42 protein-coding genes are annotated in these 48842 nt (G+C 66.4%); 25 read left to right on the top strand and 17 right to left on the bottom strand.

Going from position 1 to position 48842, the window contains the following annotated elements; translation table 11 throughout:
- The 7 genes from N7590_RS11340 to N7590_RS11310 form a co-directional block, all read right to left on the bottom strand.
- A partial coding sequence (locus N7590_RS11340) for a transposase (protein ID WP_279935516.1) occupies nucleotides 1-439 on the bottom strand: 439 nt, incomplete at its 3' end.
- A 185-nt stretch (nucleotides 440-624) separates the two neighbouring features.
- Nucleotides 625-1362, bottom strand: coding sequence for a cell division protein ZipA (gene zipA / locus N7590_RS11335; protein WP_164240950.1), 738 nt, complete (start codon nucleotides 1360-1362; stop codon nucleotides 625-627).
- Nucleotides 1363-1408: 46 nt separating this feature from the next.
- Entirely contained in the window at nucleotides 1409-4912 is a 3504-nt protein-coding gene (gene smc, locus N7590_RS11330) for a chromosome segregation protein SMC (protein WP_164240949.1), read from the bottom strand.
- Between the two features lie 259 nt (nucleotides 4913-5171).
- Nucleotides 5172-5621, bottom strand: coding sequence for a 50S ribosomal protein L9 (rplI, locus tag N7590_RS11325; RefSeq protein ID WP_006452981.1), 450 nt, complete (start codon nucleotides 5619-5621; stop codon nucleotides 5172-5174).
- 105 nt (nucleotides 5622-5726) lie between these two features.
- Complete coding sequence (gene rpsR, locus N7590_RS11320) at nucleotides 5727-5957, bottom strand: 30S ribosomal protein S18 (RefSeq protein WP_002804494.1); 231 nt, start codon at nucleotides 5955-5957, stop codon at nucleotides 5727-5729.
- Nucleotides 5958-5968: 11 nt separating this feature from the next.
- The gene (gene rpsF / locus N7590_RS11315; RefSeq protein ID WP_049445625.1) at nucleotides 5969-6406 is read right to left on the bottom strand and encodes a 30S ribosomal protein S6; all 438 of its coding nucleotides are present in this window, start codon (nucleotides 6404-6406) and stop codon (nucleotides 5969-5971) included.
- A 211-nt stretch (nucleotides 6407-6617) separates the two neighbouring features.
- Entirely contained in the window at nucleotides 6618-6956 is a 339-nt protein-coding gene (locus tag N7590_RS11310; protein ID WP_006452998.1) for an iron-sulfur cluster assembly accessory protein, read from the bottom strand.
- A 128-nt stretch (nucleotides 6957-7084) separates the two neighbouring features.
- Here N7590_RS11310 and asnS point away from each other — a divergent pair, with 128 nt between their 5' ends.
- The 11 genes from asnS (at nucleotide 7085) to N7590_RS11255 (ending at nucleotide 16663) form a co-directional block, all read left to right on the top strand.
- Nucleotides 7085-8479: an asparagine--tRNA ligase gene (asnS, locus tag N7590_RS11305; RefSeq protein WP_053450222.1), complete on the top strand. Its 1395-nt coding sequence runs from the start codon at nucleotides 7085-7087 to the stop codon at nucleotides 8477-8479.
- Nucleotides 8480-8512: 33 nt separating this feature from the next.
- Entirely contained in the window at nucleotides 8513-8812 is a 300-nt protein-coding gene (locus tag N7590_RS11300; protein ID WP_005417403.1) for a hypothetical protein, read from the top strand.
- A gap of 7 nt (nucleotides 8813-8819) precedes the next feature.
- Nucleotides 8820-9134: a hypothetical protein gene (locus tag N7590_RS11295; RefSeq protein ID WP_006453002.1), complete on the top strand. Its 315-nt coding sequence runs from the start codon at nucleotides 8820-8822 to the stop codon at nucleotides 9132-9134.
- 7 nt (nucleotides 9135-9141) lie between these two features.
- A complete protein-coding gene (locus N7590_RS11290; RefSeq protein ID WP_053511339.1) occupies nucleotides 9142-9780 on the top strand; it encodes an FMN-binding negative transcriptional regulator in 639 nt (212 codons plus the stop codon).
- 72 nt (nucleotides 9781-9852) lie between these two features.
- Nucleotides 9853-10515 carry a carbonate dehydratase gene (can, locus tag N7590_RS11285; protein ID WP_006453004.1) on the top strand — a complete coding sequence of 221 codons (663 nt, stop codon included), beginning with the start codon at nucleotides 9853-9855 and terminating at the stop codon, nucleotides 10513-10515.
- 19 nt (nucleotides 10516-10534) lie between these two features.
- Complete coding sequence (locus tag N7590_RS11280; protein ID WP_053511338.1) at nucleotides 10535-11056, top strand: 3-hydroxyanthranilate 3,4-dioxygenase; 522 nt, start codon at nucleotides 10535-10537, stop codon at nucleotides 11054-11056.
- A gap of 204 nt (nucleotides 11057-11260) precedes the next feature.
- Entirely contained in the window at nucleotides 11261-12535 is a 1275-nt protein-coding gene (kynU, locus tag N7590_RS11275; protein WP_053511337.1) for a kynureninase, read from the top strand.
- Nucleotides 12536-12566: 31 nt separating this feature from the next.
- The gene (locus N7590_RS11270; protein ID WP_164240948.1) at nucleotides 12567-13934 is read left to right on the top strand and encodes an NAD(P)/FAD-dependent oxidoreductase; all 1368 of its coding nucleotides are present in this window, start codon (nucleotides 12567-12569) and stop codon (nucleotides 13932-13934) included.
- Nucleotides 13934-15373 carry an exodeoxyribonuclease I gene (gene sbcB / locus N7590_RS11265; RefSeq protein WP_164240947.1) on the top strand — a complete coding sequence of 480 codons (1440 nt, stop codon included), beginning with the start codon at nucleotides 13934-13936 and terminating at the stop codon, nucleotides 15371-15373. Before N7590_RS11270 ends, sbcB begins: the two co-directional genes overlap by 1 nt.
- On the top strand, nucleotides 15370-16056 hold the full coding sequence (locus tag N7590_RS11260; protein ID WP_006453009.1) for a DUF2461 domain-containing protein: 687 nt from the start codon (nucleotides 15370-15372) through the stop codon (nucleotides 16054-16056). The genes sbcB and N7590_RS11260 overlap by 4 nt, the downstream gene beginning before the upstream one ends.
- Before the next feature lie 55 nt (nucleotides 16057-16111).
- Nucleotides 16112-16663, top strand: coding sequence for a DUF2939 domain-containing protein (locus N7590_RS11255; RefSeq protein WP_164240946.1), 552 nt, complete (start codon nucleotides 16112-16114; stop codon nucleotides 16661-16663).
- A gap of 78 nt (nucleotides 16664-16741) precedes the next feature.
- Here the strand turns inward: N7590_RS11255 and N7590_RS11250 are convergent, their stop codons facing one another.
- The 3 genes from N7590_RS11250 to N7590_RS11240 form a co-directional block, all read right to left on the bottom strand.
- Nucleotides 16742-17686: a 5'-nucleotidase gene (locus N7590_RS11250; RefSeq protein ID WP_005410242.1), complete on the bottom strand. Its 945-nt coding sequence runs from the start codon at nucleotides 17684-17686 to the stop codon at nucleotides 16742-16744.
- 46 nt (nucleotides 17687-17732) lie between these two features.
- A complete protein-coding gene (locus tag N7590_RS11245) occupies nucleotides 17733-18506 on the bottom strand; it encodes an NAD kinase (protein WP_053511333.1) in 774 nt (257 codons plus the stop codon).
- Nucleotides 18507-18889: 383 nt separating this feature from the next.
- A complete protein-coding gene (locus N7590_RS11240; RefSeq protein WP_279935509.1) occupies nucleotides 18890-23866 on the bottom strand; it encodes an NAD-glutamate dehydrogenase domain-containing protein in 4977 nt (1658 codons plus the stop codon).
- Between the two features lie 250 nt (nucleotides 23867-24116).
- Here N7590_RS11240 and N7590_RS11235 point away from each other — a divergent pair, with 250 nt between their 5' ends.
- Genes N7590_RS11235 through N7590_RS11225 form a run of 3 tightly spaced genes read left to right on the top strand, consistent with a single transcriptional unit; the run spans nucleotide 24117 to nucleotide 29230 of the window.
- Complete coding sequence (locus N7590_RS11235) at nucleotides 24117-24773, top strand: TetR/AcrR family transcriptional regulator (protein WP_008265285.1); 657 nt, start codon at nucleotides 24117-24119, stop codon at nucleotides 24771-24773.
- Nucleotides 24773-26041 (top strand): efflux RND transporter periplasmic adaptor subunit, encoded by a 1269-nt coding sequence (locus N7590_RS11230; RefSeq protein WP_164240944.1) that lies wholly within the window; start codon nucleotides 24773-24775, stop codon nucleotides 26039-26041. The genes N7590_RS11235 and N7590_RS11230 overlap by 1 nt, the downstream gene beginning before the upstream one ends.
- Before the next feature lie 15 nt (nucleotides 26042-26056).
- A complete protein-coding gene (locus tag N7590_RS11225) occupies nucleotides 26057-29230 on the top strand; it encodes a multidrug efflux RND transporter permease subunit (RefSeq protein WP_008267324.1) in 3174 nt (1057 codons plus the stop codon).
- A 133-nt stretch (nucleotides 29231-29363) separates the two neighbouring features.
- Here N7590_RS11225 and N7590_RS11220 read toward each other — a convergent pair whose 3' ends face one another.
- The gene (locus N7590_RS11220; RefSeq protein ID WP_164240943.1) at nucleotides 29364-30512 is read right to left on the bottom strand and encodes an acyl-CoA dehydrogenase family protein; all 1149 of its coding nucleotides are present in this window, start codon (nucleotides 30510-30512) and stop codon (nucleotides 29364-29366) included.
- 153 nt (nucleotides 30513-30665) lie between these two features.
- On the opposite strand from N7590_RS11220, the gene N7590_RS11215 reads away from it, so the two are divergent.
- The 4 genes from N7590_RS11215 (at nucleotide 30666) to N7590_RS11200 (ending at nucleotide 36657) form a co-directional block, all read left to right on the top strand.
- A complete protein-coding gene (locus tag N7590_RS11215; RefSeq protein WP_053511095.1) occupies nucleotides 30666-31595 on the top strand; it encodes a metalloregulator ArsR/SmtB family transcription factor in 930 nt (309 codons plus the stop codon).
- A gap of 12 nt (nucleotides 31596-31607) precedes the next feature.
- The gene (locus N7590_RS11210) at nucleotides 31608-32702 is read left to right on the top strand and encodes a homocysteine S-methyltransferase family protein (RefSeq protein WP_164240942.1); all 1095 of its coding nucleotides are present in this window, start codon (nucleotides 31608-31610) and stop codon (nucleotides 32700-32702) included.
- Nucleotides 32699-35383 (top strand): methionine synthase, encoded by a 2685-nt coding sequence (gene metH / locus N7590_RS11205; RefSeq protein WP_279935503.1) that lies wholly within the window; start codon nucleotides 32699-32701, stop codon nucleotides 35381-35383. Before N7590_RS11210 ends, metH begins: the two co-directional genes overlap by 4 nt.
- Nucleotides 35384-35469: 86 nt before the next feature.
- Nucleotides 35470-36657, top strand: a complete 1188-nt coding sequence (locus tag N7590_RS11200) for an MFS transporter (RefSeq protein ID WP_164240940.1) — start codon at nucleotides 35470-35472, stop codon at nucleotides 36655-36657.
- A 48-nt stretch (nucleotides 36658-36705) separates the two neighbouring features.
- Here the strand turns inward: N7590_RS11200 and N7590_RS11195 are convergent, their stop codons facing one another.
- The 5 genes from N7590_RS11195 to N7590_RS11175 all read right to left on the bottom strand — a co-directional run bounded on the left by N7590_RS11195 (nucleotide 36706) and on the right by N7590_RS11175 (nucleotide 40666).
- A complete protein-coding gene (locus N7590_RS11195; protein ID WP_053450239.1) occupies nucleotides 36706-37386 on the bottom strand; it encodes a DUF2058 family protein in 681 nt (226 codons plus the stop codon).
- 10 nt (nucleotides 37387-37396) lie between these two features.
- Nucleotides 37397-37639 (bottom strand): SlyX family protein, encoded by a 243-nt coding sequence (locus tag N7590_RS11190; protein ID WP_164240939.1) that lies wholly within the window; start codon nucleotides 37637-37639, stop codon nucleotides 37397-37399.
- Nucleotides 37632-38981 carry a UDP-glucose/GDP-mannose dehydrogenase family protein gene (locus N7590_RS11185; protein WP_271261916.1) on the bottom strand — a complete coding sequence of 450 codons (1350 nt, stop codon included), beginning with the start codon at nucleotides 38979-38981 and terminating at the stop codon, nucleotides 37632-37634. The genes N7590_RS11190 and N7590_RS11185 overlap by 8 nt, the downstream gene beginning before the upstream one ends.
- Before the next feature lie 23 nt (nucleotides 38982-39004).
- Nucleotides 39005-39982 (bottom strand): FKBP-type peptidyl-prolyl cis-trans isomerase, encoded by a 978-nt coding sequence (locus N7590_RS11180; protein WP_053450241.1) that lies wholly within the window; start codon nucleotides 39980-39982, stop codon nucleotides 39005-39007.
- Nucleotides 39983-40078: 96 nt separating this feature from the next.
- Complete coding sequence (locus tag N7590_RS11175; protein ID WP_164240937.1) at nucleotides 40079-40666, bottom strand: glutathione peroxidase; 588 nt, start codon at nucleotides 40664-40666, stop codon at nucleotides 40079-40081.
- Nucleotides 40667-41281: 615 nt separating this feature from the next.
- Between N7590_RS11175 and N7590_RS11170 the strand changes: the two genes are divergently transcribed.
- The 6 genes from N7590_RS11170 to N7590_RS11145 all read left to right on the top strand — a co-directional run bounded on the left by N7590_RS11170 (nucleotide 41282) and on the right by N7590_RS11145 (nucleotide 45618).
- On the top strand, nucleotides 41282-41641 hold the full coding sequence (locus N7590_RS11170) for a GntR family transcriptional regulator (RefSeq protein WP_006453095.1): 360 nt from the start codon (nucleotides 41282-41284) through the stop codon (nucleotides 41639-41641).
- Nucleotides 41641-42516 carry an ABC transporter ATP-binding protein gene (locus N7590_RS11165; RefSeq protein ID WP_164240936.1) on the top strand — a complete coding sequence of 292 codons (876 nt, stop codon included), beginning with the start codon at nucleotides 41641-41643 and terminating at the stop codon, nucleotides 42514-42516. Before N7590_RS11170 ends, N7590_RS11165 begins: the two co-directional genes overlap by 1 nt.
- The gene (locus N7590_RS11160; RefSeq protein WP_053511106.1) at nucleotides 42513-43538 is read left to right on the top strand and encodes an ABC-2 transporter permease; all 1026 of its coding nucleotides are present in this window, start codon (nucleotides 42513-42515) and stop codon (nucleotides 43536-43538) included. The genes N7590_RS11165 and N7590_RS11160 overlap by 4 nt, the downstream gene beginning before the upstream one ends.
- Nucleotides 43539-43563: 25 nt before the next feature.
- Complete coding sequence (locus N7590_RS11155) at nucleotides 43564-44451, top strand: DUF4097 family beta strand repeat-containing protein (protein WP_164240935.1); 888 nt, start codon at nucleotides 43564-43566, stop codon at nucleotides 44449-44451.
- 29 nt (nucleotides 44452-44480) lie between these two features.
- Nucleotides 44481-45092 (top strand): YggN family protein, encoded by a 612-nt coding sequence (locus tag N7590_RS11150; protein WP_164240934.1) that lies wholly within the window; start codon nucleotides 44481-44483, stop codon nucleotides 45090-45092.
- Nucleotides 45093-45192: 100 nt separating this feature from the next.
- The gene (locus N7590_RS11145; protein WP_053451349.1) at nucleotides 45193-45618 is read left to right on the top strand and encodes a hypothetical protein; all 426 of its coding nucleotides are present in this window, start codon (nucleotides 45193-45195) and stop codon (nucleotides 45616-45618) included.
- A gap of 70 nt (nucleotides 45619-45688) precedes the next feature.
- Here the strand turns inward: N7590_RS11145 and N7590_RS11140 are convergent, their stop codons facing one another.
- Nucleotides 45689-47128 carry a class II fumarate hydratase gene (locus N7590_RS11140; protein WP_164240933.1) on the bottom strand — a complete coding sequence of 480 codons (1440 nt, stop codon included), beginning with the start codon at nucleotides 47126-47128 and terminating at the stop codon, nucleotides 45689-45691.
- Nucleotides 47129-47421: 293 nt separating this feature from the next.
- On the opposite strand from N7590_RS11140, the gene purB reads away from it, so the two are divergent.
- Complete coding sequence (purB, locus tag N7590_RS11135) at nucleotides 47422-48789, top strand: adenylosuccinate lyase (RefSeq protein WP_164240932.1); 1368 nt, start codon at nucleotides 47422-47424, stop codon at nucleotides 48787-48789.
- The last annotated feature ends 53 nt before the right edge of the window (nucleotides 48790-48842 follow it).

Below are 48842 nucleotides of genomic sequence, written 5' to 3'. Positions count from 1 at the left end.
CCCGATCAAACCATCGGCACCACGCAAATGGGTACTCGCCCAACTGTTCCGCCAGGCCCGCACGGACAGGGTTGGCGGCAATGTACAGTGCTTGACTCCGCAGGGACTCATCACATCGCACAGCGTGGTCGTAATACCCCCGCTGCCAAAGTGGCCCGTCGGTTCCTGACAACCTGCTGCACCGGGATTTCATGATCTGCACCGAAGCAGCAAGCGTTCCTCCGCGAAGCTGCATCAACCAATGAATGTGGTCCGGCATGACCACCCAAGCGAGGTTGATACATCGGCCCTCCTGCTGGAGGCGCTGCAGCGTCGCCACCGCGAGTGCCGCCAGATCGGCGTCATCGAAGAATCGCTGACGGCGGTGAGTGATCGTGGTGATCGCGTAGACATTCCGGGATTGCGACCAACGACCTTTCAGGAGACGTGGGCTGGGCATGCCTGAGCATTACCGGACCGGGTCCAGTCGGGTATCGCTTGAATGCGGTCAGATGTGTAGGGAAGGCCCCAGTCGAGCATGGCTCGACTCTACACAACGCCATCCGCGCATGGCGTGGATCTACCCGGGGATACCGAACAACGACCGACGGTGGGTGCCGACCGTTGGCCGGCACGCCATGGCGCTCACCAGCGCGGGGTCTTGGTCAGCGGCGGTGCCTGGTGCTGGCGGTCGTAGGCACGCAGCTCATCGCGGATGTGCGCGATGCGCTGGCGGCCCAGGGCATTGCGGCTGTCATCCAGCACCACGCCATCCAGCAGTTCGGCCATCCGCTGCACGGTCGGCAGCATCTTCTCCCAGGCGTCCAGCGCGGTCAGCGGCGCAGGCAGGGTCAGGAAGAAGGCAATCGCCGGGGTTTCCATGGCGCGGATGTTGGCCATGTCGAAGCTGCCCGGTTTCATGATGCTGGCCATCGAGAAGATCGGGCCGCGCTCGGGATGGGCCTCCACCAGGCGGTGGAAGACATTCATGTGGCCAAACACCAGGCCGGTCTTTTCGGCCGCGACCACGATGTCCTCGCCGCGCAGCTGCTCGCCGGCGCGGGCGGCCACGAACAACGAGACGATCTTGTCGAAGTCCTGGGTGGCGCGCTTGCCGAGGTCGCTGGCCCCGGCGTCGGTGTCGGCCAGGCCGAGTTCGGCCTGCTCGCCTTCGCCGCCCATGCCCGGTTCGACCCGGCCATCAGCCAGCGCAACACCATCCTCGCCCAGCACCGGCTCGCGACGCTCGCCACTGCTTGGCTCCGCGCTTTCCACGCGGCGCCCCTGGGGCTTCTTCTTCGGACGGCCAAACAGGAAGATCGCGGCGATCAACAGCAGGCCGGCGGCCAGGATGCCGATGCGCAACAGTGCCGTGTCGGACATTCGATAGGTTCTCCGGCTAGTTCATTCAGGTAACTAGGATGGCACGTCAGGCCGCGCCCGCCAATCGCGCAGCTTCTTCCAGGTCCACGCTGACCAGGCGGCTGACGCCCGGCTCGCGCATGGTCACGCCCGACAGCTGGTGGGCGGCCTCCATCGTGGCCTTGTTGTGGCTGACGAACAGGAACTGCACCTTCTCGCTCATTTCCTTCACCATGTTGGCCAGGCGGCCGACGTTGGCTTCGTCCAGCGGCGCGTCCACCTCGTCCAGCAGGCAGAACGGCGCCGGGTTCAGCTGGAAGATGGCAAACACCAACGCCACTGCGGTCATCGCCTTCTCGCCACCGGACAGCAGCGAGATGCTGGAGACACGCTTGCCCGGGGGACGCGCCATGATGGTCACACCGGTGTCGAGCAGGTCTTCACCTGTCAGTTCCAGATAAGCATGGCCGCCACCGAACAGACGCGGATACAGCGCCTGTACACCTGCGTTGACGCGGTCGAAGGTGTCCTTGAAACGGCCACGGGTCTCGCGGTCGATCTTGCGGATGGCGTCCTCCAGGGTCTCCAGCGCGGTGGTCAGGTCCACATGCTGCGCATCCAGGTACTCCGAGCGCTGCGAGGCCTCGCCGTACTCGTGGATGGCCGCCAGGTTGACCGGCTCCAGCCGGCGCATGCGGCCGTCGATCTGGTGCACGGCCTGCTCCCAGTCGCCCAGGCGGGCGTCTTCGGGCAGTGCATTGAGTACGTCCTGCAGCACGAAACCGGCCTTTTCCACCGCGCCCTGCAGGGTGTCCGCGCTGAGCACCAGCGCCTGCTGGTCCAGCTTGCGCTGTGAAATACGCTCGCGCTGGGCCAGCGCCTGCTCGTCGCGCTGGTGACGGGTCTGCTCATAGTTGCGCAGCTCGGCGTCGATGCCATCGAGCAGCGTGCGCGCCTCGGTCAGCACGCGGTCGGCACGCACCCGTTCTTCCAGTGCGTTCTGGTGCTCGGCCTGCAGCGATTCGACCGGCGAATCACCTTCATCCAGCTGCGAGTGCAGTTCACCCAGGCGCGAATCCAGCTGCCCGCGCTGGGTACCCATGCGCTCCAGGGCCTGGCTCAGTGACGCCAGCTGCGCACGCTGCGATTCCAGGGTGAGCGCCAGCGAATGCGAGCGTTCGCGCACCGCACGCGCAGCATCACGGGCGAGGTCGCGCGCCTCGGTCAGCTGGCGGCGTTCGCCCTCCAAGCGCTGCCGGGTTGATTCCAGATCCCCCATGCTGCTGACCGCATTCTCCAACCGCGAGCGCGCTTCACGCGCCTGCGCGTTGTTGGCTTCCAGCGTTTCCTGCAGCTGCTTCAGTTCACCTTCGATGCGGTCGATGCGGGTACGAGCGGCTTCCACCTTGCCCTGCTGGCCCTGCAGCTGGCCGGCAAGCTCGGACACCGCACGGTGGGCCTGATACAACGTGCGTTGTGCGTCTTCGCGCTGCTGCTCGGCGGCCTGCAACTGCTCGCGGAAGCCGGCCAGCTGCTCTTCCAGCTCAGCCTCGCGATCCTGCAGTTGCTCGATCTGCTCGCGCAGTTCGTTGATCTCACGTTCGCGCAGCAATGCGCCCTGCTGGGCCGCACCCGAGCGCGAAACGCGCAGCCAGCCCTGGCCCAGGCGCTCGCCGCCCTGGGTGATGATCGAATCGCCTTCGGGCAGGCTGGCCTGCAGCGTCTTCGCCTCGGCCAGATCACGTGCACCGTGCAGGTGCGCCAGCAGGCGACGGATCGCGGCCGGGCCACGCACGCGTGCCGCCAGCGAGGTCGGGGCAACCTTCAGGTCCGCATCATCGTCGGCAACCAGCGCGATGTGACCTTCGCCCAGCTCACCCAGCGCATCGACCAGCCCGTCCGGGTCATCGACCAGCACGCCTTCGATCAACTGGCCGAGCGCACTTTCGACCGCATTTTCCCAACCAGCATCGACATCAAGGCGTTCGCCGACACGCGCCGCCGAATCCAGTCCATGCGCCTTCAGCCAGGCCACGGCGGCGCCCTGCTCCTGGCCGAGCGCGGCCTGCTGCAGGGTTTCCAGCGATGCCAGGCGGCCGCGCAGCCCATTGGCCTGCTTGCGCAGTTCGGCCAGTTCGTTCTGGCCGTTGCGCTGCTGCTCCTGCACGGCTGCCACGCCCTGCTTGCGGTGTTCGACCTCTTCGCCCAGTTCGTCCAGCGCGGTCTTCTGCGTGTCGTGCTGCAGATGCAGCTGCTCGAAGGCTTCTTCCAGCGCGTCCACGTCCAGCCCGGCGCGCTCGGCGGCCAGTGCTTCGCGGCGGCGGTCGGCGTCGAGGACCTGCTTGTCCAGGTAGTCCACGCGGGTACGCTCGACATCGCCGGCGCGCGAGGCTTCCGAACTCTGCGAGGTGTGCTGTTCCCAACGCTGCTGCCAGCTGGCCAGCCGGTCCTCGGCCTCGCGCAGGCTTTCCTGCTTGATCTCGTTCTCTTCCTGCAGCTCCTCCAGCTGCGGGGCGGCGGCCTCCACCGCCTCGCGCAGCACCATCAGCTTGGCCTCGTCGCCGCTGATGTGCTGGCCCAGTTCGGCCAACGCCTGGCGGGTCTCGTCGCGCGCCTTGTGCAGGCGCTGCGACAGCTCGCGCTGGTGCTGGATCTGCTGTTCCAGGCGCGCCAGCGTGCTGCCCACCTGGTAGACCGCGGCCTGCGCGGTATTGAGCGCATCGGCGGCCTCTTCGCGACGCACGCGCGAGGTCTCGATGCGGGCCTCGGCATCGCGCTGGTCTGCGATCAGCTGCTGCAGCTTGGTCTCTTCCTGCGACAGGCCTTCGCGCAGCTTCGACAGGCGGCCGTCGAGCCCACGGAATTCCAGGGCCTTCCACTCGGCGTCCTTGACCCGGCGCTCTTCCTGCAGGGCCTGGTACTGCTCGGCCTGCCGGGCCTGGCGCTTGAGGTGCTCGAGCTGCTTGCTGATCTCGTCGCGCAGGTCGCCCAGCCGGTCCAGGTTCTCGCGGGTATGGCGGATGCGGGTCTCGGTTTCCTTGCGGCGCTCCTTGTACTTGGAGATGCCGGCCGCCTCTTCCAGGTACACGCGCAGGTCTTCCGGGCGCGCCTCGATGATCTGGCTGATCATGCCCTGCTCGATGATCGAGTAGCTGCGCGGGCCCAGGCCGGTGCCGAGGAACAGGTCGGTGATGTCGCGGCGACGGCACTTGGTGCCGTTGAGATAGTAGTTGCTGGTGCCGTCGCGGCTGACCGTGCGCTTGACCGAGATTTCGTTGAACGAGGCGTATTCGCCGGAAATCGTATGGTCGGAGTTGTCGAAGATCAGCTCGACGGTGGCCTGCGAGACCGGCTTGCGGGCGTTGGAGCCGGAGAAGATCACGTCGGTCAGCGAGTCGCCGCGCAGGCGGCTGGCCGAACTTTCGCCCATGACCCAGCGCACGGCGTCGATGATGTTCGACTTGCCGCAGCCATTGGGCCCCACCACGCCGGTCATGTTGGTCGGCAGGTGCAGGGTGGTCGGATCGACGAACGACTTGAAGCCGGACAGCTTGATCGTGGAAAGACGCATAGGGGTTCCGGACTGGGGCCGGCAAGCGGCCTGCGTTTACCCTCCAAGTCATTGATCCTGTTGGGATCGATGCCCGTGGAACGGGTGTGACGCCCTGAGTATACCGATGTGGCCGTGTTCTACGAATGGGCGTGGAACATTGTCCGGCCCCGCCCCGCCGGCCAGGCGTGGCGCAACGCTGAGAAAGCGGGCCATAAAACAAAACGGGCACCCTTGCGGGCGCCCGTTCTGCGGTGATTCCAGGCCTTGCGGCGCGGGATCAGGCTTCGGCGACGACGACGACCTTGACGGTGGTCTCGACGTCGGCGTGCAGGTGGACCAGCACGTCGTATTCGCCGATGTTGCGGAAGGCGCCTTCGCCCAGGATGACTTCGCTCTTGCTGACCGGCAGGCCGGCAGCGGTGAAGGCATCGGCGATTTCACGGGCGCCGACCGAGCCGTACAGCTTGCCTTCGGTCGAAGCGTTGGCGGCGATGGTCACGCTCGCGCCTTCCAGCTTGGCCTTGCGGGCGTCAGCGTCGGCGTGGATGGCCTGGGCCTTGGCTTCGTACTCGGCGCGCTTGGCTTCGAACTCGGCCTTGTTGCTCTCGGTGGCCGGAACGGCCTTGCCCTGCGGCACGAGGAAGTTACGGCCGTAGCCCGGCTTCACGTCGACCAGGTCGCCCAGGTTGCCGAGGTTGGTGACTTTCTGCAGGAGGATCAGCTGCATGGTATTGCTCCAGATGAGTTATTCGTTAGCGAGGCGACGCCCCGCAACAAAGGCTGTCCGAATAGCTGGCACAGCGGGGGCGGCACCGGGCCGCCCCGCCGGGCATCAGACGTCGTGGTTGTCGGTGTACGGGATCAGGGCCAGGAAGCGAGCGCGCTTGACGGCGGTCGCCAGCTGGCGCTGGTACTTCGACTTGGTACCGGTGACGCGGCTCGGCACGATCTTGCCGTTCTCGGTCAGGTACTGGCGCAGGGTGTTGAGATCCTTGTAGTCGATCTCCTTCACACCTTCAGCCGTGAACTTGCAGAACTTGCGGCGACGGAAGAACTTGGACATGGGAAGGCTCCTTAGGCGGCGGAAGCGGCGTCGTCGCCGGCTTCGTTGTCAGCGGTGGTGGTGGACTCGCCTTCTTCGTCGTCACGACGACGGCGCTCACCGCGCTCCGGCTTGTCACCCTTCTCGTCCTTGCTCTTCATGATCAGCGACTGCTCGGTGTCAGCCTCGTCACGCTTGATGACCAGGTTGCGCAGCACGGCGTCGTTGAAGCGGAAGCTTTCGGTCAGCTCGTTCAGCACGGCCTGGTCGGCTTCGATGTTCAGCAGCACGTAGTGCGCCTTCACCAGGTTCTGGATCGGGTACGCCAGCTGGCGGCGGCCCCAGTCTTCCAGGCGGTGGATGGTGCCGTTGCCGTTCTCGACCAGCGACTTGTAGCGCTCGATCATGGCCGGGACCTGCTCGCTCTGGTCCGGGTGGACCATGAACACGATTTCGTAATGACGACTCATGTTTTTTCTACCTTTCGGATGTGGCCTTGCGGCCGGACAGCCCCCCGCCGTTGAGACCGCGGTGGGGCAAGGATTCCCGCCAGGAAGGCAGGAAGCCGCGCATTATGGCGCAGATGGGGGTGCCGGGCAACCGGGGCGGGGCCGGACGAAGCTGAACCGGGGCGCCCCTCCCCCCTGCCGACCAAGGTCAGCGACCACCAAGGCGCAGGCGTCAGGCCTTGTCGGCGTCGGTGGTGAAGCTCTCGCCGCAGCCACACTCGGCGGTGGCGTTCGGGTTGCTGAACGTGAAGGTCTCGCTCAGGCCGTGCTTGCCGAAGTCGATCACCGTGCCGTCCACCAGCGCCAGACTCTTGGCATCGACGTAGATCTTCACGCCGTCCTGGTCGAACACGGTATCGCCTTCGCGCTCGTCGCGGGCCAGGTCGGTGACGTGGCCCCAGCCGGAACAGCCGGTCTTGGTCACGCCGAAACGCAGACCCAGCGCGCCGGGGGTCTGGGCGACGAAGCGCTGCACGCGCTCGAAGGCAATGGGGGTCAGGCTGACGGCCATGGGGCTACTCCAGATGTACGGGGACATTATAAGGAGCCGTTGCCGCGAAAAATGCCTCGCAAGCGGAACACTGCAACCGGTAAACTCCCGTGTTCACAGATCGAGTCGATCAGCAGAGGATTCAAGTCATGACGGTGGTCAGCGTTGAACATGCGCTTGCCGGGAAGATCCCGGAAGGCGGCGAAGTCACGGTACGCGGATGGGTGCGCACGGTGCGCGGTTCAGCGAATCTGGCCTTCGTGAATGTGAGCGACGGCTCCTGCTTCGCCCCGATCCAGGTCGTGGCCAACGACACCCTGGCCAACTTCGACGAGATCAAGCGCCTGACCAGCGGCTGCTCGGTCATCGCCACCGGCACCCTGGTGAAGTCGCAGGGCAAGGGCCAGTCGTTCGAGATCCAGGCCAGCGCGCTAGAAGTGGTCGGCTGGGTCGAAGACCCGCTCACCTACCCGATCCAGCCCAAGCCGATGTCGCCGGAGTTCCTGCGTGAAGTGGCGCACCTGCGCCCGCGCACCAACCTGTTCGGCGCAGTCACCCGCATCCGCAACTGCCTGGCCCAGGCCGTGCACCGTTTCTTCCACGAGAACGGCTTCAACTGGATCAGCACGCCGATCATCACCACCTCCGACGCCGAAGGCGCCGGCCAGATGTTCCGCGTGTCCACCCTGGACATGGTGAACCTGCCGCGTGACGAGAAGGGCGCGATCGATTTCAGCCGCGACTTCTTCGGCAAGGAAACCTTCCTGACCGTGTCCGGCCAGCTGAACGTCGAGGCCTACTGCCTGGCGCTGAGCAAGGTCTACACCTTCGGCCCGACCTTCCGCGCCGAGAACAGCCACACCACCCGCCATCTGGCGGAGTTCTGGATGATCGAGCCGGAAATCGCCTTCGCCGACCTGGCCGAAGATGCACGCCTGGCCGAAGAGTTCCTGAAGTACCTGTTCCGCGCCGTGCTGAACGAGCGCAGCGACGACCTGGCCTTCATCGCCGAGCGCGTGGACAAGAACGCGATCACCAAGCTGGAAGACTTCATCAACGCACCGTTCGAACGCATCGACTACACCGATGCGGTCAGCCTGCTGCAGAAGTCCGGCAAGAAGTTCGACTTCCCGGTCGAATGGGGCCTGGACCTGCAGACCGAGCACGAGCGCTGGCTGACCGAGGAACATGTCGGCCGCCCGGTGGTGGTGACCAACTATCCGGAGCACATCAAGGCCTTCTACATGCGCCTGAACGACGACGGCAGGACCGTCGCCGCGATGGACGTGCTGGCCCCGGGCATCGGCGAGATCATCGGCGGCAGCCAGCGCGAAGAGCGCCTGGACGTGCTGGACGCGCGCATGGCCCAGTTCGGCCTGGACCGCGAGCACTACAGCTGGTACCGCGATTTCCGTCGCTACGGCTCGGTGCCGCACGCCGGCTTCGGCCTCGGCTTCGAGCGCCTGGTGGTGTACGTCTGCGGCCTGTCCAACATCCGCGATGCGATCCCCTACCCGCGCGCCCCGGGCAGCGCGGACTTCTAAGCCACTTCACACGACCACGGAGGTACTGCCCCCATGACCCTGTTCTTCGCCCTCTGTTTCGTCGGCGTTGCAGTGGCCGGGTTCAGTGCCTTCGTGATCTTCTGGCCACTGACCCTGGTGCACGTGCGCGATCGCCATCCGGCGCTCGCCGAGCGCTTCGGCAGTGGCGCCTTCCTCAAGCCCGATGCCCTGGCCTGGCTGCTGCGCCGCGACTATCGCCAGCAACCGGACCGCTCGTTGTCCGGGCTGGCGACCCCGGCCTGGGTATCGCTGCTGACCCTGCTGGCCGGACTGGGCATGGCCGCCCTGCTCTGGCTGGCCTCGCTCTGGTAACACATCCATGAATGACATCACCGCCTCGCGCGACAGCTGGTGGCTGGCCAGCCTCGGCAACACCCTGATCTGGGCGCGCCTGCGCGTGCGCCCGGCCGGCACCGCTGAAGTGCTCGACAGCGATGGCAACACGCTGAGCTATGACAGCGAAGACACCGCCCGTTCGCAGCTGTTCGATGCCGAGTTCGTCGAGTACGACGGCCTGGACGAGGAAGACGCACTGGTGCGTGGCTTCAGCCTGCATGAAGTGCAGCCGCCGCAGGCCGACAGCGACGAAGGCCTGCGGGGACGCATGATCCAGTCGCTGGGCGGGCGCGCCTGACCCGCGCATGTTCACCCCGCGCGCCTTCGCCGAGACCGACCTGCTCTGGCTGGACCGCCTGCTGGCGCGCGATCCGTTCGTGACCGTGCTCACCACGGGCAGCGATGGCCTGCCGGAGCTGACCCGGATGCCGGTGCTGTACCGGCGTGACGGTGATCGTATCGAGCTGCGCGGGCACTGGGCCCGTGCCAACCCGCAGTCACGCCATCGTGGCGCGGCCAAGGTGCTGGTCGATGGCCCACATGGCTACATCTCGGCCAGCTGGTACCCGGACAAGGAGCCCGCTGCGCGGGTGCCAACCTGGAACTACGCTGCGGCGGAACTGCGCGGCCAGCTGCATACCTTTGACGATACCGCTGCGCTGGCCGAGCTGGTCGGCGCCATCAGCGACCGCTTCGAAGCCAGCGTCGGCCAGGCCTGGCAGTTCGATGGCGCGCGCACCGAGCATGGCCCGGAACTGCGCGCCATCATCGGTTTCCGTTTCCAGGTCGAGCACGTGCAGCTGAAGCTCAAGCTGAGCCAGAATCATCCCGACGCCAACCAGCAGGCAGTGGTCGCCGCGCTGGACGCGCTGGCCACTCCATCTTCCCAGGAACTGGCGCAGTGGATGCGCTGGCACCGCGAACAGGCCGCCCGCAGCGACTGAGCGCAACAGATTCCCGCGACGACGCAGCCGGAGGGTTGCGGCGAGCCCCTACCCGACGCCAGGGACCCGAACATGAAAGACATCCACAAGCTGCTGCAGAACAACCGCGACTGGGCCGACCGCATCGAGAAGGAAGACCCCGAGTTCTTCCACCAGCTGGCCAAGCAGCAGCACCCGGAATACCTGTGGATCGGCTGCTCCGATTCGCGCGTGCCGGCCAACCAGATCATCGGCATGGCCCCGGGTGAGGTGTTCGTGCACCGCAACGTGGCCAACGTGGTCGCGCACACCGACCTGAACTGCCTGAGCGTGGTGCAGTACGCAGTGGACCAGCTGAAGGTGAAGCACATCCTGATCGTCGGCCATTACGGCTGCGGTGGCGTGCACGCCTGCCTGCACAACACCCGCGTCGGCCTGGCCGACAACTGGCTGCGCCACGTCGGTGACGTGATGCAGAAGCACACCGCGATCATCGACGCCATCGAGACCGACGAACTCAAGCACGCACGCCTGTGCGAACTGAACGTGATCGAGCAGGTCGCCAACCTGTGCCGCTCGACCATCGTGCAGGATGCCTGGGCCCGTGGCCAGAAGCTGATGGTGCACGGCTGGGTCTACAGCCTCAAGGACGGCCGCGTGCGCGAAATGGGCATCGACGTCGGCGCGCCGGAAGAGCTGCAGCCCGCCTACGAAAAGGCGCTGTCCTACGTGCCGCGCAAGGGCAAGCGCGACTGACCTCCAAGGGAAACCGATCATGCTCGCTTCGCCGATCAACCTGCACGCCTGGATCGAAGAACACCGCCACCTGCTGAAGCCGCCGGTGGGCAACAAGATGATCGACAACGGTGACTTCATCGTGATGGTGGTCGGCGGGCCGAACTCGCGCACCGATTACCACTACGACGAAGGCCCGGAGTGGTTCTACCAGCTGGAGGGCGAGATGGTGCTGAAGGTGCAGGAGGATGGCGCGGTGCGCGACATTCCGATCCGCGCCGGCGAAATCTTCCTGCTGCCGGGAAAGGTGCCGCACTCGCCACGGCGCCCGCCCGGCGGCGTCGGCCTGGTAGTCGAGCGCAAGCGCCTGCCGCATGAGCTGGACGGCGTGATCTGGCACTGCGAGCGCTGCAATCACAAGCTGCACGAAGAGTTCTTCCCGCTGCAGAACATCGAAACCGACCTGCCCAAGGTCTTCGCGCGCTACCACTCCAGCCTGGATCTGCGTACCTGCAGCGCCTGCGGGCATGTGGACCCGCTGCCGGCACCGGCGGCGGGCTGAGCCATCGATCGGTAGTCGCCCACCGTGGTGGGCGCTTGCCCGCTCCCGCTCTGGTAGATGCCCACCTTGGTGGGCGCTTCGTCACACGTGCGCCAACCTGGGGTGGCGACCAGCGGATCACGTGGTGCTGGTAGCGGCTTGACCGCTACCGGGCCTTCCCCCAGGCGCTACACTGGCAGCCCCGTTGCAGCCTGTTGCCCGACCATGTCCGACCTGCTCAGCCGCACCCACGCCATTGCCCTGGACGCCGCCGATCCGCTGCGTCCGCTGCGCAACGAATTCCTGATTCCGCGCCATGGTGGCGGCGAGCAGACCTACTTTGTCGGCAACTCGCTGGGCCTGCAGCCGCGCGGTGCGCAGGCAGCCGTGCAGGAAGTGATGAAGCAGTGGGGCGAACTGGCCGTGGAAGGCCACTTCACCGGCCCGACGCAGTGGCTGTCCTACCACCGCCTGGTGAGCGCACAACTGGCCCGCGTGGTCGGTGCGCTGCCCAGCGAAGTGGTGGCGATGAATACCCTGAGCGTGAACCTGCACCTGATGATGGTCAGCTTCTACCGGCCGACCGCGCAGCGCCCGGTGATCCTGATGGAAGCCGGCGCGTTCCCCACCGATCGCCACGCCGTGGAGGCGCAGATCCGCTTCCATGGCTTCGACCCCGCCGAGTGCCTGGTGGAAGTACAGCCGGACGAAGCCAATGGCACGATCTCGCTCACGGCGATCGAGCGTGCCATCGCCGAGCATGGCCCGCGCCTGGCGCTGGTGCTTTGGCCCGGCGTGCAGTACCGCACCGGCCAGGCCTTCGACCTCGATGCGATCACCCGCGCCGCACGCCTGCACGGTGCGCGGATCGGCTTCGATCTTGCACATTCGATCGGCAACCTGCCGCTGCGCCTGCATGACGTCGCACCTGATTTCGCCGTGTGGTGCCACTACAAGTACCTCAACAGCGGACCGGGAGCGGTGGCTGGCGCGTTCGTGCATGAGCGGCACCATCGCGACACCACCCTGCCACGCTTCGCTGGCTGGTGGGGCCATGAGGAAGCCACCCGCTTCCAGATGGCGCCGCAGTTCATCCCGGCCACGGGTGCCGAGGGCTGGCAGCTGAGCAATCCGCCGATCCTCGGCCTGGCACCGCTGCGTGCGTCGCTGGACCTGTTCGAGCGCGCCGGCATGGACGCCCTGCGCAGCAAATCGGTGGCGCTGACCGGCATGCTCGAAGCGCTGGTGCGCGCGCGCCTGTCGAGCGTTCTGGACATCATCACCCCGGCCGAACCGCAACGCCGCGGCTGCCAGCTGTCGCTGCGCGTGATCGGTGGCCGCGAGCGCGGCCGCGCCCTGTTCGAGCACCTGCGCGGCATCGGCGTGCTCGGCGACTGGCGCGAACCGGACGTGATCCGGATTTCGCCCACCCCGCTCTACAACCGCTACCTGGACGTGCACCATTTCGTCGAGGAAGTGGAAGCCTGGGCTGGCCTCTGAGCCCGCCCCTTCCCTACTGCTGGACAGTTCGTTGATCGCACATGCCTCCCGCTCGTTGAGCATCATCGGTGCCGGCCTCGCCGGTTCTCTGCTGGCCATCCTGCTGTCACGCCAGGGCTGGCGCATCACCCTGTACGAGCGCCGCGGCGATCCGCGCGTGGCCGACTATGAAAGCGGCCGTTCGATCAACCTGGCGTTGGCCGAGCGCGGGCGCAACGCGCTGCGCCAGGCGGGCGTGGAAGACGAGGTGATGGCGCGCGCGGTGATGATGCGCGGGCGCATGGTGCATCCGCGCGAGGGCAAACCGCAGCTGCAGCGCTACGGCCGCGACGACAGCGAGGTGATCTGGTCGATCCATCGCAGCGACCTGAACACCACGCTGCTGGAACTGGCCGAACAGGCTGGCGCCACCGTGCACTTCCATCGCCGCCTGCACACCGTCGATTTCGACGCAGGCTACGCGCGTTTCATCGATGACCGCGACGACAGCCCGCACGACATCCGCTTCGACACCCTGATCGGTGCCGACGGCGCCGGATCGGCCCTGCGCGCAGCGATGAACCGGCGCGCGCCGCTGGGCGAGGACATCGCCTTCCTCGACCATTCCTACAAGGAGCTGGAGATCCCGCCGGCCGCCGACGGCAGCTTCCGCATCGAGCGCAATGCACTGCACATCTGGCCACGCGGCCACTACATGTGCATCGCCCTGCCCAACCACGAAGGCACCTTCACCGTCACCCTGTTCCTGCCGAACCAGGGCGATCCCAGCTTTGCCACCGTCAACACCGGCGCGCAGGCAGAGGCGCTGTTCGCGCGCGAGTTCGCCGACACCCTGCCGTTGATCCCGAACCTGCGCGCGGACTGGGAACAGCATCCACCCGGCCTGCTCGGTACGCTCACCCTGGACCGTTGGCACCAGGGCGGCCGCGCCGTGCTGATCGGCGACGCCGCGCATGCGATGGTGCCATTCCACGGCCAGGGCATGAACTGCGCGTTCGAGGACTGCGTGGCGCTGGCCCGCCACCTGATGGAAGCGGATGATCTGCAAGGCGCGTTCGCCGCGTTCGAGGCCGAGCGCAAGCCGAACGCGCGCGCCATCCAGCAGATGGCGCTGGAAAACTACCTGGAAATGCGTGACCGCGTGGCCGATCCTGCGTTCCTGCTGCAGCGTGAGCTGGAACAGGAACTGCAGCGACGCTGGCCGACCCGCTTCGTGCCGCATTACACGATGGTCACCTTCCTGCACACGCCCTACGCCGAAGCGCTGCGCCGTACCGAGCTGCAGCGCGACATGCTGGTGGCCGCCACCGCCGGCCACGATTCATTGGACAACATCGACTGGGCCGCGCTGGAAACACGGATACACGCGCAGTTGCCGGTCCTGGAGGGCGCGCACTGATGGCCGACAGCTTCCTGTTCTACGACCTGGAAACCTTCGGCCAGGATCCGCGCCGCACTCGCATCTCGCAGTACGCGGCGATCCGCACCGACGCTGAGCTCAACGAGATTGAAACGCCGGTCAGCTTCTTCGTGCGCCCGGCCGACGACCTGCTGCCCTCACCGATGGCGACCCTGGTCACCGGCATCACGCCGCAGCAGGCCATGGCCGAAGGCATCAGCGAGGCCGAGGCTTTCGACCGCATCAACGAACAGCTGTCACGCCCCGGCACCTGCGCACTGGGCTACAACACGCTGCGCTTCGACGACGAGTTCATCCGCTACGGCCTGTTCCGCAATTTCCATGACCCGTACGAACGCGAGTGGCGCAACGGCAATTCGCGCTGGGACCTGCTGGACATGCTGCGGCTGATGCGCGCCATGCGCCCGGACGGCATCCAGTGGCCGCTGCGCGAAGACGGCGCCACCTCGTTCAAGCTCGAACATCTGGCCGAAGCCAACAACGTGCGCGAAGGCGATGCACACGAAGCACTGTCCGACGTGCGCGCCACCATCGGCATGGCGCGCCTGTTCAAGCAGTCGCAGCCGCGCCTGTGGGAGTACGCGCTGAAGCTGCGCGACAAGCGTTTCGTCGGTGGCCTGCTGGACATCGCCGCGTTGAAGCCGGTACTGCACATCTCCATGCGCTACCCGGCCAGCCGCCTGTGCGCGGCGCCGGTGCTGCCGCTGGCGGTGCACCCGACCATCAACAACCGGGTGATCGTATTCGACCTCGACGGCGACATCGACGACCTGCTGCAACTGCCGGCCGAGGTGATCGCGCAGCGCCTGTACATGCGTGCCAGCGAGCTGCCCGAAGGCGTGGCGCGGGTGCCGCTGAAGGAGGTGCACCTGAACAAGGTGCCGGCGCTGATCGCCTGGAACCACCTGCGCGCCGACGACCATGATCGCCTGGGCCTGGACGTGGCGGCTATCGAGGCCAAGGTCGAACGGCTGCGTCCTTTCGCCGCGCAGCTGGCCGAAAAGGCACGCCAGGTCTACAACCAGCCCCGCGCCGCCACCGTGGCCGACGTCGACGCCTCGCTGTACGACGGCTTCCTCGGCAACGGCGACAAGCCATTGCTTGCCCTGGCGCGCACCACCGCACCGGAACAGCTGGCCGAGCTGGAAGGCCGCTTCCGCGACCCGCGCCTGCCCGAGCTGCTGTTCCGCTACCGTGCGCGCAACCATCCCGGCAGCCTCGCACCGGCTGAACGCCAGCGCTGGCAGGATTACCGCCGCCAGCGCCTGCTCGGAGACGGCGGCCTGGGTGAACTCAACCTGCCCCAGTACCAGCAGCAGCTTGATGCACTGGCCGCCGATGCACCCGACGATGCGCGGCGCCAGGCCCTGCTGCAATCGCTGCGCGACTGGGGCCAGCATCTGCAGGAGACGTTGTGAGTACCTATTTCTCGGACGCCAGCTTCAGGTTCCTGCGCAGCCTGGCGCGGCATAACGAAAAGGCATGGTTCAACGACCACCGCCAGCAGTACGAAGACCACGTGCGGCAGCCGTTCCTGCGCCTGCTCGGCGACCTTCAGCCGGCGTTGGCCGAGGTCAGCGACCATTTCCGCGCCGATACCCGTGGCGTCGGTGGCTCGCTGTTCCGCATCCATCGCGACGCGCGTTTTTCCAACGACAAGTCGCCCTACAAGACCTGGCAGGGTGCGCGGCTGTTCCATGAGCGCCGCCGCGAAGTGGCCGCGCCCTCGTTCTACGTGCACCTGCAACCGGGAGAGAGCTTCGTCGGCGCCGGGCTGTGGCATCCGGAACCGGAAACCCAGCGCCGCGTGCGCCACTTCATCCTCGACAACCCGGGCAGCTGGAAGGCCGCCGCGCATGCGCCCGCGCTGCGCAGGCGCTTCGACTTCGAGGAAAGCGAGAAGCTGGTGCGGCCGCCGCGCGGTTTCCCGGCTGATTTCGAGTTCATCGACGACCTCAAGCACCGCAACTGGGTGATGTGGCGCTCGCTGGACGACGCGACCATGACCGGCCCGCGCCTGCTGTCCACGCTGGGCAAGGATCTGGCGGCACTCGGCCCGTTCGTCGACTACCTGTGCGCCGCGCTGGACCTGGAGTTCTGAGCCACATCACCCGCCATTCACCACTGGCCGCCTCACTTGCGGCAGTCTGGGCGGCATGAAGAAGCTCATCGCAGTGCTGGTCCTGGTGGTTCTCGCGCTGTCCGCGTGGTGGTTCGGCGGCCCGTACGTGACCGTGCATGGCCTGTCCAGGGCCATCGAGCAGCGCGACACCGCGCGGCTGGAGCGCTACGTCGATTTCCCACGTGTGCGCAGCAGCCTGCGCGCGCAGCTCAACGACTACCTGGTGCGCCAGGCCGGCCCGGATGTGGCGGCCAGCCCGTTCGGCGCCCTGCTCTACGGCCTGGGTGACCAGCTCGGCGGCGCCGCGGTGGACACCATGGTGACCCCGACCGGAATCGGCGCGATGCTGCAGGGCCACGTGCTGTGGAAGCGCGGCCGCAATGAATTGAAGGGCGGCGATGCCTTCGGCCCGACCGAGCCGGCACGGCCGCTGAAGAATGCCGAGCATCACTTCGAAGCACTGGACCGCTTCGTGGTCGACGTCGACCGCGGCCCTGGCCAACCGCCACTGAAGGTGGTGCTGGAGCCGCAGGGCCTGCGCTGGAAGGTGGTGGACCTGCAGCTGGGGATGTCAGGTACGCATTGACCGGTACCTGCCCACCTTGGTGGGCGCCGATGCATGGCCGTGCCAACCAACGGTTGGCACCTACCGATCAAGTCCGCCTTATCCCTCGTTGGCGACGCCGTGCGGCACGTGACCGGCGGCCACATGCTCACGCGCACTGTCGATGTTGTGCTGTGAATCGTCGAAGAAGATGTCGGCGCCGAACGCCTGCAGGAATGGGCCCTTGTGGCGGCCACCAAGGAACAGCGCCTCGTCCAGGCGCACGCCCCACTCACGCAGGGTGCGGATCACCCGCTCGTGGGCCGGTGCCGAGCGCGCGGTGACCAGCGCAGTACGGATCGGTGCACTCTCTCCCGCCGGGAACACCTCCTGCAGCGTGTGCAGGGCCGACAGGAAACCGCGGAACGGGCCGCCACTGAGCGGTTCGCGGGCGCGTTCGCGTTCGTGGCGGCCGAAGGCTTCCACGCCCTGTTCGCGCGAGATGCGCTCACTCTCGTCGCCGAAGATCACCGCGTCGCCGTCGAAGGCGATGCGCAGCTGCCCGGCCGGTCGACCGGTGTCGATCTGGTCGGCCGCCGCAGCGGCAGTCTCGCCGGGCGGCTTGGGCAGGATGGTCGCCGCTGCGATGCCATGGCGCAATGCGCTGCGCACCGATTCCGGGTTGGCCGACAGGAACAGGTCGGTGCCGAACGGCTTCACGTAGGGCCAGGTCGGCTCGCCGGCGGTGAACGTGGCGCGGATGATGCCCAGACCGTAATGCTGGATCGAATTGAAGATGCGCAGGCCGGTATCGGCCGAATTGCGCGACAGCAGGATCACCTCGACGCGCGGATTTTCCGGGCTGGCGCCCTGGTTCAGCGCCAGCAGCTTGCGCACCACCGGGAAGGCCACGCCGGGGCCGAGGATGTCGTCCTCATGCTGGCGCTGGAATTCGGCGTAGGCCGCCACGCCATCGCTCTCGAACAGCGCATGGCTTTCCTCGAGGTCGAACAGGGCGCGCGAGGTCACCGCGACGGTCAGCAAACGGGGGGAGTTGTCGCCCATCGGTGGGGTCCTTCAAGCGGTCGGCACGGCCGGCCGCCCATTGTCCTCAAAAAACGAACTGTTCGCTCAGGATCCGGTCTTCCAGGTTGTGCTCCGGGTCGAACAGCAGGGTCACGCGGCGGTCCTTCGACTCACGGATGGTCACTTCGACCACGTCGCGGGTCTCGTGCGAATCGGCGGTCACGCTGACCGGGCGCTTGTAGGGATCGAGCACACGGAAGCGCACTTCGGTATCGGCCTTGAGGATCGCCCCGCGCCAGCGTCGCGGTCGGTACGGAGCCAGCGGCGTCAGCGCGATGGTGTGCGAGCCCAGCGGCAGCACCGGGCCGTGCGCGGAATAGTTGTAGGCGGTGCTGCCGGCCGGGGTGGCCACCAGCACGCCGTCGCCGATCAGCTCGGCCACGCGTTCCTGGCCGTTCAGATCGATGCCGATATGCGCAGCCTGCCGGGTCTGGCGCAGCAGCGACACGTCGTTGTAGGCCAGCGAACCGGTGCTGGTACCCGACTCGGTCAGCGCCACCATTTCCAGCGGGCGCAGGTTGGCCGGCTCGGCGCGGGCAATGCGCGCATGCACGTCATCGTCGCCGCGGTACTGGTTCATCAGGAAGCCGACCGTGCCCAGCTTCATGCCGAACACCGGCTTGCCCAGGTGCCCGTGCCGGTGCAGGGTCTGCAGCATGAAGCCATCACCGCCCAGCGGGCACAGCACGTCGGCCTGCTCGGGCGCGTAGTCGCCATAGCGCGAGACCATCGCCGCGCGGGCCATCTGCGCCGGTTCGGTGGTGCTGGCCAGGAAAGCGATGCGGGGGGAGTCGCTCATCGGTGGATCCGGGGGAGGCATGAGGGAGAGCATAACCGAGCGCCGGGGGTTGGACCCCGCTGGGCGGATGACCGGCCCGTCCGCCGGGACACGCCATAAACCCATCCATGGGGGCTCGGTCGCGCCATCCATGGCGCTCACGGTCCCGGCGGACGGGCCGGTCATCCACCTGACAGGTTGCCGGCCGGCGTCGGGTCAGTGATCGCAGAAAAACAGGCAGAAACAGAACGGCCCCGCTTTCGCGGGGCCGTTCCTCCAACTGCTGCAGATCAGGAGCCCCCCTGAGTCAGGGGGGCGCGCCAACGGCGCGGGGGTCTGGGAGCATGGTTGGCATGGGGCCCACGGTTTGCAGAGCAAACCGTGGGGCGTCAGCGCGAATGCGCTTACGCACCATGCGCAGCCAGCTGGCCCAGGCGCTGCACCGCGACCGAGACGGTCGGGTAGTCCAGGGTCTTCTGCTCGGCCAATTCGGCCAGCATCGCCAGGGTGAAGCGCAGGCTGTTGTCGTCACGGCCCATCCAGGCTGCGACCTTGGCTTCAGCGCTGCTGCCCTTGGTGCCCAGCACCTGGCCGGCCAGGTTGCGGTGATTGGCCGCCAGCTCGTCGCGCAGCACGCCACGTGCCACCGCATGCCAACGGCCGTTGACCTCCAGCGCATCAACCTGCTCGAACAGCCACGGCAGCTGCAGGGCGTCGCCCAGGCGGAAGTGGACCTTGGACACGTCCACCGGCTTCAGCTTGCGGGTACGCGCCAGTTCGATGATGTCGAACGCCGGCTCCAGGAAGTGCAGTTCGGCCAGCTGCTGCGCCAGCGCGGACGGCAGGCCCTTTTCCTTCCACTCGGCCACCAGGGCTTCGTAGGTCGGACGCTGCGAATCCGGCAGCACGCCCGAAGCGACGCGGATGTCGTTGAACGGACCCTGGTAGCGGTTGACCGCTTCGGTGATGCCCGGCATCGCGCCCGGGCGCGACAGCAGCCAGCGCACGAACGAACGCTGCAGCTTCCAGATCACTTCCAGTGCATCGATCTGCACCGACTCCGGCACCTTGCCGTCGAGGGCATCGATCTGCGCCCACAGCGCGCGGGCATCCAGCGTCTCGCGGCTGATGGTGTAGGCCTTGGCGACCTCGGCGATGGAACGGCCGGTGTCTTCCTGCATGCGCATCAGGAAGGTCGCGCCCATGCGGTTGATGGTCTGGTTGGTCACGGCCGTGGCGATGATTTCACGCTTCAGGCGGTGACGCTCCATCGCGTCGGCATACTTCTTCTGCAGCGGGGTCGGGAAGTAGCGCTGCAGTTCCTTGGACAGGTACGGATCTTCCGGGATGTCCGAATCCAGCAGCTGGGCGAATGCCACCAGCTTGGAATAGGACAGCAGCACCGACAGTTCCGGACGGGTCAGGCCCTGGCCGCGTGCCTTGCGCTGCGACAGCTCGGCATCGGACGGCAGGAACTCGATCTGGCGATCGAGCAGGCCCTGCTGTTCAAGGGTGCGGATGAAGTGCTGCTTGGAACCCAGGCGCTTGACCGCCATCCGCTCCATCAGGCTCAGCGCCTGGTTCTGGCGGTAGTTGTCGTTGAGCACCAGCTCGGCGACTTCGTCGGTCATCGAGGCCAGCAGCTTGTTGCGCTGCTCGACGGTCAGCTTCTTGGCCCGCACCACATCGTTGAGCAGGATCTTGATGTTGACTTCGTGGTCGGAGGTGTCGACACCGGCCGAGTTGTCGATGAAGTCGGTGTTGAGCAGCACGCCGGCCTGTGCGGCTTCGATGCGGCCCAGCTGGGTCATGCCCAGGTTGCCGCCCTCGCCCACCACCTTGCAGCGCAGCTCGCCACCGTTCACGCGCAGGGCGTTGTTGGCGCGGTCGCCGACATCGCTGTGCTGCTCGCTGGCGGCCTTGACGTAGGTACCGATGCCGCCGTTCCACAGCAGGTCGACCGGTGCCTTCAGGATCGCGCTCATCAGATCGTTCGGCGACAGCGCCTTGACGTTGTCGTCCAGGCCCAGCGCTTCACGCACCTGCGGGGTGATCTCGATCGACTTCAGGCTGCGCGGATAGATGCCGCCGCCCTTGCTGATCAGCTTGGCATCGTAGTCCGCCCAGCTCGAACGCGGCACGGTGAACAGGCGCTCACGCTCGACGAACGTGGTGGCCGCATCCGGGTTCGGGTCCAGGAAGATGTGGCGGTGGTCGAATGCTGCAACCAGGCGGATGTGGCGCGACAACAGCATGCCGTTGCCGAACACGTCGCCGGACATGTCGCCGACGCCGACCGCGGTGAAGTCCTGGGTCTGGCTGTCACGGCCCAGCGCACGGAAGTGGCGCTTGACCGACTCCCACGCACCGCGAGCGGTGATGCCCATGCCCTTGTGGTCGTAACCCACCGAACCACCGGAGGCGAATGCATCGCCCATCCAGAAGCCGTGCGCGATGGCCAGGCCGTTGGCGATGTCGGAGAAGGTCGCGGTGCCCTTGTCGGCGGCCACCACCAGGTACGGATCGTCCATGTCGTGGCGCACGACATCCACCGGCGGCACGATCTTGTTGTTGACGATGTTGTCGGTGATGTCCAGCAGGCCCTGGATGAACAGCTTGTAGCAGGCCACGCCATTGGCGAAGACCGCGTCGCGGTCACCATTGACCGGCGGGGTCTTGGCGAAGAAGCCGCCCTTCGCGCCGACCGGCACGATGACGGTGTTCTTGACCATCTGCGCCTTGACCAGGCCCAGCACTTCGGTACGGAAGTCTTCGCGACGGTCCGACCAGCGCAGGCCACCACGGGCGACCGCGCCGAAGCGCAGGTGAGTACCTTCCACGCGCGGGCCGTAGACGAAGATTTCGCGGTACGGGCGCGGCTTCGGCAGGTCCGGCACCAGCGCCGAATCGAACTTGAAGCTGATCACGTGGCCGTGCTGGCCGTTGGCATCGGTCTGGTAGTAGCTGGTGCGCAGGGTCGCGTCGATCACGCCCATGAAAGAACGCAGGATGCGGTCTTCGTCCAGGCTGGACACACGGTCCATCAGCTTCAGCAGCGCATCGCGCGCGGCCTGCATCTGCGCCTCGCGGTCACCCTTGCGGGCGTCGACCACGGTCTTGAGCACCTTCAGGGTGGCGTCGTCGCCGGCGGCCAGCACATCGAGGTGGGCCTTCAGCTGCACCTGGCCGGCGGCGATGTCGTCCTTGCTCTCGTGGCCGGTGGCCGGATCGAAGCGGGCTTCGAACAGTTCCACCAGCAGGCGAGCCAGCAGCGGGTAGCGGGCAAAGGTGCCTTCCACATACGCCTGCGAGAACGGCACGCCGGTCTGCAGCAGGTACTTGCAGTAGCCACGCAGCATGGCGACCTGGCGCCAGTGCAGGCCGGCAGCCAGCACCAGGCGGTTGAAGCCGTCGTTCTCGGCATCGCCGTGCCAGACGCGGGCGAAGGTCTCGCCGAAGGCTTCATCGACGCTGGCGGCATCGATCGCGCCGGCGGTCGATTCGACCTCGAAGTCCTGCACGTACACCGGGGCGTTGTCGACCGACAGGCGGTACGGACGCTCGGCGATCACGCGCAGGCCCATGTTTTCCATCATCGGCAGCGCGTCCGACAGCGGGATGTCGTCCAGCTGGCGGTACAGCTTCAGGCGCAGGCCATCGCCGCTTTCGCGCGGTACCGCCTGCAGGCTCAGGCGCAGGTCGTCCGGGCCGGTCAGGGCGTCGAGCTGGCTGACATCGTTGGCGGCAACGGCGGTGCTGTTGTCTTCGATGTAACCGGCCGGCAGCGCCTTGCCGATGCGGGCGGCGATGCGCAGGCCTTCGGTTTCGCCGTGGCGGGTCACCAGCGCTTCGCGCAGGTCGTCCTGCCAGTTGCGCAGCACCTGGGCCAGCTTCTGCTCCAGTTCGGCGGTATCGACGTCGAGCATTTCACCCGGCTTCGGACGCACGATCAGGTGCACCTGGGCCAGCGGCGATTCGCCCAGCACCACCGAGCTGTCGACGTACTCGCCGTGCAGCGCGTCCTTCAGCATCGCTTCGATGCGCAGGCGCACGTCGGTGTTGAAGCGCTCGCGCGGCAGGTAGACCAGTGCGGAAATGAAACGGCTGTACTTGTCACGGCGCAGGAACAGGCGGCTGCGCACGCGCTCCTGCAGGCCCAGCACGCCCATCGCGGTGCGGAACAGTTCGTCCTCGCTGGACTGGAACAGCTCTTCGCGCGGCAGGGTTTCCAGGATGTGGCGCAGCGCCTTGCCACTGTGGCTGGCCGGGGCCAGGCCCGACTGCTTCATCACATGCTCGTGGCGCTGGCGCACCAGCGGGATCTCCCACGGGCGACGGTTGTAGGCGCTGGAGGTGAACAGGCCGAGGAAGCGCTGCTCGCCGATGATCTTGCCCTTGGCGTCGAATTCCAGCACGCCGATGTAGTCCATGTAGCCAGCGCGGTGCACGCGCGAACGGGCATTGGTCTTGGTCAGGATCAGCGCGTCCTTCAGCCCGGAGGTGGCGTTCAGGCCCTGCGCGGCCAGCGTCTTGACCGGACGGGCGGCGGACTTGTCCTTGCCGCGCATCAGGCCCAGGCCGGTGTCGTTCAGCGGTGCCAGCACATCTTCCTTGCCCTGCTTCTCGACGCGGTATTCGCGGTAGCCGAAGAAGGTGAAGTGGTTGTCGGCGGCCCAGCGCAGGAATTCCTGTGCTTCCTTGCGCGAGGCATCGTCGACCGGCAGCTGGCGCTTGCCCAGGTCGTCGGCCAGCGCCAGCGCCTTGTCCTTCATCGGCTGCCAGTCGCGCACGATCGCACGCACTTCATCCAGCGCCTTGTTGATGGCCTGCTCGATGGCGGCCATGGCTTCGGCCGGCTGACGGTCGATCTCCAGCAGCATCACCGATTCGGCATCACCCTCGCCGACCTTGACCAGCTTGCCGGCCTTGTCGCGGGTGAAGCGCAGCACCGGGTGGCCCAGCACGTGGACGCCGACGCCCTGCTCGGCCAGCGACATGGTGACGGTATCGACAAGGAACGGCATGTCGTCGTTGACGATCTGCAGCACCGTGTGCGGCGATTCCCAACCGTTGGCCTTCGCGGTCGGATTGAACACGCGGACGTTGGCCTTGCCGGCCTTGCGGGCACGGGCGAATTCCAGCGTCTCAGCCGCGAGAGCGGCCCACTCTTCAGCGCTGTGGTGCGGGAACTCGTCCGACTCCATGCGCTTGTAGAAGTCAGTGGCGAAGGCCACTGCTTCGGCCTGTGCGGCCGCGGGGTAGCGCTTGCGCAAGGCCGTGTACACCGGCTCCAGGGAGAAACCAGCGGTCACTGCGACCTCCGACTCTGCTGGTTTGGTCTTGTTTTTCACGGTCTTGGCTGCGGTTTTTTGCGGTTTCATGGCAGAGCGATGCGCTTGCTCAGTTGGGAAAATGAAATTGTAGCCCTACCACGCGAAAAGGCCTTGCTGCAGGACGGAATAAGCAGATTCGGGTTTGCTGCGGTTTAGACGCCTATTCAGTTCGCACCGGTATGGTCGTGGCACCCGTTTCAGCACTGCAGACAGGATCGGCAAAGCGTGTTACCGGAAGACACACGCGGCGACGCCGATGCGATTCCACAATCCTGAACTGGACGGTATAGTCCACCGCGTGAATCCGGCCTACCTTCCCGTTGCCCTCGACGCACGCGATGAGCGCGTGTTCGACGCCGTGCGCGAACTGCTGGCGCAGCAGGGCATGCAGATGAGCATGGACGCGGTGGCCCAGCAGGCAGGCTGTTCCAAGCAGACCCTGTATTCGCGCTACGGCAACAAGCAGCAACTGCTGCGCCGGGTGATGCAGCGCCACGTCGGCCACGCCACCGGAGCCATGGTCCGTGCACTCCGCACTGACGACCTGCGTGCCAGCCTGCTCCAGTTCGCCACCGACTTCCTGGAGCATTTCAGCCAACCGCACGTAGGACAGGCCTGTCGGCTGATCGCCGCCGACGCGTCCCAGTTTCCCGAAGAGGCGCGTACGCTGTACCGGCATGGCGCCGGCGCGCTGACGCTTCATCTTGCTGAATGGATTGAAACCGTTTGCATGCAAGGCCAGCTACGGCATGACGACCCGCACTTCATGGCCGAGCTGCTGCTGAGCATGATCGCCGGTCAGGATTTCGACAAACAGCGCTTCCATACCCCCCACCGTGATGACGCGCTGCTGCGTCGGCGCTGGGCAGAGTTCTCCGTCGACAGCTTCCTGCGCGCGTTCGCGCCACAGCCGTCGCCGGCCCCGTCTACAAACCAACCCCGGAGTTCCTCCTGATGACCGCCCCACTCCGCACCCTTGCCTTGACGTGCGCCGTTGCTGTCGCTCTGGCCGCCTGCAAGAAGCCGGAACAGCAGACGCCCCCGCCGCCGGAGGTGGGCGTCATCGACGCCAAGCCGCAGACCCTGCCGCTGCAGCGCGAGCTGGTCGGCCGCCTGTCGCCGTTCCGCAGCGCCGACGTGCGCGCGCGCGTTCCGGGCGTGCTGCTCAAGCGCGTCTACCAGGAAGGCTCCCAGGTCAAGCAGGGCCAGACCCTGTTCCTGATCGACCCGGCGCCGCTGCGTGCCTCGCTCAACGCCTCCGAAGCCCAGCTGGCCTCGGCCCGTGCCACCTATGCCAACGCCAAGGTCGCCGCCGACCGTGCGCGCTCGCTGGCCCCGCAGCAGTTCGTCTCCAAGTCCGACCTGGACAACGCCGAGTCGGCCGAGCGCACCGCCCTGGCCGCGGTCAAGCAGGCCGAGGCCGCGTTGACCTCCTCGCGCATCAATCTGGGCTACACCGAAGTGACCGCCCCGATCAGCGGCGTGGCCAACAAGCAGCAGGTCACCGAAGGTGCGCTGGTCGGCCAGGGCGATGTGACCCTGCTGACCACCGTCGACCAGCTCGACCCGTTGTACGTGAACTTCTCGCTGAGCGTCGATGAGCTGACCCAGCTGCGTGCGCAGCAGGCCAAGGGCGCACTGGCCCTGTCCGGCGATGGCAAGGCTACCGTCAGCGTCAAGCTGGCCGACGGCACCACCTACAGCGAGCCGGGCACGCTGGACTTCTCCTCGACCACGGTCGATCCGGCCACCGGCGCGGTCTCGCTGCGCGCGCTGCTGCCGAACCCGCAGCAGATCCTGCTGCCGGGCGCCTTCGTCAGCTTCCAGGCCAACCTGGGCGAGCGCAACAACGCCTACCTGGTGCCGCAGCAGGCGCTGCTGCGCGACACCACCGGCGGCTACGTGATGGTGGTCGGCACCGACGGCAAGGTGGTGCGCAAGAACGTCAAGACCGATGGCGCGCAGAACGGCAACTGGCTGGTCAGCGACGGCCTGGCCGCCGGTGACAAGGTGATCGTGGCCGGCGTGCAGAAGGTCAAGGAAGGTGCACCGGCGGTGGCCAAGCCGTGGACCCCGGGGCAGGACGCCAATGGCAAGCCTGGCGCAGGTGGCGCTGCTCCGGCAGGCGCTGCGCCGGCCGCGGGCAAGGCTCCGGCCGACGCCGCCAAGCCGGAGCAGGCCGATGCGGCCAAGCCGGCCGCCACCGATTCGAACAAGCAGTAACGGGAACCTTCCGTCATGCCTAAATTTTTCATCGAGCATCCAGTCTTCGCCTGGGTGGTTGCGATCCTGATCTCGCTCAGCGGCGTGATCGCGATCCTCAACCTGGGCGTGGAGTCCTATCCCAACATCGCCCCGCCGCAGGTGACCGTCTCGGCCACCTACCCGGGCGCCAGCGCGGACACCACCGAGAAGTCGGTCACCCAGGTGATCGAGCAGCAGCTGACCGGTATCGATCACCTGCTGTACTTCAGCTCTTCCTCGTCCTCCAACGGCCGGGCGCAGATCACCCTGACCTTCGAGACCGGTACCGATCCGGACATCGCCCAGGTGCAGGTGCAGAACAAGGTATCGCTGGCCACGCCACGCCTGCCTTCGGAAGTGACCCAGCAGGGCGTGGTGGTGGCCAAGGCCAACGCCGGCTTCCTGATGGTGGTGGCACTGCAGTCCGATACACCGACCATCAACCGTGATGCCCTGAACGACATCGTCGGTTCGCGCGTGCTCGACCAGGTCTCGCGTATCCCCGGCGTCGGCAGCACCCAGCAGTTCGGTTCCGAGTACGCCATGAACATCTGGCTGAACCCGGAAAAGATGCAGGGCTACGGCCTGTCGGCCAGCCAGGTGCTGGCGGCGGTGCGCGCACAGAATGTGCAGTTCGCCGCGGGTGCACTGGGTTCGGACCCGTCGCCGGAGGGCCAGCACTTCACCGCCACGGTCTCGGCCGAAGGCCGCTTCAGTTCGCCGCAGGAGTTCGAGAACATCATCCTGCGCGCCAACGCTGACGGCTCGCGCGTGCTGTTGAAGGACATCGCCCGGGTCGCCTTCGGTGCCAACAACTACGGCTTCGATACCCAGTACAACGGCAAGCCGACCGGTGCCTTCGCCATCCAGCTGCTGCCAGGCGCCAACGCCCTGAACGTTGCCGAAGCGGTGCGCGGCAAGATGGACGAGCTGCAGCCCAGCTTCCCGTCCGGCGTGACCTGGTTCTCGCCGTACGACAGCACCACCTTCGTCAAGATCTCGATCCAGGAAGTGGTCAAGACCCTGTTCGAAGCGGTGTTGCTGGTGTTCCTGGTGATGCTGATCTTCCTGCAGAACTTCCGCGCCACCCTGATCCCGACCCTGGTCATCCCGGTGGCCCTGCTCGGCACCTTCCTGGGCATGTGGATGATCGGCTTCACGATCAACCAGCTGACCCTGTTCGCGATGGTGCTGGCGATCGGCATCGTGGTCGACGACGCGATCGTGGTGATCGAGAACGTCGAGCGCATCATGTCCGAGGAAGGCCTGGCGCCGAAGCCGGCCACGCAGAAGGCGATGACCCAGATCACCGGCGCGGTGGTGGCGATCACCGTGGTGCTGGCCGCGGTGTTCATCCCGTCCGCCCTGCAGGGCGGCGCGGCAGGTGAGATCTACAAGCAGTTCGCGCTGACCATCGCCATCTCGATGGCGTTCTCGGCGTTCCTGGCCCTGGGCTTCACCCCGGCGCTGTGCGCGACCTTCCTCAAGCCGACGCACAACGACAACCCGAACATCATCTACCGCACCTTCAACAAGTACTACGACAAGATCAGCCACACCTATGTGGGCCACATCACCTCGGCGGTGCGCCACGCGCCGCGCTGGATGATCCTGTTCGTGGTGCTGACCGCGCTGTGCGGCTTCCTGTTCACCCGCATGCCGGGCAGCTTCCTGCCGGAAGAGGACCAGGGCTACGCACTGGCGATCGTGCAGCTGCCGCCGGGCTCGACCAAGGGCCAGACCAACGAAGTGTTCGCGCAGATGCGTGGCATCCTGGAAAAGCAGGATGGCTATGAAGGCATGCTGCAGGTGGCCGGCTTCAGCTTCGTCGGTTCCGGCGAGAACGTGGGCATGGGCTTCATCCGCCTGAAGCCGTGGGAAGAACGCAAGTTCACCGCGCCGGAGTTCATCCAGAACATGAACGGCGCGTTCTACGGCATCAAGGAAGCGCAGATCTTCGTGGTCAACCTGCCCACCGTGCAGGGCCTCGGCCAGTTCGGTGGCTTCGACATGTGGCTGCAGGACCGTAGCGGTGCCGGCTACGAACAGCTGACCCAGGCGCGCAACATCCTGCTGGGCAAGGCCGCGCAGAAGCCCGAAGCACTGGTCGGCGTGCGTCCGAACGGGCTGGAAAACGCCCCGCAGCTGCAGCTGCACGTGGACCGCGTGCAGGCGCAGTCGATGGGCATGTCGGTGTCGGACGTGTACAGCACCATCCAGCTGATGCTGGCCCCGGTGTACGTCAACGACTTCTTCTACGAGGGCCGCATCAAGCGCGTCACGATGCAGGCCGATGGCCCGTACCGCACGGGCCAGGAGTCGCTGAAGAGCTTCTACAGCCCGTCCAGCCTGACCACCAATGCCGATGGCACCAACGCGATGATCCCGCTCAACACGGTGGTCAAGTCCGAATGGGTGTCGGCATCGCCATCGCTGAGCCGCTACAACGGCTACTCGGCGATCAACATCGTCGGTTCGCAGGCCCCGGGCACCAGTTCGGGTGAAGCGATGCAGACCATGGAGGCGATCGTCAACGACGACCTGCCGGCCGGCTTCGGCTACGACTGGTCCGGCATGTCCTACCAGGAAATCCTGGCCGGCAACGCCGCCACCCTGCTGCTGGTGCTGTCGATCGTCGTGGTGTTCCTGTGCCTTGCGGCGCTGTACGAAAGCTGGTCGATTCCGGTGGCGGTGCTGCTGGTGGTGCCGCTGGGCGTGCTCGGCGCACTGGGCCTGTCGATGCTGCGTGGCCTGCCCAACGACCTGTTCTTCAAGATCGGCCTGATCACCGTGATCGGCCTGGCGGCGAAGAACGCGATCCTGATCGTGGAGTTCGCGGTGGAGCAGCGTGCAGCGGGCAAGAACCTGCGCGATGCCACCATCGAGGCGGCACGCCTGCGTTTCCGCCCGATCCTGATGACGTCGTTCGCGTTCATCATGGGCGTGATCCCGATGGCGATCTCCACCGGCGCCGGTGCCAACTCCCGCCACGCCATCGGTACCGGCGTGATCGGCGGCATGCTGTTCGCCACCCTGCTCGGCCTGCTGATGATCCCGGTGTTCTTCGTGGTCGTGCGGCGCATGCTGGGCGACAAGCTGGATGAACCCTCCAAGGAGTTCATGGAACGCCAGCGCGACGCCGAAAGTGCCCACCGCCCGGATCGTTGATCCGGCGCTGGGTTGAAACGAAAAGGCCCCGGAGCGATCCGGGGCCTTTTTCATTCGTGCCATGAAGCCGGTAGTCGCCAACCTTGGTTGGCACCGCTGGATCCCAACCAAGGTTGGCATCTACCAGAGCGGATCAGCGCAGCCCGGTCTCGTTGCGGGCGATCACCAGGCGCTGGATTTCCGAGGTGCCTTCATAGATCTCGGTGATCTTGGCATCACGGAAGTAACGCTCCAGCGGCATTTCCTTCGAATAGCCCATGCCGCCATGGATCTGCACCGCCTGGTGGGTGATCCACATCGCCGCTTCCGAGGCGGTCAGCTTGGCCACCGCCGCTTCGGTGCTGAAGCGCTTGCCCTGGCCCTTCACCCATGCCGCGCGCAGGGTCAGCAGCAGGGCTGCATCCAGCTTGCACTTCATGTCGGCGATCTTGGCCTGGGTCATCTGGAAAGTACCGATGGCCGCGCCAAAGGCCTTGCGCTCCTTCACGTATTCCAGGGTCGCTTCATAGGCGGCCCGTGCGATGCCGATGGCCTGCGAGGCAATGCCGATGCGGCCGGCGTCGAGCACGCTCATGGCGATCTTGAAGCCCTCGCCCTCCTGGCCCAGCACATCATCGGCCGCGGCCACGTAGTCGTTGAACTCGATCTCGCAGGTGGCCGAAGCACGGATGCCCAGCTTCGGTTCGGTCTTGCCACGACCGAAGCCGGCCTTGTCGGTATCGATGATGAAGGCAGTGATGCCACGCGCGCCCTTGTCCGGCTCGCTCATCGCGAACAGCACGATGTACTTGGCCACCGGGCCGGAGGTGATCCAGCTCTTCTTGCCGTTGATGACGAAGCCGCCATCGGCCTGCTTCACCGCGCGGCAACGCATTGCGGTCGCGTCCGAGCCCGACTGCGGCTCGGTCAGCGCGAACGCACCGATGGCCTCACCCTCGGCGATCGCACGCACATAGGTCTGCTTCTGCGCCTCGGTACCGTGGGTAAGGATGCCGTTGCAGAACAGCGAATTGTTGACCGACATTATGGTCGAATGGGCTGCGTCGGCGGCGGCGACCTCTACCATCGCCAGCACGTACGCAACCGGGTCCATGCCCGCACCGCCGTATTCGGTCGGCACTTCGATGCCCATCAGGCCGTTCTCGCCGAGCAGGCGGATGTTGTCCAGCGGGAACTCGCCGGTACGGTCGTGATGCTCCGCACTCGGGGCGATCTTCTCCTGCGCGATGCGCCGCGCCACGTCCTGCAGCATCAACTGCTCTTCAGTAAAGCTGAAATCCACAACACCCTCCCAGGTACATGATGAAGTGGGCCACGCAAGGCGTGCCCGGATGGCCTGATTGTACCGGGGCGCGACGGCTTCCGTACGCCAGCGACTTGACCGCGGCAGGCTCACTCAGCGAATATATCTCTATATCGCGATAGGTAGATATTTATGGATCTTGAAGACTGGTCGACTCGCCTGAAGGTGTTCGCTGATGCGACCCGCGTGCGCCTGCTGGCGCTGCTGGAGCAGGAAGAGCTGACCGTGGCCGAGCTGTCGGCGATCACCCGCCTGGCGCAGCCGCGCGTGTCCACGCACCTGGCACGCCTGAAGGAAGCCGGCCTGGTCCGCGACCGCCGCGCGGGCGTGTCGGCCTACTACCGCTTCGACGAGGCCCAGCTGGACCCGGCGCAGCGCGCATTGTGGCACGCCTTGAGCAACGGAAGCGATGACCCGCTGCTGCGCCAGGATGCCGAACGGGTGGCCGCGGTGCTGGCCCACCGCGCCGCCGACCAGAACTGGGCCGACAGCGTGGCCGGCGACATGGAACGGCACTACTCTCCGGGACGCACCTGGGAGGCACTGGCCCGGACCGCGCTGCCGCTGCTGGAGACCGGCGACGTACTGGATATCGCGTCCGGCGACGGCGTACTGGCCGAACTCGTCGCCCCCCACGCCAAGCGCTACATCTGCATCGACACCAGCGCACGCGTGGTCGCCGCGGCCAGCGAACGGCTGCGGCGCCTGCCCAACGTGGAAGTGCGCGAGGGTGACATGCATGCCCTGCCGTTCAAGGACGGCAGCTTCGACCTGGTGGTGCTGATGCATGCACTGACCTACGCCAGCAAACCGGCGCAGGCGGTGACCGAAGCCGCACGCGTGCTGCGCTCCGGCGGCCGCCTGCTGCTGTGCAGCCTGGCCCGCCACGAGCACAAGGCGGCGGTGGAGGCCTACGGCCACGTCAACCTCGGCTTCAGCGACAAGGAACTGCGCAGGTTCGTCGACAAGGCCGGGCTGCAGGTGTCCAGCCTGGAAACAGTCACCCGCGAGAAGCGTCCGCCACACTTCGAAGTGATTTCGCTGATCGCCAACAAGCCCTGAGCTGGAGACCGCATGTCCGCCCTGCCGTGGTTGCATCCTGATCGTGCCAATGCCCTGCTCGACGCCCTGCGCGAGCGGATCCTGATCATCGACGGTGCGATGGGCACGATGATCCAGCGCCACGGCCTGCAGGAGGACGATTACCGTGGCGAGCGTTTCGCGGGTGGCTACGACCATGCCCATGGCCCCGGCTGCGACCACGGCGTGCCGGAAGGCCATGACCTGAAGGGCAACAACGACCTGCTGCTGCTGACCCGGCCGGAGGTCATCGCCGACATCCACACGGCCTACCTGGAAGCCGGTGCGGACCTGGTCGAGACCAATACCTTCAACGCAACCTCGGTCAGCCAGGCCGACTATCACCTGCAACACCTGGTGTACGAGCTGAACAAAGCGGGGGCCGCAGTGGCACGCGCGCGCTGCGATGCGGTCGAAGCCACCACGCCGGACAAGCCACGCTTCGTCATCGGGGTGATCGGCCCGACCAGCCGCACCGCTTCCATCAGCCCCGACGTCAACGATCCCGGCTTCCGCAACACCAGCTTCGACGAACTGCGCGACACCTACCGCGAAGCGATCGAGGGCCTGATCGACGGTGGCGCCGACACGCTGATGGTCGAAACCATCTTCGACACGCTCAATGCCAAGGCCGCGCTGTACGCGCTGGAGGAGGCCTTTGACGCACGCGGTGCACGCTTGCCGGTGATGATTTCCGGCACCATCACCGATGCCTCGGGACGCACGCTGTCCGGGCAGACCGCCGAGGCCTTCCATGCGTCGCTGGCGCATGCGCGGCCGCTGTCGATCGGGCTGAACTGCGCATTGGGCGCCGCTGCGATGCGACCGCACGTGGAAACCCTTTCGCAGGTTGCCGAGTGCCATGTCAGCGCCCACCCCAATGCCGGCCTGCCCAATGCCTTCGGCGAGTATGACGAAACACCCGAAGAGATGGCGGCCACCCTGCGTGGCTTCGCCGAGGATGGGCTGTTGAACCTGGTCGGTGGCTGCTGCGGCTCCACCCCCGACCACATCCGCGCCATTGCCGAAGCGGTCGCCGGCCTGCCGCCGCGCGCCCTGCCCGGCAACCAGGAGCAGCAGGCCGCATGAGCACCCCGTCGTATACCCGCCTGTCCGGCCTGGAACCGCTGGTCATCACCCCGGACCTGCTGTTCGTCAACGTCGGTGAGCGCACCAACGTCACCGGCAGCGCCCAGTTCCGCAAGCTGATCAAGGAAGGCCGCTACGAGGAAGCCGTCGATGTGGCCCGCCAGCAGGTGGCCAGCGGCGCGCAGATCCTCGACGTCAACATGGACGAGGGCCTGATCGATTCGGAAGCGGCGATGACCCGCTACCTCAACCTGATCATGTCCGAGCCGGACATCGCGCGTATTCCGGTGATGGTCGACTCGTCCAAGTGGAGCGTGATCGAGGCCGGGCTGAAGTGCCTGCAGGGCAAGAGCGTGGTCAACTCGATCTCGCTGAAGGAAGGCGAGGCCCTGTTCCGCGAGCACGCACGCAAGGTGCTTCGCTACGGCGCCGCCGCAGTGGTGATGGCCTTCGACGAAAGCGGCCAGGCCGATACCTGCGCGCGCAAGGTCGAGATCTGCACCCGCGCCTACCGCATCCTGGTCGACGAGAGCGGCTTCCCGCCGCAGGACATCATCTTCGACCCGAACATCTTCGCCGTCGCCACCGGCATCGAAGAGCACGACAACTACGCGGTGGACTTCATCGAGGCCACCCGCATCATCAAGCAGACGCTGCCGCACTGCCATGTCTCCGGCGGCGTCTCCAACGTGTCCTTCTCGTTCCGCGGCAACGAAACGGTGCGCCAGGCCATCCACTCGGTGTTCCTGTACCACGCGATTGCCGCCGGCATGGACATGGGCATCGTCAACGCCGGTGCCATGCCGATCTACGATGAGCTGGAGCCGGACCTGCGCGAGCGCGTGGAGGATGTGATCCTCAACCGCCGCAGCGATGCGACCGAGCGCCTGCTGGAGATTGCCGAGCGCTACAAGGGCAAGAAGGGCGCGGCGAAAACCGAAGACCTCACCTGGCGCGAAAAGCCGGTGGCGCAGCGCCTGGCGCATGCACTGGTGCACGGCCTGGATGCCTTCGTGGAAGAGGACACCGAGCTGGCGCGGCAGGCCTCCAGCCGCCCGCTGGACGTGATCGAAGGGCCGCTGATGGACGGCATGAACGTGGTCGGCGACCTGTTCGGTGCCGGCAAGATGTTCCTGCCGCAGGTGGTGAAGTCCGCACGCGTGATGAAGAAGGCGGTGGCTTACCTGCTGCCTTACATCGAGGCCGAGAAGGCACGCAGCGGCGATTCGGCCAAGAGCAATGGCCGCATCATCATGGCCACGGTGAAAGGCGATGTGCACGACATCGGCAAGAACATCGTCGGCGTGGTCCTGGCCTGCAACAATTTCGAGGTGATCGATCTGGGCGTCATGGTACCGGCGCAGAAGATCCTCGATGCCGCACGCGAGCATCATGCCGACATCATCGGCCTGTCCGGGCTGATCACCCCATCGCTTGAAGAAATGAGCCACGTCGCACGCGAGATGCAGCGCCAGGGCTTCGACCTTCCGTTGCTGATCGGCGGCGCGACCACCTCCCGCGCGCACACCGCGCTGAAGATCGACCCGCACTACCAGGCCCCCACGATCTGGGTGAAGGACGCCTCGCGCGCGGTGGGCGTGGCCCAGTCGTTGATCTCGCGCGACCTGCGCGAGGCGTTCGTCGCAGCCAACGAGGCCGACTACGCCGAGATCCGCGCGCGCCATCGCAACCGCGGCGACGCCAAGCGCCTGGTCACGCTGGAGCACGCGCGCGGGCAGAAGTTCCAGGGCGGCTGGGACACCTATACGCCGCCTGTGCCCAACCAGCCCGGGCTGCATGTGTTCGACGACTATCCGCTCGCGGAGCTGGTCGACTACATCGACTGGACCCCGTTCTTCCAGGCGTGGGAACTGGCCGGCAAGTTCCCGGCCATCCTCACCGACGAGATCGTCGGCACCCAGGCCAGCGACCTGTACCAGGACGCCCGCGCGATGCTCACCCGCATCGTCGATGAGAAGTGGCTGACCGCCAAGGCGGTGTTCGGGCTGTGGCCGGCCAACAGCATCGGCGACGACGTGCGCGTGCAGCACCCGCAGGGCGAAACCACCCTGCACTTCCTGCGCCAGCAGGTGGACAAGCCGGCCGAGCGCCCGGACTTCTGCCTGGCCGATTTCATTGCCCCGGCCGACAGCGGCAAGCAGGACTGGATCGGCGCGTTCGCGGTCACCGCCGGTATCGGCATCGACGCGCACGTCGCGCGCTTCGAGGCCGAGCATGACGACTACAACGCGATCCTTCTGAAGGCGCTCGCCGACCGCTTCGCCGAGGCGCTGGCCGAGCGCCTGCATCAGCGCGTGCGTACCGGATTCTGGGGATACGACCACGCCGAGACGCTGGACAACGAAGCCCTGATCGACGAGCAGTTCCGCGGCATCCGTCCGGCGCCCGGCTATCCGGCCTGCCCCGAGCACAGCGAGAAGCGCCGGCTGTTCGACCTGCTGCAGGCCGAAGCGAACGCCGGCATGGAACTGACCGAGAGCTTCGCGATGCTGCCTACGGCGGCCGTTTCGGGCTACTACTTCAGCCATCCGCAGAGCCAGTACTTCGTGGTCGGCCGGCTCAGCCGCGAACAGGTCGGCGACTACGCCCGGCGCAAGGGCGTGGACCGCGCCCAGGCCGAACGCTGGCTGGCCTCCAACCTCGACTACGACCCCGAATGACACACAAAGGGGACGGAGGGGATCAAGTCGTTTGTGGCACAAACGACTTGATCCCCTCCGTCCCCTTTTTGCTTCATCATTCCGCGATGACCGTTCCCGTTGCCCGTCTCTCCAGCTTCTACCTGTTCTACTACGCGGCGCTCGGCGCGTTCACTCCGTACTGGAGCCTGTTCCTGACCGCGCGCGGCATGAGCGTGACCGCGATCAGCGTGATGATGGGGCTGTGGTACGCCACCCGCGTGGTCGCGCCCAGCACCTGGACCTCAATGGCAGCGGCCTCGCCACGGCCGATCCGCCTGCTGCGCATCGGCTGCGTACTGACCCTGCTCAGCTTTGCCGCCTTCCTGCTGCCCTTGCCGCAGCCATGGATGTACCCGGCGATGGTGGTGTTCTGCTTCTTCTACAACGCGGTGATGCCGCAGTTCGAATCGATCACCCTCACCCACCTCGGCAGCGACAGCCATCGCTACGGGCTGATCCGGGTCTGGGGATCGCTCGGTTTCATCGCCATCGTCACCCTGTTCGGCTGGCTGATCGAAGGTGACGGCTCGGCCAGCCGTGCCGGGCTGCTGCCCTGGATGATGCTGCCGCTGTTCGTCCTGCTGGTGGCGTCGGCCTTCAGCAACCAGTATGCGCGCGGCATCGGCAAGGCCGATGGCGATGCCAGCGGCTTCTGGCAGATCGTGCGGCGCCCGCCGGTGCTGGCGTTCTTCCTGGCCGCGTTCATGGAGCAGCTGTCATTCGGCCCGTATTACACGTTCTTCTCGGTCTACATGGACCATCACGGCTACCGCACGTCCACGCTCGGCCTGTTGTGGACCGTCGGCGTGGTGTTCGAAGTCGGCGTGTTCTTCACCATCGGCCGCTTCTTCCGCCGCTATGACGCCAGCTGGATGCTGCTGATCGCACTGGTCGGTTCCTGCCTGCGCTGGGCCGTCACCGCGCTGTTCCCGGAAAACCTGCCGGTGATGCTGGTCGCGCAGAGCGCACACGCGCTGGGCTTTGCTGCCTTCTTCGCGGCCGCGATGCAGATGCTGGCAACCTACTTCCCCGGCCGCCTCAATGGCCATGGCCAGGGCCTGCTGTACGGCTTCTCGTCCGGTGTCGGCGGCGTGCTGGGCGCACTCATCGCCGGCCAGCTGTGGAAAATCGATGATGGCCGCACCGCATTCCTGGCCGGCAGTGGCTTCGCTCTGGTCGGTGCGCTGCTGTGCTTCTTCGCGCTGAGCCTGCCGCTGATCCGCGCGCGCCGCAGCGCCGTGCACGCCCCGTAACGAAAACGCCGGGCAATGCCCGGCGTTTTCCTCATCCTGCAGTTCCGCTTACCAGACCAGGTCGTCCGGCACCTGGTATTGCGGATCCGCGTACGGATCTTCCTCGGCGGGCGCATTCGGGTCGACCTTCAGCGCGACCGACGCGGCGAACACCGCTTCGGACTGTGCCAGCACCTCGGCGGTCACCAGCAGGTAACGGCCATTGAGCTGCACCACGCCCAGCTCACCGGCATTGAGTGCGGTCAGCTGTTCGGCGGTGACGTAGATGCGCTTGATCTTGCCGCCATACGGGAAGTGGCGGGCAATGTCCGCCGCTTCGGCATTGAGGCTCTTGTCCTTCAGCAGTTCTTCCAGCTTTGCCTTCGCCTCGCGGCGGACGCGTGCTTCTTCCTGCTTCAGGCGCTCGGTCTCGATGCGCTCTTCCTTTTCCTTCTGCGCACGGATGGCGTAGGCCTTGGCCAGGTCCATCTCTTCGGCGCTGCGCGGCTTGCGCGGGCCTTGCTGGCCGGGGCCACGCGACGGGCCGGGCTTGCCGGCGCCGCCATGACCATGGCCACGACGCTCGCCGGGCTTGTGTTCGCCCTTGCCAGCGCCCTGCGGCTTTCCATTGCCATTGCCACCCTTGCCCTGCGGGCGGCCATCGCGGCGGGGGCCATCATTCTTGCGCTCGGGCTTGGGGGCGGGCTTGAAGCCCAGGCCCATCAGCTGGTCGCGGAGGGTATCGCTCATAGGATTCGGATCAGTAGTGCGGCGGCGGCGGTTCGCTCGCCGGATCGGAAGAGTTCAGTGCGTTGCGGACCTTGCCCAGGTCTTCCAGCAGCACGCGCAACACATCGGCGTTGCGCATGCCCTGCATGCGGGCATCGGCCAGCGCATCGCTCAGTTCGGCCAGCGCCTGTTCCTGGAAGGACACGCGCATCTCCAGCTCGACCAGGCGCGCTTCCAGCGCCTGCTCACGTTCGATCGGCAGCAGATCAGACATGCAGCGAGCGCCCCCGGCCGATGCCGTAGTAGGCCAGGCCTGCCGCTTCCACTTCAGCCGGGTCATACAGGTTGCGCCCGTCGAACACCGCCGCGTCCTTCAGCTGCTCGCGCAGCTTCTGGAAATCGGGGCTGCGGAACTGCTTCCACTCGGTCACCACCACCAGCGCGTCGGCCCCCTGCAGCGCGTCATCGGCACTGCTGCAGAACACCAGGTCGTCGCGCTCGCCGAAGATCCGCTGCGATTCATGCATGGCTTCAGGGTCGTAGGCACGCACGGTGGCGCCCCCTTCCCAGAGCTGTGCCAGCAGGCGACGGCTGGATGCCTCGCGCATGTCGTCGGTATTCGGCTTGAAGGCCAGGCCCCACACGGCAAAGGTCTTGCCGCGCACGCCTTCATCCTCGCCCCGGTCGTAGTGACGCTGGATGAGGGCGAACAGATGCCCCTTCTGCGATTCGTTGACCGCCTCCACCGCGTTCAGCAGCTTCGGCTCCAGGCCATGCTGCTGGGCGGTGCGGGCCAGTGCCTGCACGTCCTTCGGGAAGCACGAGCCGCCGTAGCCGGCACCCGGGTAGATGAAGTGCCAGCCGATGCGCGGGTCCGAGCCAATGCCCTGGCGGACCTGCTCGACGTCGGCACCGACGCGTTCGGCGATGTTGGCGATTTCGTTCATGAACGAAATCTTGGTCGCCAGCATCGCGTTGGCCGCGTACTTGGTCAGCTCGGCCGAACGCACGTCCATTTCCACAACGCGGTCGTGGTTGCGGTTGAACGGCGCATACAGGCGGCGCATCACCGCCACCGACTCTTCGCTGGTCGCACCGATGATGATGCGATCCGGGCGCATGCAGTCGGCGACCGCGTCGCCTTCCTTCAGGAATTCCGGATTGGACACCACGTCGAAGGCGATGTCCGCGCCACGTGCGGCCAGTTCCTCGGCGATGGCGGCACGCACCTTGTCGGCCGTGCCGACCGGCACCGTCGACTTGTTGACCACCACGGTCGGCACACTCATGTGCCGGCCGATGGTACGGGCCACGGCCAGCACGTACTGCAGGTCCGCGCTGCCATCCTCGTCCGGCGGCGTGCCCACCGCGATGAACACCACCTGGCCATGCTCGATGGCGGCCGCGGCATCGGTGGTGAACGCCAGCCGCGACGCGGCATGGTTGGCCTTCACCATCGGCTCCAGGCCCGGCTCATAGATCGGGATGATGCCCCGGTTGAGGCCATCGACCTTGGCCTGGTCGATGTCGACGCAGACCACCTGATGACCAACGTCGGCCAGGCAGGTGCCGGTCACCAGCCCTACATAACCGGTACCGAAAATCGCAACGCGCATGTCCGTGCAGGCTCCGTGGTCGCTTACGGCAGGACGCCCAGCAGCTCGACGTCGAACGTCAGAGTTGCGTTCGGGCCGATCGGGCCACCCGGGGTGCCGTTTTCGCCGTAGGCCAGGTTGCCCGGAATCCAGAAGCGGTACTTCGAGCCCACCGGCATCAGCGCGACGCCTTCGGTCCAGCCCTTGATCACCTGGTCCAGGCCGAACTCGGCCGGCTGGCGGCCGTAGGAGCTGTCGAACACGGTGCCGTTGAGCAGCTTGCCTTCGTAGTTCACGCGCACCTTGCTGCTCGGCAGCGGACGCTCGCCGCTACCCGGGCGGATGACCTGGTACTGCAGGCCCGACGCGGTGGTCACCACGCCCGGCTGGGTCTTGTTCTTGGCCAGGAAGGCATTGCCTTCTTCGCGGTTGGTCTGCGCGGCGGCGGCGGCCTTGGCCTGCATTTCAGCCTGCTTGCTGCCCATGAAGGCCTGGATGGTGGCGGTCGCGTCAGCTTCCGTCATCTTGGGCTGGCCCTTGTTCAGACCGGTGCTGATCGCGTCAAACAGCGAGGCGACGTCGATGTCGTCCTTCAGCTGCGCCAGCGACGGACCGACCGAGTACGAACCGATCATCTGCGACACCTTGACGCGATCGACCTTCGGCGGCTGCGAACCCGGCGCAACGCCCGGTACCTGCTGGCCACTGCGGGCCATCACGACCTGGCGCAGGGCGGCATCGGTGGCCTTGGCCTGTTCCTGGGTGATCTGCGGCTGCAGGCCTTCGAACGAACGCTCCACCGCGGTACGCAGGGCGGCAACGTCGATCTCATCGGCAATCGGGGTGAACGACTTGGCCACGTCCAGGCCGATGGCATAGCCGAGCTTCTGCTTGGGGGAATTCAAGGTTGCGGTCTCCTTGGCGGCTGCGGGGGCAGCCGGTTGTTGCGACAGAGCGACACCCGAAGTGCCCATCGCCAGAATCAGAACCGACGCCGCGGCGCCGCGCATTCCCATCTTCATTCGCTGCATTCCTGGAAGTGTCTGGGCGCCGACGTCGGCGCGAAAAGAAACATTGTCGCACGCATGCCGGAGATGTCGAGGCATGCGTGGCGGATATCAATGCGTGGCCGCTGCGGCCAGGGCCTTGTCGATGGCCGCGGTCAGCTGCGGATCGTCCGGCGTGACCTTGCTGGCGAACTGGGCGATGACCTTGCCATCGCGGCCGACCAGGTACTTGTGGAAGTTCCAGCCCGGCGCGACGCCGGTCGCAGCGGTCAGCCGCTGGTACAGCGGCGTGGCCTCGGTCCCGACCACGTGTACCTTCTCGAACATCGGGAACTTGACGCCATAGGTCAGCGTGCAGAAATCCTGGATCTGCTTTTCGTCACCCGGCTCCTGGCCCTTGAAATCATTGGACGGGAACCCGAGCACGGCGAAGCCGCGGCCGGCATAGCGCTTCTGCAGCGCCTCCAGGCCTTCGTACTGCGGCGTGTAGCCACATTTGCTGGCGGTGTTGACCACCAGCAGCACCTGCCCGTGGTAGCGCTGCTGCAGGTTGACCTGCTGCTTGCTGGCCAGCGGCCGGTACTCGAGGTCGAGCAGATCGGCCGCCAGGGCACTGGCCGAACCAGCGACACCAGCCACGATCAGGACCAGCAGGGACAGGCCGCGCATGCGGCGCGGGGAAACGGTCGACAGAGGCATCAGGAACAGTCCGCGGTAGCCATTCACAGGGCCCGGCCGCTACCGGCCGGGAATCGGCCGAACTATAGCACCGGGCCTCTGCCGCCCTGATGGCACAGGCCCCGGATGGCTTTGCGCGGCATGGCGTTTGCCTGGCCCAGCCTGCCGGCGCACCGCAGTGATGACATGGCATGGACATCACTGAATGGAAGCCCGATCGCCCCCTCGCCGCACGACAGATTTATTTCTCTTTAGAATCAACTGCTTGATGGGATATTTCGGCGATATGACCACCCCTGCCATCAGTTGGGGCCGGCAAGGACTTGCACGGCGGCGTGCCGGTGTTATAGTTGCATACAACACCAGTCACCTGAGACAGGGGGAAGCCATGAACACCCGGATGCGTCGCACGCTCACCGCGCCTGCGGTCACTGCAGTTTCCACCCTGCTCGTGCTCACCTGGCTGGCCGTGCCCGCCTCTCCCGCCACCGCACTGCCCTCCGGCAGTGCACAGGACACAACCGCTTCGCCGGCAGGGAACGCCGACTCCTCCCCCCCTCCCCCGCGTCGGCTGCACAGCTCCCTGTCCATGCCGTATTTCTCGTTCGCCCAGCCGCTGACCCCACGGAGCTGAATATGAGCGACATCCAGTGGAGCGACGGCGCTCCCATCTACCGTCAGTTGAAGGAGCGTGTGATCGCCATGATGCTCGACGGAATCCTCAAGCCGGGCGATGCCCTGCCTTCGGTGCGCCAGGTGGCCGCCGACTATCAACTCAACCCCATCACCGTTTCGCGCGCTTACCAGGAACTGGCCGATGAAGGCCTGGTCGAGAAGCGCCGCGGCCTGGGCATGTTCATGACCGAGCAGGCGGCCACGCAGCTGCGCAGCAGTGAGCGGGACCGCTTCCTCAACGAAGAATGGCCGGCGGTGCTGGAGCGCATCCAGCGCCTGGGCCTGAGCCTCGACGAATTGCTGCCCCAGGGGAAAGTCTGATGAATAGCACTACAAGTGAATCGGTCATCACCGCCCGAGGCCTGCGCAAGGCCTACAAGACCACGGTCGCCCTCGACGATGCCAGTTTCAGCATTCCGAGCGGGCGCATCATCGGCCTGATCGGCCCCAACGGCGCGGGCAAGACCACCGCGTTGAAGGCCATCCTCGGCCTGACCTCGGTGGAAGGCGAACTCAACGTGCTCGGCCGCGACCCGCGGCTGCACCGCGACGAGCTGATGAACGACATCTGCTTCATCGCCGACGTTGCCGTGCTGCCGCGCTGGCTGAAGGTGCGCGAGGCGATCGATTTCGTGGCCGGCGTCCACCCGCGCTTCGACCGCGCCCGCTGCGAGCGCTTCCTGGCCAACACCAAGCTGCAGCCCAAGCAGCGCGTGCGCGAACTGTCCAAGGGCATGATCGTGCAGCTGCACCTGGCACTGGTGATGGCCATCGATGCCCGCATCCTGGTGCTGGACGAACCCACCCTGGGCCTGGACATCCTGTACCGCAAGGAGTTCTACCAGCGCCTGCTGGAAGACTACTTCGACGAGCAGAAGACCATCATCGTCACCACCCACCAGGTGGAAGAGATCGAGCACATCCTCAGCGACGTGATGTTCATCCGCGATGGCCGCATCGTGCTCGATGCGGAAATGGACGACGTCGGCCAGCGTTACACCGAGCTGCTGGTCAATGCCGACCAGCTGGAAACCGCCCGCGCGCTGAAGCCGATCGACGAGCGCAGCCTGGCGTTCGGCAAGACCGTGATGCTGTTCGATGGCGTACCACGCGACCAGCTTTCAACCCTTGGCGAGACCCGCATCCCGGGCCTGGCCGACCTGTTCGTCGCCATCATGAAGGGGACCTACGCATGAATGCCGTCAACCACCCCGTCAGTCCGCTGGGCACCCTGCGCTGGCTGCTCAAGCGCGAGTACTGGGAAAACCGCGGCGGCTTCCTCTACGCGCCGCTGATCGCCGGCCTCATCTCGCTGGTGATGAGCAGCATCGGCATCGCCTTCGGCCTGTTCGCGCTGAACCGCGCGGCACGCAGTGGCGGGCTGCACGTCGATGGCGAAAGCGTCAACGTCAATGGCCTGGACCTGGCACTGCTCACCCGCAACATCAATGGCAAGGACCTGGCCGACCTTGGCAACGGCCTCGACCTGACCCTGGTGCTCAGCTCGGCCTGGCCGTTCCTGGTGCTGGCCTTCGTGGTGTTCTTCTACTGCCTGGGCGCGCTCTACGACGACCGTCGCGACCGCAGCATCCTGTTCTGGAAGTCGCTGCCGCTGTCGGACACCCAGACCGTGCTGTCCAAGGTGATCAGTGCACTGATCATCGCACCGTTGATTGCCGTGATCGCCGGCATCATCACCATGTTCGGCTTCATGCTGGTGATCAGCCTCGTTGCGCTGGCCCACGGCGGCAGCCCGATGACGCTGATCTGGGGGCCGGCCAGCCCGCTGACCCTGGCCGCCGGCCACTTGGCCTGGATCCCGGTCTACGCCCTGTGGGCGCTGCCTACCGCCGGCTGGCTGCTGTTGTGCTCGGCCTGGGCGCGCACCAAGCCGTTCCTGTGGGCGGTGATGCTGCCACTGTTCGCCGGCGTCATCATCAGCACCACCAAGGTCATGCCGCTGATCGGGCTGACCACCGGCTGGTTCTGGCAGAACATCGTCGGCCGCCTGCTGCTGGGTGCCGTTCCGGGCATGGACCTGGTGTACCGCGTCGGTGTGGACAATTCGCACAGCGACCTGAAGTCCATCGCCTCACTGCTTGGCCCCGGAGCACAGCTGCAATCCCTGGCGATGCCGGAACTGTGGATCGGTGCCGCCGTCGGTGCAGTGTTCATCTTCCTCGCCATCCGCCTGCGCAAGCGCGCCGGCGAGATCTGATTCCATCCACCTGGAGGCACCACCCATGCGTTCCCTGCTCACCTGTTCCGCGTTGTTGCTGTTGCCGCTGTCGGCACTCGCCGCCGATGCCCCGAACTGCAAGTTCACTGCTGCGCGCACGTTGAAGCTGGATGTGGCCGGTGCCCGGGCGGTGGTGTTCGAAGTCAACCAGCATGACCTGAAGATCGTCGCCAGCAAGGGCGGCGGCCAGCTTGACGGTCGTGCCTGTGCCTCCAGCCAGGAGTGGCTTGATCAGCTGGTGCTGGACCAGCGCAAGGAGGGCGACAAGCTGGTGGTAAGCCTGCGCCGCGAAGGCCGCAACAGTGGCATCAGCCTCGGCAACAGCTACGCCTGGCTGGATATCCGCGGCAGCGTGCCGGACAACCTGCCGCTGCAGCTCAAGGTCGGCTCCGGCGACGCCAGCGTGGAGAACGCACAGTCGCTCAGCGTGGATGTCGGCTCCGGTGATGCGGTGGCTCGCGGCACCCGCGGCGACATCCATGCGGCAGTGGGCTCGGGCGACCTCAACATCGATGGCGGTGGTTCGCTGAACCTGCTGTCGCTGGGCTCCGGCGACGTCAACGTGCGCAACATCAGCGGTAACGCCAGCACCGGTACGGTCGGCTCCGGCGACCTGAAGATCAGCGATGTGCGCGGCAATGCCCGGCTGGATACCGTCGGTTCGGGCGATATCGAGTTCAAGCGCGTGCAGGGCAGCGTTGAAGTCGGCGTGGTCGGCTCCGGTGGCGTCGACCTGGCCGACATCGGTGGCGATGTGCATGTCCGCAGCCACGGTTCGGGCGACATCCAGGTCGACGGCGTGCGTGGCAGCCTGACCGTCGACCACAGCGGCAGCGGCGACGTCGAGCACCGCAATGTCAGTGGCAGGGTCACCCTGCCGCGCGGCAAGTAATCTCTTCCAGACACGTCCAGGGGATCACCATGAAGCTGTTGCGCCTGTTGCCTGCCACCCTGCTGTGCCTGCCGCTGATCGCCTGCGGTGGCACCTCCTCCCCATCCGACAAGACCGTCGGCAAGAGCGTCGCCGAAGCCACCAGCGGTGTCGGCGATACGGTCAAGCAGGCCATTGAAGATGCCCATAAGGAGATCATCGAGGGCAACATCAAGATCTCCGCCGACCAGCAGCCACGCGCTGAAATCACCCCGGATGGCCGCCTGCTGATCGCGGGCAAGGAAATCACCGCCAATGACACCCAGCGCCGCCACCTGCAGGAATACCGTGGCCACGTTGTGGCCATCGCGATGGACGGCATGGATGTCGGCCTGGCCGGCGCCAAGCTGGGAGCCAATGCGGCCGGTGAAGCACTGAAGGGCATCTTCAGCGGCGACAGCGAAGGCGTGGAGAAGCGCATCAACGCCGAAGCCGCAAAGATCGAGGCCCAGGCCAAGCGCATCTGCGAACGCCTGCCGGCGATGCTGGCCAGCCAGCAGGCACTGGCGCGTGAACTGCCGGCCTTCAAGCCGTACGCAACCATGGACCAGAGCGACGTGGACGACTGCGGCAAGAACAACTCGGTCACGTTCTCGAAGTGAGACAAATCAGCGCACCCGGCCGGCCCCGGCGTTCCAGGGCCGGCCGGGCTGCGCTGGCGGGCTTACAATGGCGGCCCCGGACGCCCCCGAACCGAATGCCATGAAGAAGTTGTTCCTGCTGCTGGCCGCCCTGCTCTGCCTGGGCCTGGTCGGCTGTGACAAGGATTACCGCAACCACCGCGCCGAGCGCGGCAAGCCGAAGATTTCCGTCAGCGAAGGCATGGTCACCGTGCGTCGCCCGCCGGCACCGAACATCATCATCCTCGGCGATGGCACGATGAAGGTGGACGAGATCCAGATTCCGCTGGACGACGCGCAGAAGCAGATGCTGCAGACCATGTTCGGCAAGCTGCAGGTGCTGCGCCAGAACACCCTGGTCGCCGCCCCGGCCGACCCGAACATGCAGCCGGTGAAGATCCAGCCGCCGGAGGGCATGGAGGTGATTCCGGCAGACCTGATCCAGCGCATCCCCGAATTCAAGGACTACACCGACACCTTCGGCAACATCGTCGCCGACCGCCGCTGAAGAAAAACGCCGCCCGAGGGCGGCGTTCCTGCGTGTGGTGGGTGCGGACCTTGGTCCGCACGCCGTTCGATCAACCGCCGGCGCCACCGCCCCCGGCCTGGATGCCGCCGGCAGTCAGCGCGGTCGGGTCCAGCAAGCGACGCAGCTCGGCCTCGTCCAGGCCGCTGTCCTCCAGCGCCACGTCCAGCACCGGGCGCTGTTCCTTGTACGCCCGCTTGGCGATCGCCGCCGCCTTCTCGTAGCCGATGATCGGGTTCAACGCGGTGACCAGGATCGGGTTGCGTGCCAACGCCTCGGCCACACGGTCCTCGCGCACCTTCAGGCCGGCGATGGCGCTGTCGGCCAGCAACGTGGACACATTGGCCAGCAGGCCGATGCCATCGAGCAGGTTGACCGCGATCAACGGCAGGGTGACGTTGAGCTGGAAGTTGCCGGTCTGCCCGGCCACGGTGATCGCGGTGTGGTGGCCGATCACCTGTGCGCAGGCCATCACCGTCGCCTCCGGAATCACCGGATTGACCTTGCCCGGCATGATCGAGCTGCCCGGCTGCAACGCCGGCAGTTCGATCTCGCCCAGCCCGGCCAGCGGACCGGCGTTCATCCAGCGCAGGTCATTGGCGATCTTGATCAGTGCCACCGCCAGCGCATTGAGCTGGCCGGACAGTTCAACCGCATCGTCCTGCGCGGCCAGGCCCTCGAACTTGTTCTCGGCGCTGTCGAACTTGACCGACGTCTGCTGCTTCAGTGCCTTGGCCACCTGCGCGCCGAAGCGCGGGTCGGCATTGATGCCGGTGCCGATCGCGGTACCGCCCAGCGGCAGGCGGCGCACGCGCTTGAGGCTGTCCTCGATGCGTTCCTGCGCCGAGGCGAGCTGCGCCGACCACGCGCCGAACTCCTGCTCGAAGGTCAGCGGCATCGCATCCATCAGGTGGGTGCGCCCGGTCTTGACCACCTTGCGCAGGCTGCGGCCCTTCTTGTCCAGGGTCTTGCGCAGGTGCACCAGCGCCGGCAGCAGCTGTTCATGCGCCGCCAGCACCGCCGACACGCGCAGCGCGGTCGGGATCACGTCGTTGGAGCTCTGCCCCTGGTTGACGTGGTCGTTGGGATGCACCGTGGTCTTGCCCGCCTTGCCGGCGCGGTTGGCCAGGGTGGCGATGACCTCGTTGGCATTCATGTTCGAGGACGTGCCCGAACCGGTCTGGTAGACGTCAATCGGGAAATGCGCGTCCCAGTCACCGGCGGCCACTTCGGCGGCCGCGACCTGGATCGCCTTGGCCACGGTCTTGGGCAGGTGGCCCAGCTCGGCGTTGACGCCGGCGGCAGAGCCCTTGACCAGGCCCAGAGCGCGGATGAAACCACGCGGCATGCGCTGGCCCGAGACCGGGAAGTTCTGTACGGCGCGCTGGGTCTGCGCACCCCACAGGGCATCGGCAGGCACCTGCAGCTCGCCCATGCTGTCATGTTCGATCCGGAATCCCGGGGTGGCACCCTTGCTTGCAGCTTTGCTCATTGCATCAACTCCGCACTACTTCAGTTGGGGAAAGGGAAGCGGCGGCTGGCAGGGTGTCGCTTCCCGGGCTGGCGGCTGCGACAACGATACTCCCTTGCCTGCAGCGTGGGATGACGAGGGCGGGCCAGATCGTTCCGCCTGCACGGCCGTTCTGCACGCTCCAGGGTAGTGCCGGCCGCTGGCCGGCAGCGCATGGAATCGCTGGCCGGGCGTGATTGCCGGCCGGCGGCCGGCACCACCACGCCGGCACGTCGTAGAATATGGCCCCCGCCGCTCGTCCCCGCCCTGCCGACATGTCCGATTCCGCCCTGCTCGCCCTGTCCCCGCTTGATGGCCGTTACGCCGGCAAGGTCGACGCCCTGCGCCCGATCTTCTCCGAATATGGCCTGATCAAGGCCCGCATCGTGGTCGAGGTGGAATGGCTGCTGGCCCTGGCCGCCGAGCCGGGCATCGTCGAACTGGCCCCGTTCTCCGACGCCGCCGTCGCCCGCCTGCGCGCGCTGGCCGCCAACTTCAGCCCGGCCCAGGCCGCGCGCGTGAAGGAGATCGAGCGCACCACCAACCACGACGTCAAGGCGGTGGAGTACTTCATCAAGGAACAGCTGAAGGACGACACCGAGCTGGCTCCGGCGCTGGAATTCGTGCATTTCGCCTGCACCAGCGAAGACATCAACAACCTCAGCTACGGCCTGATGCTGGAACAGGCCCGCCGCGAAGTGCTGCTGCCGACCCTGGACGGCATCGCCGCCACCCTGCGCACCCTGGCCCACGCCCAGGCCGGCCAGCCGATGCTGTCGCGCACCCATGGCCAGACCGCCTCACCGACTACGCTGGGCAAGGAGCTGGCCAACGTGGTCGCGCGCCTGGAACGCCAGCGCAAGCAGATTGCCGCAGTCGAACTGACCGGCAAGATCAACGGCGCGGTCGGCAACTACAACGCGCACGTGGCCAGCTACCCGGACGTGGACTGGCCGGCCTTCGCCGAGCGCTTCGTGACCGGCCTGGGCCTGGTGTTCAACCCGTACACCACGCAGATCGAGCCGCACGACAACGTCGCCGAGATCGGCGATGCCGCGCGCCGCGCCAACATCATCCTGATCGACCTGGCCCGCGACATCTGGGGCTACATCTCGCTGGGCTACTTCAAGCAGCGCCTGAAGGAAGGCGAAGTCGGCTCGTCGACGATGCCGCACAAGGTCAACCCGATCGATTTCGAGAACGCCGAAGGCAACTTCGGCATCGCCAACGCGCTGTTCGAGCACTTCAGCGCGAAGCTGCCGATCAGCCGCTGGCAGCGTGACCTGACCGACTCCACCGTGCTGCGTGCGCTGGGCACCGCGTTCGGCCACAGCCAGGTGGCGCTGGATTCGCTGGCCAAGGGCCTGGGCAAGCTGGAAGTGAACCCGCAGCGCCTGGACGCCGATCTGGACGCGGCCTGGGAAGTGCTGGCCGAGGCCGTGCAGACGGTGATGCGTCGCCACGGCCTGCCGAACCCGTACGAGCAGCTGAAGGCGCTGACCCGTGGCCAGGGCATCACCGCCGAGTCGATGCGGGCGTTCGTGCAGGGGCTGGAGCTGCCGGCGGATGCGAAGCAGCGCCTGCTGGAGATGACTCCGGGCAGCTACACCGGCCTGGCTGAGTCGCTGGCGAAGAAGATCTAAGGGGTTTCCTTTGCGGCGGCGGCCGCGGGCGCTGCCTGCGGCAGGCAACGGCA

The organism is Stenotrophomonas sp. GD04024, from assembly GCF_029837545.1.
GTDB classification, from domain to species: domain Bacteria; phylum Pseudomonadota; class Gammaproteobacteria; order Xanthomonadales; family Xanthomonadaceae; genus Stenotrophomonas; species Stenotrophomonas forensis.
Note: the sequence above shows the minus strand (reverse complement) of the source record. Positions and strands in the feature narration are given on the sequence as shown.

What these genes read in the sequence shown, in the direction of transcription:
- N7590_RS11200 (WP_164240940.1), top strand. Translation starts at nt 35,470, where the DNA reads ATGACCGTTCCCGTTGCCCGTCTCTCCAGCTTCTACCTGTTCTACTAC.
- asnS (WP_053450222.1), top strand. Translation starts at nt 7,085, where the DNA reads ATGACGGTGGTCAGCGTTGAACATGCGCTTGCCGGGAAGATCCCGGAA.
- N7590_RS11290 (WP_053511339.1), top strand. Translation starts at nt 9,142, where the DNA reads ATGTTCACCCCGCGCGCCTTCGCCGAGACCGACCTGCTCTGGCTGGAC.
- N7590_RS11180 (WP_053450241.1), bottom strand. Translation starts at nt 39,982, where the DNA reads ATGAAGATGGGAATGCGCGGCGCCGCGGCGTCGGTTCTGATTCTGGCG.
- N7590_RS11240 (WP_279935509.1), bottom strand. Translation starts at nt 23,866, where the DNA reads ATGAAACCGCAAAAAACCGCAGCCAAGACCGTGAAAAACAAGACCAAA.
- N7590_RS11210 (WP_164240942.1), top strand. Translation starts at nt 31,608, where the DNA reads ATGTCCGCCCTGCCGTGGTTGCATCCTGATCGTGCCAATGCCCTGCTC.
- N7590_RS11225 (WP_008267324.1), top strand. Translation starts at nt 26,057, where the DNA reads ATGCCTAAATTTTTCATCGAGCATCCAGTCTTCGCCTGGGTGGTTGCG.
- N7590_RS11300 (WP_005417403.1), top strand. Translation starts at nt 8,513, where the DNA reads ATGACCCTGTTCTTCGCCCTCTGTTTCGTCGGCGTTGCAGTGGCCGGG.
- N7590_RS11175 (WP_164240937.1), bottom strand. Translation starts at nt 40,666, where the DNA reads ATGCCTCTGTCGACCGTTTCCCCGCGCCGCATGCGCGGCCTGTCCCTG.
- metH (WP_279935503.1), top strand. Translation starts at nt 32,699, where the DNA reads ATGAGCACCCCGTCGTATACCCGCCTGTCCGGCCTGGAACCGCTGGTC.
- N7590_RS11155 (WP_164240935.1), top strand. Translation starts at nt 43,564, where the DNA reads ATGCGTTCCCTGCTCACCTGTTCCGCGTTGTTGCTGTTGCCGCTGTCG.
- rpsF (WP_049445625.1), bottom strand. Translation starts at nt 6,406, where the DNA reads ATGAGTCGTCATTACGAAATCGTGTTCATGGTCCACCCGGACCAGAGC.
- sbcB (WP_164240947.1), top strand. Translation starts at nt 13,934, where the DNA reads ATGGCCGACAGCTTCCTGTTCTACGACCTGGAAACCTTCGGCCAGGAT.
- N7590_RS11145 (WP_053451349.1), top strand. Translation starts at nt 45,193, where the DNA reads ATGAAGAAGTTGTTCCTGCTGCTGGCCGCCCTGCTCTGCCTGGGCCTG.
- rplI (WP_006452981.1), bottom strand. Translation starts at nt 5,621, where the DNA reads ATGCAGCTGATCCTCCTGCAGAAAGTCACCAACCTCGGCAACCTGGGC.
- N7590_RS11245 (WP_053511333.1), bottom strand. Translation starts at nt 18,506, where the DNA reads ATGAGCGACTCCCCCCGCATCGCTTTCCTGGCCAGCACCACCGAACCG.
- rpsR (WP_002804494.1), bottom strand. Translation starts at nt 5,957, where the DNA reads ATGTCCAAGTTCTTCCGTCGCCGCAAGTTCTGCAAGTTCACGGCTGAA.
- N7590_RS11185 (WP_271261916.1), bottom strand. Translation starts at nt 38,981, where the DNA reads ATGCGCGTTGCGATTTTCGGTACCGGTTATGTAGGGCTGGTGACCGGC.
- N7590_RS11160 (WP_053511106.1), top strand. Translation starts at nt 42,513, where the DNA reads ATGAATGCCGTCAACCACCCCGTCAGTCCGCTGGGCACCCTGCGCTGG.
- N7590_RS11295 (WP_006453002.1), top strand. Translation starts at nt 8,820, where the DNA reads ATGAATGACATCACCGCCTCGCGCGACAGCTGGTGGCTGGCCAGCCTC.
- N7590_RS11170 (WP_006453095.1), top strand. Translation starts at nt 41,282, where the DNA reads ATGAGCGACATCCAGTGGAGCGACGGCGCTCCCATCTACCGTCAGTTG.
- N7590_RS11165 (WP_164240936.1), top strand. Translation starts at nt 41,641, where the DNA reads ATGAATAGCACTACAAGTGAATCGGTCATCACCGCCCGAGGCCTGCGC.
- kynU (WP_053511337.1), top strand. Translation starts at nt 11,261, where the DNA reads ATGTCCGACCTGCTCAGCCGCACCCACGCCATTGCCCTGGACGCCGCC.
- zipA (WP_164240950.1), bottom strand. Translation starts at nt 1,362, where the DNA reads ATGTCCGACACGGCACTGTTGCGCATCGGCATCCTGGCCGCCGGCCTG.
- can (WP_006453004.1), top strand. Translation starts at nt 9,853, where the DNA reads ATGAAAGACATCCACAAGCTGCTGCAGAACAACCGCGACTGGGCCGAC.
- N7590_RS11230 (WP_164240944.1), top strand. Translation starts at nt 24,773, where the DNA reads ATGACCGCCCCACTCCGCACCCTTGCCTTGACGTGCGCCGTTGCTGTC.
- N7590_RS11140 (WP_164240933.1), bottom strand. Translation starts at nt 47,128, where the DNA reads ATGAGCAAAGCTGCAAGCAAGGGTGCCACCCCGGGATTCCGGATCGAA.
- purB (WP_164240932.1), top strand. Translation starts at nt 47,422, where the DNA reads ATGTCCGATTCCGCCCTGCTCGCCCTGTCCCCGCTTGATGGCCGTTAC.
- N7590_RS11310 (WP_006452998.1), bottom strand. Translation starts at nt 6,956, where the DNA reads ATGGCCGTCAGCCTGACCCCCATTGCCTTCGAGCGCGTGCAGCGCTTC.
- N7590_RS11215 (WP_053511095.1), top strand. Translation starts at nt 30,666, where the DNA reads ATGGATCTTGAAGACTGGTCGACTCGCCTGAAGGTGTTCGCTGATGCG.
- N7590_RS11250 (WP_005410242.1), bottom strand. Translation starts at nt 17,686, where the DNA reads ATGGGCGACAACTCCCCCCGTTTGCTGACCGTCGCGGTGACCTCGCGC.
- N7590_RS11195 (WP_053450239.1), bottom strand. Translation starts at nt 37,386, where the DNA reads ATGAGCGATACCCTCCGCGACCAGCTGATGGGCCTGGGCTTCAAGCCC.
- N7590_RS11280 (WP_053511338.1), top strand. Translation starts at nt 10,535, where the DNA reads ATGCTCGCTTCGCCGATCAACCTGCACGCCTGGATCGAAGAACACCGC.
- smc (WP_164240949.1), bottom strand. Translation starts at nt 4,912, where the DNA reads ATGCGTCTTTCCACGATCAAGCTGTCCGGCTTCAAGTCGTTCGTCGAT.
- N7590_RS11255 (WP_164240946.1), top strand. Translation starts at nt 16,112, where the DNA reads ATGAAGAAGCTCATCGCAGTGCTGGTCCTGGTGGTTCTCGCGCTGTCC.
- N7590_RS11150 (WP_164240934.1), top strand. Translation starts at nt 44,481, where the DNA reads ATGAAGCTGTTGCGCCTGTTGCCTGCCACCCTGCTGTGCCTGCCGCTG.
- N7590_RS11190 (WP_164240939.1), bottom strand. Translation starts at nt 37,639, where the DNA reads ATGTCTGATCTGCTGCCGATCGAACGTGAGCAGGCGCTGGAAGCGCGC.